Below are 57,671 nucleotides of genomic sequence, written 5' to 3'. Positions count from 1 at the left end.
TTCCGGCAATTCCGCATCCATTATAACCACGTTTTTCCCGGCTTTCAAGATGGTACTGCTTTTGTTCATGAAGATTTAACCTTTCTATTCACCCAGATAGTCCATCGCAATACCAAGAGAGGTTTCTCCTCTGCTGATCGTCAGGCTCCATTTTCCGATCTGAAGGTCTGTATAATTTGCACTGGAATCATCCGCAGAATACTCCTTTTCCTGATAGGAGCGGATCATCTCTGTTGTCCGTTCCAGACTGTCGCCCTGAAGCGTTTCATCCTCAAGTGCCATTACCAGATCTTCATAGATCTGATCCAGACAGAAACCATCATCGACATCCGGCGGATACTGCCATATTCGGACAGAGTGGATCGCCTGTGTATTCAGATCACTGTTTATGCTCACATCAATGCCATATTCGTCATCTGAAATATACTTTTCTTTATTATAGTATGTAAATGTATCTCCGTTTTGATACGAGTATTCATACAAACTCAGATTCCCGGCAGTCCCTGTACTTGTATCTTCAAATAAAATGTTATCTTCCTCTGCATTCTGTAAAAAAGCAGCCTCCAGCTCATCACTGGTGACGCCCTCATAATGAGCCACACCATCACAGGCTTCTCCCCGGTCATACACTTCATCGGCTGATAAGCCAACCAGACTGTCTGTGCCATAATCCGTGGTTTCTCCCGGCTGATAGATATAGCGGTAGCTGTATCCGTTCTCATCTACATAGTTTTTCTCATCCTGTTCATCCAGCATCTCATGTAATTCATCCAGAGATTCCTGCATCTTCTGCTTATCCCGGTACTGCTGCCATGCATCCCACAAGCTGCTCATCCGGAAGCATACTCCAATCGCAGCCAGAAAAAGCAGGCCAGAGATCACACTCTCTGCTTTTTTCGATTTCTTTTTCTTTGTCGTATAGGTCGTATCCAGATTCGGCATAGGGTTTGCCGATGTCGGAGTCCGATTCGCCCATTTCGGAAGCTCGGTTTCAAACTCATCATGGCAATCCGTTACTTCATCCTCAACTTCAGGTTTGTCCGCACTGTAGTCCGATACATCCCCACTATATTGATACTCTCTCTGATAATCTTCAGGCTCTCGTCTTTCGTTCAGATAAAAGCTGTGGCTGGTTTCTATCGGTGTTACAAACCGTTTACAGGTTTTACAAAAATTAATACTGTTTACTTTTCCATCACATATCGGACAGATCTTTGTTCCCATAAGTACCTCCTCTTTCTTTTCGATACTTTATTTCTAACGCTAACTTTATATTCTTTTTCGGCATCCGTCAATATTCTTTTCTCCGGCTTGACATCCCCATGGAAACTCACTATTATTTTTTTAACTTATGATCTACAGGAGGTTTATGTCACATGCCCGGTTTTCTGATGCATCTGATCGAGGGTGAAATGATAATCAATAAAATAAATACAGGTGTAACTTCCGCAGCCGATTCCCGTCTGTTGGCAATAAAGGCCGACCCGGAACAGTTTCTCCTCGGCTGTATCCTGCCGGATATCACGGATAATAAAGAAAGAACGCATTTCCGTCCGGCATGGCAGAAGAATCTGATCACTAAATATCCGGATCTTGTTTATATCCGCGCTCTCTACCCGGATGATGCGATATTGTCACCGGCTGACTATGGCATCCTGGCACATCTGCATCTGGATACTCATTATGTGACTGATTTCTGGCCGGAATATTTCACTATAGAAGATACCGCAGGGAATACCTGTTTTGATACAAGACAACCTTTGTATGTTCACATTTCCTCACAACCGGAAAAAAAGATTCCTCTGGCAGAATTTTTCTCTGACCGGTACTTTTATGGAGAATATGATAGGATCAATCCACGTCTGCTAAAGGACTTTCATCCATATATACCGGAACAAATCACTTATCATCCGGAGTTTGTACATATTACAGAATGCCGGCCGGAGGATCCGTCACAGATCACAAAAGCTCTGCAGACGTACATTATTCAGAATCCGTCACCTGCCCCGGAAGCTTCCGTCACCCGTTCTGAGATTTTTCCATATGATGCAGTCATTGAATTTCTGGAACATATGGCAGATACATTTTTTACAGAATTCATTTAACCTGTCTTCCATATCAGCAGCCAAAATAATATTTATAATTTCACCCATAACAAACAGCCATCGATGCGTCGGAAACGGATCCATATATGGATCCGGCTTCCTTTTCATCAATGGCTGTTTGTTATTTTCCCGCTTATTTAATCTTCGCTTTTACTTTAACGGAATAAGCACCATATGTTTTTTTCTTATTCAGAGTTTTATATGCTCTGACCTTGAAATAATATGTCTTTCCTTTTTTCAGGCTCTTCTTTGTCAGATTCAGCTTCTTTGTATCGCCGATCTTCTTATACTTGCCTTTCTTTGAGGTTGCCATATATACCTGATATCCACTGGCACCGGCTACCTTCTTCCAGCTTATCTTACATGCCTTTGATTTCGCTGTCGTCTTTACTGATTTTACCTTTGATGGCTTCGTTACAAATGCCTTACTCTTCTCTTTGCCCTTTATCTTAGAGTTTCCTGACTTCTTATAAGCATATACACTATAAGTGTATTTGGTTCCTGCTTTCAGCTTCTTCGCATTGTAAGAAGATGCATTCTTACCCACCGTTTTTATAAGTTTCTTCTTGCCGGAGCCCTGCTTCTGGTAGATCATATATCCATCTGCATCAGATACCTTCTTCCATGTGATCTTTGCAGAAGTTGTCTTGATCTTGCTTACTGTAATCTTTTTCGTTACACCAGGCTTCTTCACATTCGGTGTGGTCTTTGCCTTAATCACAAATGTCTTTGACGCACTTCCTGTATAATTGCCTTTTCCGGTTATCACAACCTTCGCTGTACCAACATTTGTATTGTTGGAATATGCTGCCGTGTAATCTGTATTCAGCTTCAGCACCTTACCCTTTAATGTAACAGTAACTGCAGGTGTTAACGCTTTTCCGGTGTAAGTCTGATCTGCCACCGTTATAACTGCCGCAGACAGATCTGTCTTTGTAACCGGTGTCGTCTGTTTTACAATTGCAAAATACTGTGTCAATGTACCGGTGTAATTTCCATTTCCTGTAATCTGTATCACAGCCTTGGTTGTCGGCTCTGTATTCGACTGATACGATACCGTATAGTCTGCAGATGCACCGGCGCTCAGCACTGCATTTCTTGCTGTATCCTTGACAATAACGGAAGGTGTGACAGCCTTTCCTGTATAGGATACGCTCTTTGTATAGGACACTTTACATTTCTCTATCTGTTTTGGAAGGATCGTAAAGGTTCCATATCCTGTATTTTTAAAGGAATCCGAAAGACCATTTACCGTGATTCTTGCAGTTCCGGCATTGATATTTTCAGAATAGAGCACACTGTATTCGGATGGATCGATCACTCTGCCGGATACCTTTACTGTAACAGCCGGCTTCTGTTCCCTGCCGTTATAAGTCTGGTCCTCTGCCGTTATCTCTGCATCCTTGAGATTGATCTCCTGTTTCTGGATTGAGAAATACCGGTCTATTGTTCCTGTATAATTCCCTTTTCCTGTGATCTGGATCCGTGCAGATGTTGTCACTTCTGTATTGTTCTGATAGCTGACATCATAATCAACATTTTGCTTCAGCTCAACTGCTCCATCCATTACCTTTACTTCCGGACAAACCTGCTTTCCTGTATATGACATCAGATTTGCATAAGTCACAGAAGCGTCTTTCAGAGGCTTCGCCTGGATCGTAAAGTTTTCAGTTATCGTTCCCTTATAATTGCCTTTGCCTGTAACTGTGATCGTTGCAGTTCCGACATTGACATTGTTGGAATATGCCACGTCATAGTTTACAGCCGCCAGTGATCTTCCACTTATCATAACAGTGAATCCCGGTTTCAGTTCTCCTCCTGTATAGGTATATGGAGAACCTGTAACCATGATAAAACCGCCATTATTTATATCAAAAGGCAGAATGGTAAAAGTCTTTTCAACTGTTCCATCATAATTGCCAAGACCTGTTATCTTTGCTTTTGCAGTTCCGGCATTGATGTTATTTGTAAATGCAACTGCATAATCCTTGCCCTTTGTAAGCGTTTTACCATTAAAGGTTACTGTAATATCCGGACTTAACGCTGATCCTGTATAAGTCACTGTACCCACATTCATTACCAGTGAATCATTCAGCGATTTCCGCGTGATCGCAAAAGTTCCAGTTGTGGTTCCCTTATAATTACTGCCGGTTCCGGTCACAGTAACAGTTGCAGTTCCGACATTGGTATTGCCGGAATATGAAACACTGAATTCTGACAGATTTGTGATCCGCTTTCCACCTGTGGTTGTAAGGCTTACAACTGCCGGTGTAAATGCCGCACCTGTATATTCATATGACCGCTGTACAAGTGCTACTTCTGCACCTGTAATATCTGCTGCCACGATCTTAAATGTCAGGGATCTTGTACCTGTATATGCTCCGATTCCCTGTATCGTAATGGTTGCAGTGGAACCGACCGTCTTATTGTTGGTTACTGTTATAGTATAACTCTCACCTTCTACCAGAGTAACTCCATCCTGTGTGATCCTGAGCTTCGGAATAATGGCTTCGCCTCCCTGATACTCCTTATCTCCGATCGATGCTATGCTGATCGAACTGTCATTGATGTTTGTTACGATCTTTGTAATCTTAAATGTACATGTCTGTGTACCGCTGAAGTTTCCATTTCCTGTGATCCGGATCGATGCACTGTCTGTTTCATTTATATTATTGCTATAGGAAACAGTGTAATCCGTTCCCGCCTTCAGTTCGTAGGAACCATAGGTCAGTTTTACAGAAGGCTTTACCTCGGATCCGGTATATATCATCTCTTTGCTGTATTCTGCTTTACAGGATGTGATAGCTCTGGCTGCAATCGTGAAGGTCGTCTTTGCACTTCCGCTGTAGTTGCCTTTTCCTGTTGCTGTAATCTTTCCTGTACCGGCATTAATATTATTTTCATATGATAATTCATAATCTGCATTGGCAGCTAAAGTCGTAGTTCCAATCTTTACGGTTGCTGTCGGCTTCTGCTCACTTCCTGTAAATGTACATGCTGTAATATTACTGAAAACCGCTCCCTTGATCGATTTCTTTGTAACAGTAAATGTTCCTTCTGCACTTCCTGTAAAGTTTGCATTTTTTCCTTTTATAGTTACCGTTGCCGTTCCACAGTTTGTATTATTCGAATAACTTACAGTGAAATTCGTCATACTGGTGTAGGTCTTTCCGGATACAGTTGTAAAGGATGTAACACCCGGAGTCTGTGGCATGCCTGTATATTCATAACTGTCTGCTTCCAAAACAACCTTTGCATTTGTCAGATCAAGTGCAACAACATTAAAGGTTGCTGTTCTTGTTCCTGTATAATCATTGATTCCCGTAATGGTTACTATTGCTGTAGATCCTGCAGTATAGTTATTGGTATAAGTAACCGTATAATCTGTATTCAGAGTGAGGATCGTACCACCATTTCTGACTGTAACAGCAGGTCGGAGTCCCTGTCCTGCATTGTATTCCTGGTCTGCGATCGCATCGACTGTAATCGTTGAAGCATTGACGTCCGTACGATCTCTGGTGATCTTATATGTCAGTACTTTTCTTCCTGTAAAATTACCTTTTCCTGTCACTGTAGCAGTCGCTGCCGTTGTCTCATTTATATTATTGGAATAAGCAACGGTATAATCCGTACCCTCTATTAAGAGCTTCTGACCATATGTGATACGGATATTCGGAGTTGCGGCACTTCCTGTCCATTTTACGCTCTCATCATAACTGAGCGAGCAATCTGCCAGCGCTCTTGCACTGATCTTGAAATTTACAGATTTCGTTCCACTGTATCCGTTCTTTCCGGTGATCGTAACCGTACCTGTACCACAGTTGACATTTGCGCCATATGAAACGGTGTAATCGCTGTCCTTCGTCAGTGTTTTGCCATCATAGGTCACTGTAACCTCCGGTTTGATCTGTGCTCCGGTATAGGTCTGATCCGCAATTGTACTGCACACTGCCCCTGACAGATCCGGCAGGGAAGAAATAATCGTAAAATATACAGTTTTGGAACCTGTATAGTTTCCCTTGAACGTAACAATTACCTTTGCCAGATTGCCGGCTGCTACATTATCTTTATAAGATACCGTATAATCCGTTCCTTCGGTCAGTGTATATCCATCTGAAGTGACCGACGTTACTGTCGGTCTGATCTCTGCACCGGTCTGATCAAAGGATGTTTGATTCAATGTTACCTTTGCTGTATTCGTCACATCCAAAGGATTGACGGTCAATGTACCGGTAACGGTTCCTGTATAATTGCCTTTTCCTGTCGCACTGATTGAAACCGTACCGGCTGTCTTTGCTACATAGCTTGCAACTGTATAATCGATTTTATTCGTCAATGTTGTTCCCAGTTTGCTGTCATAAACACTGATCTTTGGTGAAAATACTTCTGCTCCATATTTATATGTTGCAGGCTCTGCCGTCAAAGTCGCCTTTGAAATATCTCTTGGATTGATCTTAAAAGTGAGGGACTTTGTATTTGTATATTTGCCGCATCCACTGATCATAACCGTTCCATTTCCTGCATTTGTATTTGCGGAATAGGATACCGTATAATCCGTTCCCTGCTTTAATGTCGTGCTTCCATCCTTTACCGTGACAGCCGGTGTCTGTGCCTGTCCATTATATGTACATGATGCTACATTCACGGTCGTCTGTGATATATCCTTTAAGGCTGCACTTCCACTGCTGATCGTATAGTTCAGGGATGTGCTTCCGGTGTAACAATCCTTACCTGTGATCGTCACGGTTGCGGTTCCCGGATTTATATTGCTGCTGTAAGAAAGTGTATAATCCACGCCTTCTTCCAGATACTGATAATCATTATTCTCATCCAGCCAGGAGTTCACATCGGCAATCGTAACCGATGGCTTCTTTTCCTTTCCGTCATAGCTGTAATTGGAATTGCTTAGTGTGATGATCTGATCCTGGATATTGGCAGCCTTCAGATACCAGGTATAGGTTTTGGAACCACTGAAATTATTCATTCCCTTAATCACTGTTGTTCCCTTAGAACCAATCTCCAGATAATTCTCTGAAAGAGTAACATTCTCATAATAATCTTTCTCCGCTACCAGAACCTTTCCATTCCAGGTAACCGATTCGACTGTCGGAGAATTTGCCAGATTCTTTACATACGGAACATAATACTTGCCGGATACAAGCGTCATATCGGATGCAAATTTGACCTTTGCTTTATTGATCGGTGTGACACGAATTTTGAATTTTGCTGTATTGCTTCCTGTATAACCCTTTTCCGGTTTACCGGTTATCGTTGCCACGGCAAGCTCGGTTGCAGTTGACACGTTCACGTTATTTGTGTATACCACATCATAACAGTCCGACGGTACTTCCTCCCCATCTACCTTTACCGTAACCGGTGCTTCGATCGCCTCTCCGGTATAATAATTACCAAGACCGGTTTCCATCGTTGCTACAACAGTAACCTTATGTGCTCCATCCTTTCCGGACAGATCGATCAGATCCGCTGCCTTCACCCAACCTGCAAATGGAATTCCTGCCCCGCCATACGGCATGATCATCGTGATGACCATGACAACGGTAAGGAACCATGCTGCCACTCTTTTTCCATGTTCTCTCATGCTTCTAAAATGCCCTCCTTGCTGTTATGCCCGCTGTATTATACACTTTATACAAGATGTCTCTACATTTGTACTGCCCCTCTGTGCATATTTTTCATTTCATCCTGTCTCCTATGATATTACATAAAAAAATACCCCAAATGCAGTTCCGCGCGAACAAAATTTAAGTAAATTTTACCATTTTTTGCATGCCGCTTCAATCCGCATTTGGGATATTTTTTATTTTTATTTTATAATATGTCACACTAACTGGTTGGAATATAGAAGATATCCAGCATCTCTTCTACCAGACTTCCCGTATCCACCTGATACTCATCAAAATGAGCAGGGCGTTCATACGTTCCCGGAAGCTCCTGTATATCCTTCTCTGCAACTGCTATATCCATTCCACGCATTCTGCTGAACAGATACAGGCAGGCATCTCTGTCCAGATTCGTCTGCAGATATGGACTTGCTGCCTCGTATACCTTCTTTATGATTCCCTTATCATCGGAATAGCACTGTTCAAACCGCTCCAGCCAGCCTGCCAGATACTGACTCTGACGTTCCATCCGCCTGCCGTGTTCACCGACTGCATCCGTTACCGTATCCATCTTTTCCAGATACCGGTATGCGTCATTGCCCTGTAAGGTGACTACGTCCTTCTCAAAGACATTCTCACTGATCGTATCTCTGGCTGTCAATGTTACCCCGCTCAGGACGTCATTGATATCTGCCATTGCATCCATGTCAAAGGCCACATAACCGTTAATCGGAAGATTATACATCAGTCCGGATACCGCATGTGTAAAATTCTCACAACTGACGATCTCTCCAGCCCCATAACCATACGCCAGTCCGATCTGCATCCGATCTGTAAGTGCTGTTTTTCCTTCTATGGTTTTAATATCCACATCTGTCATACTGTCACGATTTATATTAATAACGTGAAGCTTATCATTTCGAAGATCAAATACCACCAGGAAGCACAGATCGATCCTTCCGCCATACCGGACATATTCAGAGCCATTTGCATCCGAATAGGTCAGGGCATCATCTCTGTCTCTGAGATCTGCTTCCGTCGTAGCTTCTGTATCCTCTGAGGTTTTCTTTGACTTCTTTGACTTTTTGGGCTTTGTTTTCTCCGTTGCCGCCTCTGTTGTCTTCGGTTCTTCGTTCTTTTCCGGTTCCTTCGGCACATATTCGGAATTATCAACACCAAATACCAGAATCGATACGGTATCTGTATTATAAACGTAGTTCTTTCCTTTATATGTGATAGCCGTTGAAGAAGATCCGTCTGTATGAAAACTCACCTTTTCTCCCTGCGCATTTTCTGCCAGCCGGTTCTTTCCATTCATATACATTCTGGCAAATATACCGGCAGGGATCCCAGTCACAACCAGTACAACAACAAGCAGGATCACACAGACCTTTTTCCTGAGACTCCATGGATCTTTCAGCTTTTTGGGTGCATGTACCGGTCTGGATTCCAGTTCCGGATCCAGCTTCTTCTTTTCCCGTTTCGCTTTCTCTGCCTTCTTCTGAAAAAATTCTTTTCTGATATCCTCTGTCTGGATACCTTCGGCAGCGATCTCTTCCTGTGTTTCCTGCACGATCTCTTTTATAAGCTGATCGACTGCTTCCTCACCAGTCTGCGGAACCGGAGCAGCAACCGGTTCTTCCGTCCGGCTGACCGGACGGCTGTTTTCGGTTTCCTGTTTTACTTCTGTCTTTTTTCCTTCTGACTCTTTTTCTTCTGACCGTCCATCCTGCAATGCTTCTGCAAGCCGAATCGCTTCTAACAGCTTCTCGTCAAATAAATCTTCCATATAACAACCTTATGCATACAGTGGATACTTCTCTACAATACTCTTAACAAGTGCTTCTGCTTTTGCCTTGTCATCATCAATCACTGCTGCCTTGATCGCCTCAGCAATTGTCTCCATATCAGCTTCATTTGCACCTCTTGTTGTAACCGCCGGTGTTCCGATACGGATACCGCTTGTTACAAACGGAGATTTTGGATCATTTGGTACTGTGTTCTTATTTACAGTGATATGAACCTCATCTAAAAGCTTCTCTACTTCCTTACCGGTACGGTCCAGATTCTGAAGATCCACCAGCATAAGGTGGTTATCTGTACCACCTGATACGATATTGAAGCCTCTTGCCATTAATGCAGATGCAAGTGCTGCTGCATTCTTTACAACCTGTGCCTGATACTCCTTATATTCCGGCTGTAATGCTTCCTTTAAACATACTGCCTTACCTGCGATGACATGCATCAGAGGTCCGCCCTGGATACCAGGGAATACTGCCTTATTGAAGTTGAACTTCTCATTGATCTCGTTGCTGCACATGATCATACCACCTCTAGGTCCACGAAGTGTCTTATGAGTAGTAGTTGTTGTAACATGTGCATATGGAATCGGGCTCATATGAAGGCCTGCTGCTACAAGACCTGCGATATGTGCCATATCTACCATCAGATATGCACCAACCTCATCTGCAATCTCACGGAATCTCTTGAAATCGATTGCTCTTGCATATGCAGACGCACCCGCTACGATCAACTTTGGCTTGCATTCCTTTGCGATCTCAAGAACCTTGTCATAATCTATAAAGCCATCATCATTTACACCATAAGGTACACAGTGAAAATATTTACCGGACATATTTACAGGTGATCCATGTGTCAGATGTCCGCCATGATCCAGATTCATTCCCATAAACGTATCGCCAGGATTTAAAATAGCAAAAAATACTGCCATATTGGCCTGTGCTCCGGAATGTGGCTGAACATTTACATATTCACATCCAAATAATTCTTTTGCACGCTCTCTGGCAAGATCTTCCACTACGTCTACATACTGGCATCCGCCATAATATCTCTTTCCAGGATAACCTTCTGCGTATTTGTTAGTCAGATGGCTTCCCATGGCTGCCATAACTGCCTTTGATACGATATTCTCTGATGCGATCAGCTCCAGATTGTTATTCTGTCTGTTCAATTCATCCGTCATTGCTGCCGCAACTTCAGGATCTACTTTTGTAATTTCATCAAATCCAAACATTTTCTTACCTCCTGGTATGTAATAATATATAACGCATTAATAGAAACAGTATACCATGTCCTCCCTTTCCATACAAGCCAACAAGTAATAGAAATAGGATAGAAATAAAATTGATGGGAATAAGATCAGATCTTATTTTTCAGAAATGGAAATATTTTCACTTCGCCCCTTGACAAATAAATTTCTCTATACTAATATTGATGAGTATGTTTACATTGAATTGTCCGTGTCCGGTTTTAATGTAAAAACCTTATTATAATCTATAATTCAAATGGAGGTAGAGAATTTTGGCTAACATCAAATCTGCAAAGAAAAGAATTGAAGTAATTGACAAGAAGACTTTAAGAAACAAGATGATCAAGTCTAAGGTTAAGACAGTTATCAAAAAGGTAGAAGCTGCTATCGCTGCTGGTGACAAAGAAGCTGCTCAGGCAAATCTTCTGGTTGCTATCTCAGAGATTAACAAGGCTTCTTCAAAGGGCGTTTACCACAAGAACAATGCTTCTCGTAAAGTATCACGTCTTACAGCCGCTGTCAACAAGATGGCTTAATCTGACTCATATATATTTTTATAATTGATTACATATGTAAGGCTGCACATATATAATCAAAACCGTCAAAAAACAGAACCCATTGAGGTTCTGTTTTTTTGTGTAATAATTCCGGCATCCAAATCGCAATACCTACGGTATGTTTTGACTCACTGCATTCCTGCGCGTCACATACCAGCTACCGACTCAATGATATTAACAACACTTCCACTGCCACTACATCCGATGCCTGACTCGTCTTTAATTTATAGTCAGTATCCTGACAGGCTTCCATAATCTTCTTCAGTTCCTGTTCTGAATAATTCCGGCACTGTTCCGCATATTTCTTCACCGACCATGACGGAATGCCTAGCACCGATGCCGTATCTGCATAATTTTTATTCTCGGCAAGACACATCTTTGTTTTTAATAACAGATCATACTGTCTGGCGATCAAAAACAGAATTCGCATCGCAGGCTCCCTGTTTTCAAGCAGCTCATGATACAGGTGAAGTGCACGATCCTGCTGCTTTCTGGATATGGCATCGATCATCTCAAATATATGTCCCTCCGAATTGCCAACGCAGAGAGCTTCCACATCGGATACAGTTACATCCTCCCTGTCTACCGTATAGCTTATCAGCTTATCAATCTCATTCTTGATCGAATTCATATCTGATCCGGTATGCTCGATCAGGGAACGGATCGCATCATCGGTTATCCGTTTTCCTTCTCCCTTGAACATTCCCTTAACCCATACAGCAAGCGTCTTCTCATTTGGCGTTTCAAAGCACAGGGCTTCTCCCAGTTTATCAACGGTCTTATATAATTTATTTCTCTTATCAACTTCTGACTCAACAAACAGGATCAGCGAAGTATCCGGCAGCTCTTTGATCCGCTCCGCAAATTCCTCACAGCTCTTTTTAAACAATCCGGTTCCTTCTGCCAGCACCACACGCCGGTCAGCGAAGAATGGCATTGTCTCACAGAAGCCTATGATCTCCATCGGGTCGATCTTCTCTCCTGCAAACTTTGCAAAGTTCATATTGTCCTCACGGTCTGTTACCGCCGAAAGCAATTTGTCTCTGTACTGGTTCACAAGATATGTTTCATCTCCGTATAACAGATATACCGGAGCATAGCTTTCATTCTTTATATGCTCGTTGATAACCGCCATTGCATCCTTACCGCTCTGTTTTTTTCCTGCTGCCATAGCTATGTCTCCTTTCTTTCCTGTTCCAGTCCATTATGCCAAATACCGATTTGATTTTCAACACCTGTCTATGATATTCTTCCGTAATACAGATGGTCACGCCATGTTCCAAATGCTTTTGTTACCAGTCCCAGTGCAAAGCCTACCAGAACCGCTGCCATGACTGTTCCGATTCCCACACTGCCAACACTATGTATTGCGATCAAACATGTAACTAACGATATGATAACCATACTGCAGTCAAATCCGATCTTAACCTTTGGAAATGCAATACCGGTGATCGCTGATACTGCCTGCATCGCTCCCTCTCCTGCAAGCGGCATAATATTTGCCGGCAGATAGAAGAAGATTCCGACAGCGATCAGAACAACACTGATCAGCATCATTCCCAGTCGTATCAACATATTATCGGTAGATGGCAGCAACGCCACAAGTGAATTACATAAAGTTGTAAATTTTCCAAATATAATTCCAACTACAATCTGACACAGATTGATCCATTTAAAATTTTTCCGTAATAACAGGATCTGCAGCAAAACCAGCACAACATGAAACAGGATAGTTGCGTTTCCCATCTCCACACCAAATACACAGGTAATCGTATATGGGATCGAGCTTACCGGCGATACCCCAAGGTTTGATTTTACCGATACGGCTATTCCTGCCGTCATGATAAATAAGCCTCCCAGATATGCCACCAGCCGGATTCCCAATCGATCTTTCCACTTCATTTTCTCTCACCTTTCTCTTTCTGACTTTAAACCACAAAAAAAATCTGGTATCATACATCTACCAGACTTTTATCTACTGATCTATTGTAAGAAATGGCACTGGCGAAGTCAAGCGGCTTTGCGTATAGTTTGTGAGATATTACCAAATCCAGACCGAAATTCAGACCGTGATTTCGATCTGATTATCCTCGATACATAGAACACAGCTCTCATAATATCCATCACCTGTCACCCGTGGTCCGCTGACAACTTTATATCCGTCCTCTTCCAGTCTTTTCGTCAATGCATCGACTTTCTCTCTGCTTCCAACTGAAAAAGCGAGATGAATATACCTGTTCGTGCCAGCTCTTTTCTCACATTGGATACCCGTGGTTTCTGCATGATCTCCAGTCTTGCTCCATCCTCAAAGCTTAAAAAATACGACTGAAACTCTGTTTTCGGATTATAATACTGTTCTCCCGCAGCAGCATCAAAATACTTTATAAAAAATTCTTTTGTCTTTTCCAGATCCTCTACATACATTGCAACATGTTCGATCCGCATCTCTGATATCCTCCTGTTTTCTATGTACTTAAAAAATATAACCTAAATATAAAATTTATCCAATCCGGATTATCCGGGTTGTCAATTCAACTCTTTTCTGTTATAGTAGCAAAGGTTTTTGAGAATATCAAATACCAAAATCTAAAATTCGATTTTCAAATGGAGGTGAATTTTCATGGATAGCTGCGATCGTATTGGACGAAGTAAAATATGCGATGTTATGATAAGAAAGCATAAATGGATGTGGCTGTCTATGAAGATCCGATAACCCCATCTTATATTGTTGTGTGCCTTTTCATACATCGCATCAGACGATCCTGACCATCCGGTCTTCACACTGAGACGATGTATTTTTATGTCTGAAAACAGGCAGGAAGGAGGTCACAATGACAAAAATCACAGTATTTAAAAAAGATTATGTAACAGAACTCGTAAAAATCATCCGTAATACAAAGAACGCACAGGTATTGCAGAAGCATTTGGCAAACTATCACGACAAAGATGTCGCAGAAGCAATCACACGGCTAAACGAAACAGAACGAATGCAACTATACACTATGATCGGCACCCCACGGCTTGCAGAGATCTTCTCTTATCTGGATGATGCCAAGCCGTATCTGGATGAACTGTCACTTGATAAAGCCGCAAGAGTCATATCCGATATGGATGCGGATGATGCTCTGGATATTCTGGATGAACTTTCCGCCGAGCAACAACAGGAAATGGTTGCCCGTCTGGATGATGATTCCCGGAGAGATGTAAAGAAGCTGCTTTCTTACGAAGACGATGAGATTGGAAGCTGCATGACGAACAATTATATCTGTATTCCGGACACCTTATCCATCCGTGAAGCTATGAGTACACTGGTTCGGCAGGCAGGAGAACATGACAATATCTCGACGATCTATACCACTGATATAAATGGTCAGTTTTCCGGTGCTATCGATCTGAAAGATCTGATCATCGCACGGGAAAATGACTCTTTGTCAAATATTATCAGCCGCTCCTATCCGTCTGTATATGAGCATGGGAAGATTGCAGACTGTATCGAAGATCTCACCGATTATGAAGAGGATTCCATCCCGGTTTTATCGGAAAACGGAACCATTGCCGGTATCCTGACTGCAAATGATATCGTGGAACTGGTGGATAATGCTATGGGTGATGACTACGCAAAGCTCGCCGGTCTTACATCCGAAGAAGACCTGAACGAACCAACCTTTACCAGCATGAAAAAGCGTCTGCCATGGCTCATCATCCTTCTGTTCCTTGGCATGGCGGTATCCTCTGTGGTAGGAATGTTTGAATCCGTTGTTGCGGTGCTTCCAATCGTGATCTGCTTCCAGTCCCTTGTCCTTGATATGGCTGGAAATGTCGGCACACAGTCCCTCGCTGTTACGATCCGTGTACTTATGGACGAAGACCTGAGTACTAAAAAGAAGCTTTCCCTTCTTATCAAAGAAATGAAGATCGGCTTCTTAAATGGTGCAAGCCTTGGAATCATGGCACTCCTGTTTTTAGGAATCTATATCCACTATTTTAAGAAATATATATGGGCATCTGCATTCCTGATCTCTGGCTGTGTCGGCATCTCGCTGATCGTTGCAATGGTGATCTCAAGCTTTGTCGGAACTATCATTCCTATGTTCTTCCACAAGATCCATATTGATCCTGCGGTTGCTTCCGGTCCACTCATTACAACGGTCAATGATCTGGTTGCCGTGATCACCTACTACGGACTGGCAATGGTATTTTTGATCAATATTTTTCATATTTAGGTTTTGAATCTTCATCGTTCCGGCAAAAGACAGGTTGTTTTCTATAACAGAAATCACTTCTCTTTTGCCAGGACTTTTTTACATCGTGTTTCTGTTTTCTTTTACCGGAACTTTTTTACATCATGTTTCTATTTCCTTTTGCCAGAACTTTTTTACACCAGGTTTTTGTTCCACATTTTGGACATTTCAAATATCTTGTTGAAATCATATGCATTCCCATTGTATATGCACCAAAGGTCGGAACAAACAGCTCATTGCAATGACGGCATTTGTAATAACCGATGGTGCGCTCACCTTCCATCGCAACCATAAGTCCACAACCAAATATAACACATGCGATCACTATCAGTAATATCTTAACCGGTACTGCGATCACCTCTGTATACACTGCAACAACCATGATCAATGTAATAAATGATATCGTTGCAATTAAACCCGTTATAATTGTAGGAATTAATTTCTTCTTGTTTTCTTCTCTTTCTTTAATCATATTCACCATATTTTCCTCCGCTTTCTTTTGATATTCTTCCTCAGACACTCTTGCACCGGACAACAGTTCATTTACCGTAATGTCCAGTTCCTTACATAAAGGTAATAACAGAGACACTTCCGGGAATCCCTTTCCACATTCCCATTTGGAAACTGTTTTATCACTGATATTCAGTTTTTCTGCAAGCTGCTTCTGTGTACAACCTTTTCTTTTTCTTTCTGCTGCAATAAACCTGCCTATACTGATCTGATCCATATCTGCCTCCTTTCTGACCAGATTATTACATACCTGCATCCGGCATCATACCCATAAAGCGTAGAAAATGGTGAATTTCTGCGAATTCTACGCACTGTAGAGTATAGTTTGCCACTTCCTTATAATAATTATATCATGTGCTTCGCACATTCTATGCATTCCGCAAAATCAGCATCCTTGCGAGCAAATAATTTTGCGTTCATTATATCAAATGTGTCATTTATCCGAAATAATATTCTGCCACTTGCTCTATTCTTTCCATTCCGATAGGACAAGCACTGGTTTCATATGTCATAATTAAATTAATAGATGGTATTATTCCATTATCACAATATGTTTTTATTTTCCTACAGGCATGACTCGCATATTCTGGATTGTCCATCATACCGAAATGTTCCCAATAATAATACTCTCCTGTTTTTGGATGTCGAATCGTAAAATCCGGATACATTACTATCCCATCCAGCACCAATTGATTTTCATATCGAAATGGTATTCTTTCCCGGAATAAAACATTATCGATCATTGCTTCTGATTTAGAACGAAGATACTTGCCCTGCGTCCCTTTTATATTCAAATTCTCCGGATATTTCTTATTTGTTTCATATTCTTCTGTCATCCATGCTTCTAAATTTTCTGAATGCGGTCCAAATGCCTTTCCCAGCAATTCAATGTAACCATCATTTTCCAATAACATATCAGATGCATTATTTTCCTTTTGCACTTTTCTTATATACGCATTGCATGCTTCAAGCTCGCACATTAAATCCTGTTTTCTTAACATATAATACTTTTTCATAGCAAGTTTTTCAGCCAAGAGTCTCTCTTTCTTTGGCAGATATATTGGCTTTCCTGCACTCTTCAAATACCACTTATATCCTTTTCCATTTTTGGCACATATTAATTCTTCTTTCGGAAATGTTTTCTCTAATATCTCTATCTTCTGTATTTCTTTTTTCAATTTGACGATTCTCTTTATTATTATATCTTTAATCATACGCATTCTCCTCGTTTCTTTTATGTTCTTTTTCTGCAATATTTTTATTGGTATAATTTCCATTTTTATTTGTTAATACCCCCTGAAAACACTTCTCCCATGGTATCAGGCTATTTCCCCACTTTGCATACCCTTCTGCTCATCCTGTTTGTGGTATATTGTCTAATTTTCTTTATCCATACCCTTGTTCAATCCGCTGTAGCGGGTATTATATTAGCTTGCTTTCTTCCATACCCTCGCCAATCTATTGTAGCGGGTATTATATTAGCTTGCTTTCTTCCATACCCCTTGCACCGCCATTAGCCTTGGTATAACAGTCCATTTTCTTGAATAATACCCAAAATTCTTCTTTCATCGATGGTATTATCCAAATCTTTTCTCTCATATACCCATTATTTCATTTGGGGCTTGGTATCAATCCTTAATTTTATCCTCCGTACCCTGAAATCTTCATGAACCGTTCCAGATGTGCGTTTGGTATCAATGCTTAATTTTATCCTCCGTACCCATGAAGCATAATTTTCCCTGCCCGTATCTGCAAAATTACAGCGCCGCTGCTGTCGGTGCGGTAAACCTCCGCACCAGCAGCCTGAAGTCTTGTCAATGTTTCTTCATGCGGATGTCCATACCGGTTCTTTTTCCCACAACTGATCACCGCATACTGTGGCTTTATGTATTGAAGAAACGCCTCCGAGGTTGCATATCTGGATCCATGATGTCCTACCTTTAAAATATCAACTGCGTCCAGTCTGCCAGTCTCTGCCATCTGCTGTTCTGCTATTTCCCCTGCATCGCCTGTAAACAGAAGATGAAAGGAATCGATACTTGCCTGCAGCACAAGAGAGGCTTCATTTGCATCTGCGTGAACATCCGATTCTCTCGGATATATACACGAGATCCGGAATGTCCCGGAAGCTCCTGTCTCCGGTTCAAAAAGTATGTCACCAGCATCCATATATATAACCTCCGTTCCATGTTGTGCTGCCAGCTCGATCAGTTCCTGCAGTCCTTCTCGGTCACCATACTTCGCCACAACAAGGTTTCGGATCCGGATTCCGGTATGCTCAAGTTCATATAGATCCAGAAGTCCGGATATATGATCCTGATCCCCATGTGTTACAAAGACATAATCCAGATCCACCATCCCGTAATACCGGAGAGCCGGAAGCAGAACATATTCTCCCACCTTTTCATTATCCGAAGATCCGCCATCGATCATAATATTGGTTCCCTGTTCCGTCCGGATCAGTATGCCATCCCCCTGCCCGACATCCAGAAAGGTAACCGTAAACGGACGATCCAGAGTACATCCTGCATACATACCAAACGCCAGCATGACAAGCATCCCTGCTACCCCATACCGGATTTTCCTGTGTTTCCATTCTTTTATCGTTTGTTGATTACAATCTTTCCATGCTGTCTGCTTTCTACGAATCCGGCATTTTATTTTTCTTACTGTCTTCTGACTCTGTGTGCTGTCAGAGCTGGAATCTCTATCTGTTCTCACCTCGACCATAAAATACAGGCCTAGTAGCAATGCAATATAATAAACTACGACCAGTTTCACCGGAATATGCCCGATATTGATATAGGCTCCTGGAAGTCGTTCCATTCCCTGACATAACATTTCATATAACCACAAAATCCCCTTCACCGGAATCGTAAGCCATCCAGCCGCCTGAAGTGAAATACAGCCACAGATAACGGTACCGATTCCTCCTGTCAGAACAATCGATACACACGGAACAACGATCAGATTTAATAAAATACCATACAATGGAAACTGGTAATAATAGTAGACGATCACCGGCAAGGTCGCCAGAAAGGTTGCCATGCTGACAGTAAGCGACTGCCGGATTTTCTCCCCTGCGCCAAATATGTGTTGTAACACCGTCCCTGCACCAAGCTTATTGATTAGGTCGGCACTTCCCCTTTTGCTAAATACCCGTTGTAACACCGGCACGATCACAGCTATCCCGATTATTGCTGCAAATGAAAGCTGAAATCCGGCATCTAATACAACATAAGGATTTATCACCGACATCCATACCCCGGCAATTCCTGTTGAGGTCAGAAGATCCACCGAACGCCCAATGGCTTTCCCAAATAACAGGAGCCCCATCATAATGATCGCCCGCATCGTTGATCCTGCAAGTCCGGTCATCTGTCCATACAGAATAACCAGAATACTGCATCCAATTCCCGCACTCCAGTAGGAAACTCCCCATTTTCGCATACGCCGATACAAGGTCATACCAATGATCGCAATATGTAATGCCGATATTGCAAGAATATGTGCAATACCATTCAACTGATACATCCGTTTCACATCACCGTCCATCCCCTGCCGTTCACCCAGAAGCATCGCCCGGATCACAGATGCATCCTCCTCGCCGTATAAGTTACCAATTACATCTGATATCCGTTTTCGGAGCTTCCGAAGCCCCGCCCGTATATGCGAGTACTGTTTTCCTGTTTTCTGCAGCTCTGCATCTGAAAGTATAAGAAAGATCCCCTGGCTCCTGTAGTATCGATATGCATCAAAGGCCCCCGGATTTCCCGCATGCCCCGGCTGTTCAAATCTGCCGGCAAATACTGCCTCCTGTCCCGGATACAAGGTTATACCTTTCTCCACATACACAAACAGCTTCATATTTTCATGAAACCCAGTCCATTCTTCACCGGACATTCCTCTTGCATCCACGATCTTAATAAAGACCTGCTGCCTGTTTTCCGTTTCCTTTATCTCGTATATCGTTCCGGAAATTGTTCCGGAACAACCGTTCAGCCGGGAAGCATATTGTTCCTGCTCATGCAATATGTTGATATTCATATACCCCATTCCGGCAAACAGCACATATATGAGAATTCCGACAGTTACTCTTACTGTTCGTTTTACATCCACACTCCGCTTTGTCTGTCTTCGCCTGTCCGACATCCGTATTTTTTCATCCCGGCCGGACTCTTCTTTCTGTTTTTGCTGTTTTTGCCTTTTTCCCTGTTTTTGCCCTTTTTCTCCCGTAAACAGAAAAAAGGCTGCAACTATCATTGCAGCCAAAGTAAACCACCTGCTGCCAGCAATCGCCTCCGCCTCTCCAAGCATAAATGCACATGCGGCCCAAAATAGTGGTCTTTTTATTTTCTTTTCCTCCGCTATCTGTCAGTACCTGTCTAATTACACATTGAATAATTCGCTGTGTATGTCTCTGAGAAATCCAAATTCTCTCCATATACTAGATCCTGACTGCCTTCTACCTCAAATACAACACCATCCACATCTGACAGCTCTGTCAGAGAATCAACCAGCGAATAAATGATCACTTTGTCATCATAATCACCGACATGATCCAAAAAGGTCTTGCTGAAATTAACATAACACACCCGATCCAACACATAGATATCAAGAATATCTACATCTTTATCGATCGGACTCTTCCATTTCTGGGAATTCCGAAGTGCTTCCATGATCTGTTCCTCCGGTGCTTTGTAAGACAACGCATCAATCTCCGTCGTCTGCTTATCCAGCCGTTTTCCGGTATTATCCGGCGTATAGATCGTCACAGAATAAGAAGCCTCCATAAAATTATCACCGATCGTTGAAAATGATTCCGCATTGTAAACACTTGTATCTACCTTCTTCTCTCCAATCAGATCCGACAATTCAAATGAAACCCCTGAAATACCATTTACCTGACACAGGTTTTTGTAAATGCCATTTTACACAACAGGATCTGATAATTCTCTGCGGTATCATAATCCAGATTGAACATGATCGTTACCAGTCCTTTTCCATCATAAGAATATCGCTGATAGGTCATTCCATCTGCAACCGGAATCTTATAAAGCTGCTCGTCTTCTGTTGATATCAACAGATTCATCAGCTTATCTATCACATTTTCCGTTGATTCCAACTGATCGATCTTCGTATCATAGACAGAAAACTCTGTCCATTTCTGATTCATATAATATACGGAATATGTCTGCATCCCGGCATCCGTACCGGTATCTGTTCTCTGACTCTCCGCATGTCCACTTTTCCCACATCCGGTCATAGACAGCAGCGCCACAACTAACAGCATCCCGCTTATAATATGCATGATCCGTTTCTCCATCTTCTGCTCCTTTATTTCACATAGTTCATCGGAACACGTACTGTAAATGTAGTTCCCTTTCCAGGCTCACTGTACACATTTATAATACCCTTATGCATAACGATAATATTCTTTGAGATTGCAAGTCCAAGACCGGTCCCTCCGGTATCCCTGCTTCTCGCCTTATCTACTCTGTAGAAACGTTCGAATATATGCTCTACACAATCCTCCGGAATACCAACACCGGAATCGGCAACCTTAATATACAGATTCTTATGATCGGCATTCAGGGATACGCGGATCCATCCGCCATCCACATTATATTTGATTCCATTTTCGATCAGATTGGAGATTGCCAGCGTAAACTTCACCTTATCAATATCAGCTTCCACTTCCCGGAAGCTTTCAAATGTGATCTCAATGCTTCTCTTTTCTGCCAGAGGCGTCAACCGTTTCAGAATAACCTCCATCAGCTCATTGATATCCACCCGCTCGATATTCAGGCTGTCTGATCCCTTATCTGTCTTGACCAGCGTCAGCAGATCACTGATGATCTGCGCTTCACGGTCAATCTCTAAAACAATATCGTTCATGAATTCCCGGTACATCTCAACCGGAACATTATCCTGCATCAAGATCGATTCTGATAAAACCTTCATTGAAGTAATCGGTGTTTTCAGCTCATGTGATACATTTGATACAAATTCCTGCCGGGATTCCTCCAACAACTGCGATTTGGCAAATATCCCATTCATATTGTCAACAACGCTCCCAGCTTCTCGCCATAAACCATCCGATGAAATCTGTCCCAGAAATCCATCCTTCATATTTACAAGTTGACTCTTGATCTTTCTGGTATCACGAACCGCCATATAAGAAATGAAAAATGCTGTCAGCACCCCGATCACCATAAAAATACAGATCAAGATATTGGCACGGTATGACAAATATCCTCTTTCGTTTTCCATGCTTTCCAGACTGACTGCGATCACAGCTACATCATCAATATAACCTTCCCGGTTCACCACAGGAAACATATACTCAATGTAGGACTGTTCCCGTACCAGCCGTTCGTCTCTGTCTCCCTTCATGATCTCATAGATATCATTATTCATGATATAGGTATCCTTCAACAGACGAAAGCTGTCATAGGCTACCCTGTAATCAGTATCTACGATCATAACTCTGGCAGACAGGCTGTACGCCAGAGTGTTCATACCATGAAAAGTCTTGCTTGTACCTTCTGTTTCCGAATTAATATCATTGATCAGATATTCCAGATTTTTTGCGTTTTCCTGCAACAGTGTTTCACAATCACTATATCTCTGATTCAACATCAACTGCAGCAGAACCGTTTTCATACTGATTGAGATCAGATAAAAACCTGCCATGATCATTACAAAGATAACAACCTGAAGACTGATCCTCCGCCTGCTGTTTTTCCAGATATTTTTATTCTTATTTTCTACATTTTCATCTTTACTTTTTTCCATTCCAAAAAAATCCAGTAAGATAGGAATGCTTTACGCATTCCCTGTCTCATCATCCTTTAAAATAGTAGCCAACGCCCCATTTTGTATGAATATACACCGGCTCACCCGGATTCTCCTCAATCTTCTCACGAAGTCTTCTTACATGAACATCCACAGTTCTGGCATCTCCCGGATATGTACTGCCCCAGATCGTATCTAACAGTTCATTTCTGGAATAAACCTTATTCGGATGCGCCATCAGAAGCTCCAGCAAATCGAATTCTTTTGCTGTCAGATTCAGTTCCTTTCCATGAACAAATACACGGCGGCTATCCAATTCTACCTTCATGCCATTGATTTCTAAAATATTTACCGGTTTTACAGGCTCTGCCTTTTTTCCGCTTCTTCTTAAGATAGCTTTGATCCTTGCCTTTACCTCCAGTATGTTAAATGGTTTGGTGATATAATCATCTGCACCATATTCAAGACCCATGATCTTATCCATATCCTCACCCTTGGCCGTCAGCATAATGATCGGAACATTGGAAAATTCACGCACCATCTGACATACTTCAATTCCGGTATAAACCGGGATCATGATGTCTAACAGAACGATATCATAATCATTGTTTTTGATCTTCTCAAACGCCTCTCCGCCATCATATGCCACGTCTACTTCCATATCATCCTGTTCCAGACTGAATTTCAGGCCTTTCACGATCAGTTTCTCATCATCTACGACCAATACCTTTTTCATACCAGATTTCCACCTTTCCTTTGTTTCTATATCTCTACCGACCCACGCAAATATCGTTTTTTATCTTCTGAAATAAATTCTCTCCGATACCATTCACATTCATAATATCTTCTGTTTTTTCAAATGCACCCTGTGTCTCTCTGTAAGTTATGATATTCTCCGCCTTTGCCTCACCAATCCCGGACAATGACATCAGTTCCTCTTTCCCGGCAGTATTGATATTCACTACTCCCGCTTCCATTGTCTGTCCATTCGTTTCTGTTTCCGGATCCTGCCAGCGTTCCGGCTGCTCCTGCACCTCTTCCTCCGTCGGAAAATAAATTCTCTGTCCATCCTCGATAAAGTCTGCAAGATTTACCACCTGCTCCGCAGCATTCTCTGCAAATCCGCCTGCTGCAAGAAGTGCATCATTAATCCTTGCACCTATCGGGAGTTCATATACTCCTTCTTGTTTTACTGCCCCACAGACAAATACACAGATTCCTGTGTCTTTTATAGCTTCTGTGTCTTCCTGATCCCTTTCTGTAACAGAACCTACCACGCGTCTTCGGCATATGCCGTATCATTCTGTGAACCGGTATTCTGCTCTGTTGTCTCAAGTATCATGCCATTTTTCCGACATCCGACCAGAGTAATCCCGAACAACAACATCCATCCGGCAAGTCCTGCATATAACAGTTTTTTCTTTATTATCATACCTGCATACCTCCTTGATATGCCGGTACACTCATGCACACCCCCATTTTAACGAACTTCGATTCCTTTTACAATAGCAAAATAGAAAAAGACCAGTCCTGCGGCATCCGATTTTTCTCGTTATCGGTGCACAGCTCCGGTCTTTTTCTGTTTTACTTTTAACTTTTCATTGAATTTGCTTCTTAGAATAATGGCTCTTTTAAGATTGCAGTACCAATACCCTTCTGAGTAAAGAACTCAAGAAGCAGGCAATGCTTCAGGCGGCCATCCAAAATATGGACTCTTGATACACCATTTTCCATGGCTGTGATACAGTTATTAAGCTTTGGAAGCATACCACCGCCGACAACACCTTTCTCAATGATATCCTTTGCCTCGTGGATGTCCATTTCTGAGATCAGGGTAGACTTATCTGTCGGATCGATAAATACACCTTCAATATCTGTTAAGAATACCAGCTTTTCCGCCTTTAATGCTGTTGCAACAGCACATGCAGCATCATCAGCATTAATATTATAATCCTCATATTCTTCACTGACACCGATAGGAGCGATAACAGGTATAAAATCCTGATCGACCAGTGCATCGATCACCTCTGTATCAACCTTTGTGATCTCGCCTACATAACCGATATCTTTTCCGCCCGGCAGACGCTTCTTAACGGTGAACAGTCCACCATCCTTTCCACTGATACCCACAGCCTTTAAACCAACCTTCTGCATCATGCTGACAAGACTCTTATTTACCTTGGATAATACCATCTCAGCAATCTCCATTGTCTCACCGTCTGTTACACGAAGTCCATTGATAAATTCAGGCTCTTTTCCAATCTTCTCTACCCATTTGCTGATCTCCTTACCGCCACCATGCACGATAACCGGTTTCAGTCCAACCAGCTTTAATAATGCAACATCTTCGATCACATTGTATTTCAGATTCTCATCCAACATAGCACTTCCGCCATATTTTACAACAATTGTTTTCCCCTGAAATTTCTTAATATAAGGCAAAGCCTCGATCAGTGTCTGTGCTTTTGATATTACCTGATCTACTGTATAATCTCCCTTTACCATCTTATTTACTTCCTCACTTTCTATACTCTGCATTTATCTTGATATATTCATATGTAAGGTCACAGCCCCACGCGGAAGCTGTCTCTGTACCGGCATGCATATCCGCATGAAAACATACCTGATCCGGCGACAGGATCTCCGTCGCTCTTTCTTCATCATAATCGGTACAAACCCCATTTTCAACTATTTTTAAGGAACCGGCTTCGCTGGATATTATGATATCTACCTTATATGGATCAAATGCGATCCCGCTCTGTCCCATCGCGCACACCAGACGTCCCCAGTTCGCATCCGAGCCGTATACGGCGCATTTTACAAGGTTTGAGGTCACCACGGATTTTGCAAGCTTTCTTGCGCCCTCCTTGGATTCCGCCCCTGCTACCTGTACCTGAAACATCCTCGTCGTTCCCTCTCCGTCCGCTGCGATCAGCTTCACGAAGTAGGTGTTGATATATCGAAGCGCCTCCACAAATGCCGGATAATCCGCATCCGTTTCAAGCAGCTCATCATTTTCTGCCATGCCATTTGCAAATATCATAACGGTGTCATTCGTTGAGGTATCCCCATCGACAGATAACATATTATAAGTATCTATGACATCATTTCTCAGTGTTTTCTGCAATAACTCCTGACTGATATTCAGATCCGTTGTCAGGAATCCAAGCACTGTACCAAGATTCGGATTGATCATACCGGAACCTTTACACATACCACCAATGGTAATTGTTTTCTCTTTGATCTGCAGCTTTACCGCAATCTCTTTCTTATATACATCGGTTGTCATAATGGCTTCCGCCGCATGACTTCCACTTTCTAAATCATTGGAAAGCATCCCGGAAAGTTCCCGGATTCCATGCGCGATCGTCTCCATCGGAAGCCTTATACCTATTACTCCGGTCGAAGCAACTGCGATCTGATCGGCCGGCACCTGAAGTTCTGCTGCCACAAGCTCTGCCATATGCGCCACATCAACATCTCCCGCTTCTCCGGTACACGCATTTGCCACTCCACTGTTTACAACCAGTGCCTGACATAAGCCGATATCGTCACATAATGCTTTGTCCCACATAACAGGTGCAGCCTTGACTACATTCTGTGTAAATACTCCAGCTGTCTTCGCCGGACACTTGCTGACTAGCAATGCCATGTCTTTTTTCTTTTTATTTTTTCTTACTCCGGCGTGCATACCTGCTGCCAGAAATCCGATTGGAGCTGTCACTCCGCCGGAAATGATCTCCATACCGATCACCGCCTTATATCATCTGTTCTCCCACGATATCCGATGCCGTTACTCTTTATGGGAATACCGGAGCCATCAGCAGTCCTTCTTCTTCCGGAAGTCCAAACATAATATTCATATTCTGAACTGCCTGACCGGCTGCTCCCTTTACCAGATTATCAAGTGCTCCCATTGCAATGATACGTCCGGTTCTTTCATCAATCTTAAAGTTGACATCTACATAATTGCTGCCCTCTACCCAACGTGTCTCCGGACATACATCCTTGTCAAGAACACGGACAAATCTCTCGTTTGCATAATATTTGTCATATGCAGCACGAACAGTATCGTAATCTACCTTTTCTTTTAATGAAGCATATGCCGTAACCAGAATACCACGATTCATCGGAACCAGATGTGGTGTGAAATTGATCATGATCGGACTGCCGTATGCATATCCCAGCTGTTCTTCGATCTCCGGTGTATGGCGATGAGTCGTTACTCCATATGCCTTAATGCTTTCATTTACCTCACAGAACAGGTTCGGGATCTTTGCTCCTCGTCCTGCTCCTGATGTACCGGACTTAGCATCTACAATGATCGTATTCGGATCGATCAGCTTCTCTTTTACAAGCGGATATAAGGAAAGAATGGAGCAGGTTGTATAACAGCCCGGATTTGCCAGAAGTCTGCATCCCTTTACCTTATCTCTGTTGATCTCACACAGACCATATACGGCCTCGTCGATAAATTCCGGACTCTTATGCTCGATCTTGTACCACTTCTCGTAAGTAGCAACATCCTTAATTCTGAAATCCGCACTTAGATCAATGATCTTAACCTTTGATAAAATATCCTCATTTACAAGAGAAGAACATAAGCCCTGTGGAGTTGCCGTGAAAATAACATCTACCTTCTCAGCCAGCTCATCCATATTCTCGCCCAGACAGGTTGCATCCACGATCTGAAACATATTTCCAAATACTTCGTAATATTTCTTATCTATAAAACTTCTGGAACCATACCAGACAATTTCCACATCCTTATGTCCAAGAAGAATTCTTACTATTTCCTGACCGGCATATCCGGTTGAACCAATAATTCCTGCCTTTATCATATCTTACTCCAATCTGCTGCAACCGGTCATTTTCCGTTACAGCCATCGTCCTATTTGTATTTCTACACATTCACTTATCTTACTCTCTGCATTTTCTTCCGTCAACCGCTTTCATAGGAAAATACAGTTCGTATAATCTTCCATGATTATACAGTTATTGTGCATAATATTCAAGTATTAATTAATAAATATGCAAAAATATTTTTTATTATTATACCCCAGCATCGCATTCTTAATTTGATCATACATGTTTTATATATTTTCCAAATTATTATATTATGCAGAAAATGTTATATTTAAAGCAGCATTATTGCATTTCTCATAAAAATCAAAGCCGGCAGGACAGAATGTTTTTCTGTCTGCCGGCTTTATGCATATTATGTATATTTTATGTATAATATTAATCCAATGCTTCCTTCTGAGGTACGGTTACTGTCGCTTCATAGCAGGAGAAGACCTCCTCTACGCGCTCCTGATCCGGTTTCTTTGTGATCAGACTGACGATCGGAACAAGGATCAATCCACCGATCATCGCTGCTGCACCACAGTTTACAGGTGACTGTAACGCCTGTGGAAAACTAAATAACTGCCATGTATTACTGATAAAGTTCAGTGTCATGATGCCTACGCCCCAGATAAAACTAACAAGGCAGGCTGCCACTGTCGTGCGTTTCCAGTACAGACCATATAAAAACGGAGCCAGACAGGCACCTGCGATCGCACCCCATGAAATACCCATAAGCTGTGCGATAAATGCCACCTTGCTGGAATACTGAATGACTGCAATGACCGCCGATAATGCGATAAATACTACCAGCATGATCCGCATTGTAAGGACCTGCTTCTTCTCTGACATTTTCGGTGCGATCGATGCTTTGATAAAGTCGATCGTAAGTGTGGAGCTTGAGGTCAGAACCAATGAAGATAAGGTAGACATCGAAGCAGATAACACAAGGATAACCACCAGTCCCATCAATACTTCCGGAAGATTCTCAAGCAGGTGTGGAATGATCGCATCAAATCCTTCTGTTGCTACATCCGTCTCGGTCAGACGTCCAAAACCACCAAGGAAATAACATCCTCCGGCTACGATCGTTGCAAATAAAGTAGATACGATCGTTCCAGTCTTGATTGATTTCTCATCTTTGATCGCATAAAATTTTTGGATCATCTGAGGAAGGCCCCATGTTCCAAGTGAGGTTAATATGACAACACATACCAGATTGAAGATATCCGGTCCAAGGAAGGATGCAAATACACCCGGTGTATCCGAAACCGCCGGATCATTTACACGAGCCAGCTTGTCTAACGCACCTGTAAGTCCGCCTCTCTCGTTTAATACTGCATAGATAACTGCTACTATACCAACCAGCATGATCAGTCCCTGAATAAAGTCATTGATCGCTGTCGCCATATACCCGCCAACAATTACATAGATACCGGTAAGAACTGCCATAGCAACAACACAGATCTTGTAATCAATGTCGAACGCCATTCCAAACAATCTGGAAAGACCGTTATACAATGAAGCCGTATATGGGATCAAGAATATGAATATGATCCAGGAAGAAATGATCTTCATGGATTTGCTGTTATATCTTCTCTCAAAGAATTCCGGCATTGTTCTGGAATCCAGCTTCTGCGTGATCAGTCTGGTTCTTCTGCCAAGCACTACCCATGCAAGCAGAGACCCAAGGATTGCATTTCCAATTCCGATCCATGTGGATGCAATTCCGTATTTCCATCCAAACTGTCCTGCATATCCAATAAAAATAACTGCCGAAAAATAGGACGTACCATATGCAAATGCTGTAAGCCATGGGCCTACGCTTCTTCCTCCCAGTACAAATCCGTTCACATCTGTGGCCTGTTTTCTTGCATAAAATCCTACACCGATCATTATGCCAAAGAATACAACAAGCATAATCACTTTAATAACCATGTCGACCTCCCGTCACTTCTCATTTTTGTATTCGCAGAATTTTACAGTCAACTTTCCACCAACAATAGCGCATCCTATAATTTCTGATTTTCGAATTCTGATATAATCCGGCTCATTTTTGCTTTATTACGTTGAAGTCAAGTAACTTTAAAGTTCTACGTTTTAAACTACAAAATAGATTATATTGGATACATCCATTTTCGTCAATATAAAAAAGCGACTTCCTTGCAGATATTTTTTCAGCTTTCGCCAAATATTTCATTCTGCTGTTCAGAAGTCGTTTTTCCAATCTGTTTTTAGCACTTCATAAGCCCGCTGCATAGATCCAAATTCATATCATTGCTTTGGATCTATGCTGTTTGCGCTTGATCTTCACATTAATGTGTCTTCTCATATGCCAACACTTTTTCTGCAATCGTATCCATGAGTTCTTCTACGGAAAGTCCCTCGGCTTTTACCGTGATCTGTGCATATTTTTCATACAATAAGATTCTCTCGTTATAAAGATCCTTTAAAGTCTGACCATCCTTTAACACTACGCCACGCCGTTTTACATTTTCCAGTCTGGAAGCGATCACTCCATATGGAAGCTCGATATATACTACAATATCATTTTTTACATAATGCTGCATGGCTTCATCACAGTATACGACACTTCCTCCGGTTGCAATAACCGTATTCTTTAAGTCAATTTCTTTGTTTACATCATTTTCTATCTGAAGGAACCCATCATCTCCATATTCTGCAATCAGCTCACGAAGCAGCTTACCATGCTTCTTCTGGATCAACACATCTGCATCTACAAAATCAAATCCAAGAACCTTGGCAAGTACCACACCGATCGTACTCTTTCCACAACCAGGCATTCCGATCAAAACTATATTTTTCATCTTCTTTCTCCATTCTCTGTATTTTAATTTTCTATATTATCCTAATCTTTTCATTTGTTCTCTGTATTCATTACTTCTAATTTAATCCCATTTCTGTTTATTCAAGGATTTTTATTATTACTTGTGTCATATACATCCCATAATGCGAAGGACATATACCCATACCGTTATCGTGACCGATGAAAACAGGGTTGTCAGCACGATCGCATTTGATGACAGGACTTCATCATTATTCATATTCTTAGCCATGATATAACAAGTTACCGTGGACGGTGAGCCTGTCATGATCAGGATTGCTGCCAATTCACTCGGTGCAAACCCAAGCTTAACCGCAATCGGCATATAGATCAAAGGAAATACGACTAGCTTCATAAGAGCTGCTGTAACCGCAGGCTTCATTTTCTCCAGTGATGCTTTTGTATTAAAACCTGCTCCTATGGCGATCAATGCGATCGGAGTTGCCGTCTGTGCGATATAATTGATAGTCTTCATCGGTATCGCCGGGATCGGAATATTCAATAATGAAAACGGAACTCCGAGCACGATGCCGATTATGATCGGATTCTTTAAAATATTAATGCATGCCGTTTTGATTCCGTCTGCACCATGGATATTATCTCTGCCCCCAAAGGTCAGCATAATAACGGACAGGATATTGAACAATGGTACCGCCGCAACGATCATAAGCGGAGCCATCCCTGAGCTTCCACAGATATTTTCTACAAAGGCAATTCCAAGCACCGCCGCACTTCCTCTTGCCGATGCCTGCGCAAACGCTCCGACCATCGTCTTATCCCTGCAATATATCTTTGCAAAGCACCATGCACATGCAAACATAATAAAAGTTCCGAAGAAACAAAACGCCACAAATTTCATATTTACGTCTTTTAATACCGAGGTTGTTGCGATATCCCGAAACAAAAGCACCGGAAGGGATACCTTAAACACATATTTATTTGCTATATTTGCAAATTCATCATTGATCAGCCCAATCCGTTTCAGAAACCACCCCAACAGGATCACCAGAAAGATCGGCACTGTCGCATTTATACTAAATAAAAAATCACTCATTCCATTCTCTCTTTTCTTAATTAAACTGTCGCAGCCCTTACTATAGCACAGCTTGTTACCCGATTCAATTTTTATCCGATTTTTTTAAAAGATCTATATGCAACAGATACATACCTGCCAGACCTCGAAAACTTTAAATTCATGCTAAAATGTATGAGATTATCATCAGTCCATATATAATATTCAAAAAAATAAATACTGGAAAGCGGCTTAAAACCTAAGGAAATCCGCTCTGTCAAAAAAAATGCAAAAAAAAATAAAATTTATTGTTGACATCAAAGGGGTGTTTATGTATAATATGTCTTGCGTCAGAGATATGACGAACATAAAAAAACGACAAACACTTTGTTCCGGGGTGTGGCTCAGCTTGGCTAGAGCGCTTGATTTGGGATCAAGAGGTCGCAGGTTCGAATCCTGTCACCCCGACTTAGATAATCATAAATCTAACACTGTTAAGCAATCATGCGGGTGTAGTTCAATGGTAGAACACTAGCCTTCCAAGCTAGATACGTGGGTTCGATTCCCATCACCCGCTCTTTATTTTCGCTAATATTTATAGCGGGAATTTAAAATGTGTCCGTAGCTCAGCTGGATAGAGCAACGGCCTTCTAAGCCGTGGGTCGGGGGTTCGAATCCCTTCGGGCACATTTATTTGTTTCATTCTGTGGCACTACTGCTGTTCCATATGGATGTTTCACTTATATGGTGGGTATGGCGCAGTTGGCTAGCGCGCCAGATTGTGGCTCTGGAGGCCGAGGGTTCGAGTCCCTCTATCCACCCTTTTCTTTATCGCATATTAAGCGATGCTTTTGGGTTATCGCCAAGCGGTAAGGCACAGGACTTTGACTCCTGCATTCGCTGGTTCGAATCCAGCTAGCCCAGTCAAAAACTTAATTTATATGGGCCATTAGCTCAGGCGGTAGAGCACTTGACTTTTAATCAAGTTGTCCGGGGTTCGAGTCCCCGATGGCTCATTAAAATTTCAGATATAATTTTATATCTGATTTTTTTATATCTACTCTTCTATTATTTTATTCTATTATATTATAGAAGAAACTCTGCGGATATGGCGGAATTGGCAGACGCGCTAGATTTAGGTTCTAGTGTCAACAGACGTGCAGGTTCAACTCCTGTTATCCGCATCAAAAAAGGCAATCATAATCGATTGCCTTTTTCTTTTATCTGATATTCTGTTACTAATTATTCAAAATTACACAGGACATCTCCATATTATACTCTCTTGTAAATCCATCATCATCATACAACTGATAACTGCTTCCCGCATACCCAAGTAACTGTAGCTTCTTCGTATCAATATCCGCAACGCACTCGGCAAAGTCAGCAAGAGGAATGCATTTTCCTTTCCGAATAAATAAAATCACTTCATTCAACGGCACTTCTACAAAATGATGTCCTTTTTTCATCTCGGTCTGTTCAATATCACCCTCAGCCTTGAAACGGACAAGCATCATATCCTCCGGCAGATAAACATATCTTCCGATTGCATTCTGTGTATATACCGGTGCGATCATGATCTCATTACCAAGCATAAGCTGGTCTTCTACATTTACCGCCATACGATCTTCCGGATATTCAAATGCAAGCGGTTTGAACATCATTTCATCATTTAAAGCAGCCTTCATATATTCACTGTAAATATATGGAAGCAACCGATAACGAACACCTATGATATGTCTGAAATCTTCAATCTGCTCAAACTGATAGCACTCCTGCTCTCTTGTGCCAAGGCATGCATGATTACGCATCAGCGGTGTAAATACACCAAGCGCGAGCCATCTGAGCAAAAGATCTCTGGTCGTATTACAGCCAAATCCACCCAGATCTGCCCCTGTATATAAGAAACCACACATATTTAATGATGGAAGCATTTTCAGATTTAACAGGATATGGGACCACCAGGATTTATTATCTCCGGTCCAGATACCGCCATAACGATGCATTCCGATATAAGATGATCTGGAAAACAACAGGCATCTTTTCTCCGGACAGATCTCTCGAAGTGCTTCACCTGCTGCCCGTGTCATATTATAACCGAAAAGGTTATGTACCTGATCATGACGCACCATCTTTCCATTCACATTATGATACATCGAAGCATAGTCTTTGGCATTATTAGCCAGATCTACTACCATATCCCGGATTCCCCAGACATCATCCACGGATTCATCTTTATCAATAAATTCCCGCATTGCCTCTTTCACATCACAAACGCCTTCCGGTGTATAAAAAATTGCCGGTTCATTCATATCATTCCAGAAGCCTTCAATTCCTGCATCTGTAAGAAGCTTATATTTTCCGCCAAACCATTTTCTTGCTTCCGGATTCAATACATCCGGAAAATGTGTGTATCCCGGCCATACAGCTGCAACAAAATCACTTCCGTCCTCTCTTTTACAGAAATAATTGTTTGCTACGCCTTCTTCATACACATCATATCCTTCTTCAATCTTCACTCCCGCATCAATAATCGGGATCAAGCGTATATTTTCTTTTTTCAACTCTTCTACATATTCAGAAAAATCACCAAATGCTTCATTTATCGTAAAGTCTTTATAATGATCCATATAATCGATATCCATGTATACCATATCGATCGGTATATGATTTTCTCTGTATTTCTTCACAACATAAGCAAAATCTTCCGGTGTCTTATAACCCCAACGGCTCTGTCCAAAACCGAAAGCAAACTTTGGAGCAATATAACTTTTTCCTATCATTTGTCTGAATTGTTTTACAATATCATATATACTTTCGCCTGTGATCACATAAAGATCCAAATCTGCTTTATCGCAGAAAATATGAAGTTCATCCATCTTAGTATATCCGATATCAAATACCAGCGAAGACGGATAATCTATGTACAATCCAAATGTTCTCTCGCCGGATATAATAACAAAATTATGAGATGCATATAAAGAATAAACATCCTCATGATGATTCGGAATATCTGTATTATTGCTTATATATTTATATCCTCTTTTGTTGATTCCACGATTTGCTTCACCAAGTCCATATACTGCATCCTCTGCTTTCATATCATAAAGAAATGAAAAGCCATCATCCAGATTTACTGTTCCAACTTCAGGCATACCTTCCGATGCCTCAAATGACGCAACAACCGATTCTGTAAAAAACGGATTACCATATGTGTATTTTTTTATCATTCTCATTTCCTCTTTTTCTTTTTATTTGGTATATAATTTATTATACCTGATAATGTTATTATATTATCTTTCCATTCGTTTTTCTTACATTATTTTTATAAATTTGTTGCATAATATTGACTTATTAATTTCTTCCCCTCGTCATCCTATGTCATTCACTTTTTTCCCAAAAATCAACCGGTTCGAAATCCAGCAGTTTCGCAAGAAAACCACATTCCTCCAGATCCTTCTGAATATTATCCAGGATATCTTCTGAATCTGCCTGTACCGTGTGATAATGGTAATTGTCGGTTATCTTAAGAAGCGGCGATGATTTTCCACTGCTCAAGGTCTTTACATATTCATAAATATCTTTTCTGGTTTTTATGTTCATCGGAGCTTTTACAACTCCATAAATCTTATGATATACAAATACATCCAGAATCCTGCCGCCATTATCTACGATGATCTGTAATTCTTTCTCTATCTCTTCCGCAGTATGACGCACCTTGAATATTCGTTCACATTTTCCCGGCTTTAATAACACATATCCCCGGTTTGTTGAAACAATATTATTGTCAGCCGCACGAAGCAGGGCAATATCCTGTACGATCACCTGCCTACTCACACTGAGCCTCTTTGCCATCTCCGCCCCCGCAATCGGCTCTTTACTCTTCGCAAGCATCGACAACAGTTTTTCCCGTCTTTCAACTCCTGTCATGTTCTTCCTCCCAATCTTATCATCCATTAGCCCATTCTATTTCTCATGTAAACCTTCCCTGCACCCAAAGGCACCAGAAATTTTGTTACAATATTCAGTTAGATTCTATGAAGATTTTTCAGAGAAATATCCATGATCGGAGCGGAATGTGTCAGTGCTCCACTTGATATATAATCAACACCAAGGTTCTTCAAGCGCTCGATATTTTCTGCTGTTACATTACCTGATACCTCGATCTCTGCCTTGCCATCAATGATGCCGATCGCTTCTTTTAACATTTCATCTGACATATTATCCAGCATGATAATATCCGCTCCGGCTTCAACAGCCTCCTTTACCATATCCAGATTCTCAACCTCGACTTCGATCTTTCTGACAAACGGTGCATATTCCTTTGCCATACGGATTGCCTCTTTCACTCCGCCTGCTGCGCCTATATGGTTATCCTTCAGAAGGACTCCGTCCGAAAGATTATATCTGTGATTATGCCCACCGCCGACACGAACTGCATATTTTTCAAAAATACGATTATTCGGGGTTGTCTTTCTGGTATCAAGCAACTGGATCCTGCTTCCTGCAAGAAGTCCTGCAACCTTATATGTGTACGTAGCAATACCGCTCATCCTCTGCAGATAATTCAGTGCTGTCCGTTCTCCCGATAACAATACACGGATATCCCCGGTTACAACTCCCATCAACTGTCCTGCCTTTACCTCATCGCCATCCTTGCAGTAGAGTTCTGTCACGGTTGTATCATCTAATAATTCAAATACTCTCTTAAACACCTGTAAACCACAGATGATTCCATCCTGCTTGCAGATTAACTCTACCTTTCCCATGCATGCCTCCGGCATAACGGAATTTGTTGATACATCCTCACTTGTAATATCTTCTTTTAATGCTCCAAGAATAAATGGATCTACATTTAATTTTAAAGTAATCTGATCGTACATAATATCCTCCTGAATGATTTTTCTATGCTTCCTGTCTGTGCAGGTCTTCTTCGTTTTCCCTTGCAATCTCAGCCTTAAGCAGTGCCTTATATTCTGTTGCCAGCTTCTTCTTGTCTGTATAATCGTCTTCTCTGTAAGAGATTTCTTCTATCTTTGTCCGGTCGAACTGCTCAGTCATTTCCTTTGCGGCCCGCTTGGCAAATACCAGGCTCTCAAGAAGCGAATTACTTGCCAGTCGATTCTTGCCATGAACTCCGTTACATGCAGTCTCTCCGATCGCATACAACTGATCCATCGATGTCTTACTGGACAAATCCACCTTGATACCGCCCATGAAATAATGCTGTGCCGGCACAACCGGTATGCATTCTGTATACACATCATATCCCATTTCTTTGCAATGCTCAACGATATTCGGGAAATGTTCTTCTAATTCTTTTCTATCAATCACAGTCATATCTTCCCAGACATAATCTGTCCCGTCCTTCTCCATCTGTTTGCGAATCTCGATTGTCAGCAGATCTCTCGGAAGAAGTTCATTTACAAACCGCTCATGATTCTTGTTATAGAGCAGCGCCCCCTCGCCACGAACCGATTCCGATATCAGAAAACTCCTGTCTTCCGGCTCTTTGCTATATAAGGTTGTCGGATGAATCTGGACATAGTTCACATGCTCTGTCTCAATCCCATGCTTTAATGCGATCGCAACGGCATCTCCGGTCAGGTGTCTGAAATTAGTCGAATGTCTGTAAATACCACCAATTCCCCCACAAGCAAGCATGGTATAGTTTGCCATGATCGGGAAAATCTTATTCTCCGCATCCCTTGCCACCACACCGTAACAGCAATTATCCTTACACAGGATATCCACCATGGTTACATGTTCGTAGATCGTCACATTCGAAAGCTTCTCTACATTGCGGAGCAGGGTACTTGTGATCTCTTTTCCTGTTACATCCTCATGAAAATGATACGGTGATGGCTATGTGCTCCTTCCTTTGTATAGCTAAGACTGCCATCCGGCTCCCGATGAAAGTCTGCCCCATACTTTACAAGGTCATTTACGATATCAACTGACGAACGTATCATCACCTCTACACTCTTTGGATTATTCTCATAATGTCCTGCTTTCATGGTGTCTTCAAAATAACTGTCATAGTCATCTTCTGATTTCAGCATACACATGCCACCCTGTGCCAGGAAGGAATCACTGTGTTCTACGATATCCTTTGTTATGATCGTTATCTGTTTATCACTGGGGAGATTCAATGCAGCATATAAACCTGCGCATCCACTTCCAACAATTAAAATATCTGTCTTCATATTGTTTCTCCAACTATATTTATTCGTTTTTCTTCTTGTATAAAAAAGCGTTGCCTTAGTATACCACGTTCTGTTGTGCATGACAATATAGTATTTTACACCACTTTACATGTGTCTTGTCAGTTATAAAATAAGAAGTAAGATTTGGCATCGAAGCACATGTACCTTTATTCCGCAAGACGCTTCCGCTCTGTTTCTCCCTTTTCCACAAAATTTCCACTAACTATAAATGAATACTTTTCATATATCTTTTTAGATAAAAATAACCGAATTAGCTCTTTATAATTCAAAAAACTAATCCGGTTATTTTACTCACTTTGATTCAGCTCAAATTTTTGATTATTCAGCGTCTGCTACAGGCTCTGCTGCCGGTGCTTCTGCTGTCTCGGCAGGCTGCTCTGCCGGTGCTTCTTCCTCGTCATCATCGTCATCATCGAAGAAGTCGTCATCAAAATCATCATCAAAATCATCATCAAAATCATCAAGAAAATCAGGTGTCAGGTATGAATATACTGCATATGCAATACCTGCGATCGCTGCTACTGCACCGATGATCGCAAGGATCACAAATACAACACCTTTTGCCTTTTCTTCTGTTGGTTCGCTTTTTACTAAGATTACATCATTATTTTTCATTATAAACTACCACCCTTTCATTTAGTTTCTGTATGCCGTCATTATAGCATACTCTTTTTTCTATTTCTATATTATCTTGGAATTATTATAATTTCTTTATTCTTCCAGACGCTTTAATTTTGCAAAGGAAGCAAACATTTTTCTTGTACCGCCACGATCGAAATCTACCGTCACCTCATAATCTCTGCCGCCCTTTACAAGCTGCGTTACAGTTCCATTTCCAAATTTCATATGACGCACCCGATCACCTTCTCCATAGTCGAGAACCAGTTCCCGGTTCACGGTAAATTCTTTGCCAAATGATGGTTTGGTCGATGGTGTTATACTGATCGGCTCTTTCTTTGCCTTACTGTAGCTGCTGTATGGATTCGATGAAGAATATCCGGAACCTGTTTGCGACGATTTTCCATGATATGAGCCTTTTCCATATCCTGACTGTCCGCTGCTACCATACCTATTTCCGGTATATCCGGTGTCTGCAAACTGCCGTTCTTCCATCCGTTTTACATGCCTTGTAATATCACCGGAATCCTGGAACAGCAGCGGCGGAATCTCTTTAATAAATCTAGAGATGTCATTGCAGTTTCTACTTCCATGCAGCATACGGTTTCTTGCACAGGACAGATATAGCTTCTTCATCGCTCTTGTAATTCCTACATAGCAAAGTCTGCGTTCTTCTTCCAGCGCATCTTCATCATCCGAATTGATCGCCATCGCACTTGGAAAGATTCGCTCTTCCATGCCACATAAGAATACATATGGGAACTCCAGTCCCTTTGAACCATGGATCGTCATTAATTTAACCATATTATCATCATCGGACATTTTATCGGTCTCCGAAACCAGCGCGATATCCTCCAGAAAATCTGCCAATGTTGCTTCCTCATAATCGGTTTCAAACTGAACCACACGGTTTCTTAACTCATCGATATTCTCAAGTCTCGCCATCGATTCATCCGTGTGCTCCGCTATCAGTTCATCTTCATATCCGGTATCCTCCAGAATACGGTCAAATAATGTACTGAGTGGTTCCTGCTCCTCTATTATCCCCCGAAATCCATCGATCAATTCCACAAAGCTGGAAATTTTTGCAACCGAACGCTGTAATCCCGGAACTTGCTCTATGATCTGCATGGCTTCCATCAGTGTCATATCATTTGCAGTGGCAAATGCGGCCACCTTATCAACGGTAGCATCACCGATTCCACGCTTTGGTACATTGATGATTCGTCTGAGATAGGTATCGTCTGTAGAGTTATTTACAACCTTCAGATATGCCATTATATCTTTAATTTCTTTTCGTTCATAGAAATTCTGACCACCGTAGACCCGATGTGGTATTCCTCGCATAACCAGCTTCTCACCAAGGATACGAGACTGTGCATTCGTACGATATAGTAAAGCAATGTCTTTATACTGTGCACCATTTGCTGTCAGACGGATGATCTCATTTACGACACGATCCGCCTCCATGTATTCATCCTCACTCTGATTAAATACAAGCTTCTCGCCATCTCCCTGATCTGTCCAGAGGGCTTTATCCTTTCTTCCTTCGTTATGCTTGATCACCGCATTTGCAGCCGCCAGAATATTTCCACAGGAACGATAATTCTGTTCCAGCTTCACGACCTTCGCATCCGGATATTCCTTTTCAAAATTCAAAATATTCGTAATATTGGCACCACGGAATTTGTAGATTGACTGGTCATCATCACCAACGACACAAAGGTTTCTGTATTTGGAAGCAAGCTGCTTCACCATCAGAAACTGTATGTGGTTTGTATCCTGATACTCATCCACCATAATATAACGAAATCTGTCCTGATATAATTCCAGTACATCCGGATTATGTTCAAACAGCTCAACCACCTTGTAGATCAGATCATCAAAATCAAATGCATTGAATTTACGGAGTCGCTTCATATACTCGGAATATACGGTTGCCGTCTGTGTCTTCACAAAATCTGTCGCATTCATCTTCGCATACTGATCCGGTGAAATATACCGTTCCTTTGCATTTGATATCTCTGCCAGGAACATCTTCTCCGGATACTTCTTCGGATCGATCTTCAATTCCTTCAGAATATTCTTGACCGCAGATTTCTGGTCATCCGAATCATAGATATTAAAATTTGTTGCATAACCGAGCCTGTCTGAAAACCGTCGCAGAATCCGTACACATAACGAATGAAAGGTGCTGACCCATACTCGTTCAGCACCCTCTCCAACAATGTTATTTACTCTGTCTCTCATTTCGGCTGCGGCTTTATTTGTAAATGTTATCGCAAGGATATTATATGGATTCACTCCGATCTCATCCATCAGATACGCTACCCGGTGGGTGATTACTCTGGTCTTTCCTGATCCGGCACCTGCCAATATCAGAAGCGGTCCATCGACATGTCTGCATGCCAGATCCTGCATGTCATTTAATCCAGCCATCGCTTTTGTACTCCTTTATATCAGCTTTGTTCCGCAATTACCACAGAACTTTGCTCCATTTGTAGGGGTTCCGCAGTTCGGACAGAACTTAGGAGCCGTACCATTTCCGGTTGGAGCTGCCTGCTGATTCATCTGTCCGTTCATGTTGTTCTGCAGATTACCGGTCATCTGATTTGCCATCATCATACCCATCTGCATTCCCATCATACCGCTGGCAACATCTGCCATATTGGTTCCACCTTTTCCGTTGGAATTTGCAAGTGCATCTACCATCTTCACCTGCTGGAACCGTCCCATGTCACCAAGCATCGTATACTCAGCAGCCTGATCTGCACGTTTTGATATATTCTCAGGATATGTAAATTCGCTGATTCTGAAATCTGTCATGGTCAGACCGATCTTGATCAGTTCCATATCCAGATCTTCTAAAATACCCTTTGCAATATCCGTTGCATTTGCCATCAGATTGAATACGTCACCGCCGACCTTTGTGATCCATTTGATCAACAGTCCATCTAAGATTCCCTTAATACGGTCTCTGACATCATCCACTGTAAAGATTGCCTTTACCCCGGCGATTCTCTCGATCAACACATTGTAATCATCAATCTTAAATGAAAACTTACCATTTGACCGTACAGGAAGTCCGCCCGGAAGTCCCGGTGCCTGTAAACGGATCGGTGAACTGGTTCCCCAGTTACAGGTAAACTCTTTCGTATTGATGAACAGAACCTCTGCACGAAGTCCTGAGTTGAAACCAAACTTAAATCCCTTTAATGTAGAAAGGAATGGAATGATATCCGAATCAATCGTATAACTTCCTGATTCTGTGAAGATACCTTCTACCGCACCGTTATACAGGAAAATCGCATCCTGTCCCGGTTTAATGATAAGTCTGGAATCTTTCTTTATCTCTCGATTTGTCCATTTCCAGAAGAGCAGGTCATCTCTGTATTCTTCCCACTCAACTACATTGGCAAACTGATTTGAAAATAATCCCATCTGTTTCCTCCTATGAAAGTCCCATCTTTGCCTTTAATGCTGCAAGTTCGTCTGAAACTGCTGATGATGGTTCTGCATCGTATTTGCTCATCAGATCATCTGTCTCATCCTTGCCGCTGGCATTTAATTCTGCCATTGCATTTGCCTTGTCAAGCATCGCATCAGCCTTTGCTTCCATTCTGTCAAATGCTGAGATCGTTCCGGCTGTATCCGTTACGCTTCCCATCATCTTATTCATCTTCTCCTGCGTCTTTGCAACCTGAACCTTCGCCTTGATGGCGTCCTTTCTGTTGTTCAGATCCATGATATCCTTTGTCAGCTTATCATGCATCTCTTTCATCTTTGCTGCATTTCCGGCTGCCATATCATATGACTGCTGTAAAGACGTTCTCTTGGATGCTAACTGGTTCTTCTTCTCTAAGAACTTCATGGCATCTGCTTCATTTCCTGCAAGGAGTGCCTTCTCTGCATAGCTCTGCATCTTTGCGATATCTGCATCACAGTCATCGAGTGCACGTTTGCATCTGGTCTCATCTGCCATAACGGTTGCTGTCTCTGATTTTACGTTTCTAAGATCTTCCTGTAAGTCTCTGAGATACTGGTCGATCATCTTCTCCGGATCCTCTGCCTTATCAAGCATAGCGTTGATGTTTGCTGACATAATGTCTTTAAATCTTTTTAAAATCCCCATAAATAATTACCTCCTGTATATATTTACACTTTATGGTTTCTTGTTTTTCGAGCTCACAAACCCATAATATCATAACAGGCGTACGCTCCGCAACGCCTGAATCATGAATTAAATGTAAAGTATCACGCTTCTGTTCTTAGGTGGCTTTAAAGTTCATCGTCAAGGCTCTTATGGATGTTTCCACCGATCCGGAACTCCGGAATCTTCTTAGAAGATCCTTCTGCTGCCTTTCCTGCAACCCCTGCATCCGTAATTGATTCCTCTAACGGCACAGGTGTCCGATCCTCAAATAATGACTTTTTCTTTTCTTCCTTTAATTCATCCGCAATCTCAAATGCTGAATCCACAACCTCATCATGCAAAATATCATCATGAAGCTTCACCGGCTGTCTGGATGGTTTTACCTTGATCGGGTCTTCCTTCTTATCCTCGAAATCAAATTCCCACTGAACCATCTCATTTTCTTCTGCCTGCTTCTTCGCCTTCTGTTCTTCTTCTTCAAACCGATTCTTCTCATAGTACAGTTCATTTGCAAGGAGCTGGCTGATCTCTAAGATATCGGCATACCGTTCCTGCTTCTTCATATCCAGAAGTCCATCCATCAGCTCGCGTTTATTCTGCTCAATGACATCGGATTTCTGTCTGAGCGAATCCAATACACGGTCAGTTTCTTCACTAATCATATTATATGCCTGACGTACCGATTCATTGATCTCCATAAGCATCTCATTCGTATAAATGATCGATGCCGCATAGATCTCATTTGCTGTCCGAAGTGCCATCTTATCTTTCTTGTTCAGATCCTTTACCTGCCTCTGGACATAGAGTGGATTCGGCTTGCTCATACGGATCCGGCTTGCAGATTCTTCTGCCTCCACGATGATGTCCTCGGCTTCTTTATTCGCATCCTTTATGATCTTGCCACGCTTATCCGTGATCTCATGATACGCTTTTAATTCTATATCTATCGTCTTTTTCAGATCTTCTATCATTTCCAGCATTTCTTCTTTATTTACAAGAACCTTTCCTGCTGCAAATGGAACATTCTGTCCGTCCTCAATCAATACCTGCATCTTATCAAGCAGTTGTTTTGCTTTTCCTTTTTCCATGTCTATTACTTCCTCCAACTATGGCTTTATAGGATTTTATTTACAGATCCGGTTTCTTATCATCTCTTGGAATACCTAAGAAATCCTGGATCAGATGTCTGCTGAAAAGCCTTCCTTCTTCACTTTCAAAATACCGCTCCGGGTGCCACTGAAACGCAAGAATACTCATGGTTGGTGACACAAATGCCTCAACCGATCCATTTTCTTCATCTACAACCAACGGGTAAAACATTGTTGAAAGGTTTTCCAGATATACACAATCACTGTGAAAATTATTTATCTTTATATATCGATCCGATTTACAGATTTTTGCCATATGGTCAACACCTCGCGGTCTTGGCACTACAAACGGTGCAGAATATGAGATCTTTCCTCCAAATAATGCATTCAGATGCTGCATGCCTCTGCATACCCCGATAATCGGTATCTCATTCTCCACACAGTACATAATGAGCCGTTCCTCCATCGCATCCCGATGCGGCTGCAGCTCTGCCTTATGCGGTTCTACATAATATTTCGGGTGAAGCGTACCGCCACCCGTTACGATCAGTACGTCAATCGGATCTTCAAATAAGGCTTCAAAATCTCTGGTGAAATTCGACACCGGATGAAGTCTTATTCCCATGCTTTCATAAAATTCCGTATAGGCAGCTTCCAGAACATCCGTGGATTTTCCATACATATTCTGACCTTCGCGTTGTGTTATCAGTGCGTGAAGCATACGCCTATTCCTCCTTCAGTATCTTTCCATTTTTACAATCAAGTGTCAGTTTGTCAAGTCCTGTTACATAATTATAAATAACGTCGCCACATCCAATAGCCGCCGGAATATTGAATTCCGCACATCGGATCGCCATATGGGATGCAACACCACCATACTTCGTAATAAAGCCCCGGATTCCTTTTGCAAAGATCCAGTCATAGCCGGGATCTGCTTTCGGGATCACTACGATCTTATCTGCAACATCAACCGCTCCGGCATCATCACGCTTCGATTCCTCATCCTCCAATACGACAACTGCTCCGGTCACGATCTCCGAGGTGATAAAATTCGGTCTCGCCTCTACCATCTCGATATATTCCAACTGCTGCTTATTACAGATCACATCCGGCAGGATCAGGTCAGAAGCATCTGTATATGCTTTCCGGTTCTCTGTGATCACCTGTTCCCATATCCTTCGGATCTCCGTTTCTGGTTTATGATACACTGCAATTATATCATCTACTGTGAGATATGCCATATCTTCTTTTGAAAAATTCAACATTTCTCCAATATTGATCAGAATATCGATCGCCAGACTTAAGGATTTTGTAAATTCAAATTTAAAATATTCCCGTTCTTCCATGGAATCCTTTAAGAATTCCACAAATTTCTTTGCATCAACACCAAAGCCGATATCGGAAAGTGCCTGTTCTACCTTTTCCGGATCAAGCGGTGTATGCTTTAACCGCTCAATCCTCTGTCTCTGCTTCTTTGCTGTCTCACTTGCCTTGGAGCTGTCAAAATCCTGTTCCGCATACGTCTCACAGGTGATATCGTAAGTGCCGGAACGAAGATGCCCGTATTTCTCATCAAAGGCTGCCCTGGTAATCCGTCCTTCTGCAAAATCCTGAAAATCCGAATCGTACTCCGATGCTACTGTGTAGATTGACATCATAAAGTCATCAATCTCACGGCTCGTAAAATATCCCTTTGCACTAAGCGACCTGCAAAGAGCCTTTGAGATAAATGCAAGTCTTGCCTGTCTTGCAAATTTCGGTGTTCCGTACTGTTTGATACTCTCGATCAATTCTATAAAATAACGGATGGAAGTATTCACATCTTTTGCTGCCATCAGCCAGTTATTCCTGATATTCTCCCGATGCACCTTCAGCCCATTTAATGAACGGATATCCTGCATCCGATTCTGCCTGAAATTACAGATTACATGATCCGTCAGACGAAACAGACTGCCCGACAGATCCTGAATCTCTCCCTTCGTAAATCCATACTCTAATAATTCCTGTAACCGATCCTCCATTGTAAAATCATAATTGGAAAATACTACCTCAAATTCAATCTTATCATGTGCTGTTATATCCGATAAAATCTTCCGGTCGTAAAATGCCAAAAGTTTTTTCACCATGTCCTCATCTAAATCCGCAGGCATCAGACACAGAAATGACTTCCGCAAGGATATATATGGTTTATTTCCGACCCTGTACATCAGATCACCGTCCACCACACGATATCCTATAGTGGTAAGTCCTTGATTCCACGCAGCCTTCGTTATGATCTCTCTGTAAAGGGAGAAATCAAGCGGATGCGGATTTACCCCTATGATCTCTGCCGGATTCCAGAATGCCATATCGGATAAGATTGCCTGTTTCTCATACAACAGATCACTGAGTTTTTGATACTGCTGTTTTGTCTCGTTTATCAATTCTCCAAATATACGATCATTCTTTGCTCTGTCTTCTTTGTAGTCAGATGGATTTTCCAGCTTCTTAATACAGGCCGCAAGCGGACGCACCTGAAAGATCGTAACTGTCAGATCTGCTCCAACTGCAAATTCCACATCGAGTGGATACTCCGGAAAGATGTCTTCTAATTCCCTCATGGCTGTGACCAGAACACCCCAGCGCTCCGGGAGAGATGAACTCTCTGCTGTCCTTGCAATATAGATCGTCTTTCCTCCGCTTCCACTGGTTACCGCATCGGTCGAATCTTCATCATATGAGATTGCATAATACAGTCTTCCTGATTTGATCTCTCTGGAGAAGATAACTCCGCTGCTGATGATAGATTTCGTCTGCGTCTGGATCAACACCTGTTCATTCCTGATATCTGGCAGATCTTTTTTATAGGAATCAAATACTGTCTCAACCGCATGACATACAGCATCGCGATCATCAGCGTCGACATCCAATATACTGTCATAATGACCCGCATTTGATGTCTCGGAGGAATCTTCATTGGAACAGGAGCTTCGAACAACGATCGTCTGTCCTTTAAACTGTGACTGAATATCTGCAAGGATCTGTTTCCGGTTCTCACCATACATTTTCCCGGTTACGATCATAAGGTCTTCTATTCTCGATTTTGTTATTCTGTTTTTCAAATAATCTAATGTATCTGCTTTTGTCAAAACCATGAAAAATCACCTTCTACAACAAAACTGCACCTTAGCAGACCATATCATCTATACTAAAGTGCAGTATATTTTTCTCTTTCGAGACACTATTCGTTTTGTTAGCTGTTCCGACAGACTTTTGTTTCTTCCAAATCTATCTTCTGTCAGTATTCATTATATAATGAATAAAATAGCTCTTACTGGATCGTTAATAGATCATCAACTGATTTTCTTGGCGGCATCTCCGGTGCAAATACCGGATATCCCATTGCAATAACGGTGGCAACTGTCTGACCTTCCGGCACACCTACGATCTCTCCAACCTTCTTATCATCAAATACTCCAAGGATAACCGTTCCGATTCCCTTCTCATGTGCTGCAAGACAGAATGTCTGGGCTGCGATACCGGCATCGAACATCTCCCATCCGGCACCTTTGCTTGTACTGAAGCTTCCATCTCTCTCATATCCACAAATACCGTTCTTCTGTGTCACAACCATCAACTGATGTGCTCTGGAAACTGTCTTCTCATTTAATGCAAATCCCATCACGCCTTCTTCTGCGATCTTCTTGATCTTCTCCGGATCAGAAACACTGATGTAACGGATCGTCTGTGTATTCTTCCAGGATGGTGAATAGGATGCGAGTTCTACCAACTCACGGATCACTTCATCCGGAATGATATCCTCTTTGAATTTTCTTACCGACCTTCTTGTCTTAATACATTCTAATGCTTCCATGTTATATCCTCCTGTATTTTTATAAATATCTTTTGTATCTTCTTACATATATCGCAAGTATAACTCACTCAATGTATTCAATAAATCATCTCATTATCTGTTACAGATCACTTACCTGCAAAATATGCATCTATACCATCTGCAATTCCCTTTGCAAGCAGGTTCTGATAATCTGATGTTACAAGCTTCTGGTCTTCTTCTGAATTCGTCATATAACCAATCTCAACGATCGTAACCGGAACCTTACACCAGTTAATTCCACTCATGGAATCTGTCTCCCAGACGCCTCGCTGTTTGCCCCTGTTGCTGCTGCCATTCCGCTTAATACATCGGCAGACAACCGTTTACAGGAATCATAGATATCTGCATTGTATGGATTGTCCTTTGTCTGGCATACCGTCATAACACCGCTCGCATTTGTATCTGTAGAACCATTGGCATGGATCCTTATAAATGCATCTGCATTGTCACTATTTGCAAGTTCGGCTCTTGCCGCATTACTGATATCGACATCATTGGATGTACGGATCATCTTCACAGTATAGCCTCTTGCCTCTAATGCACTCTGAAGCTTTAACGCTACCTCAAGATTCAGTTCATATTCCTCTGTACCGGTTGTAACACCTGTATTACCGGCTGAGACTTTTGCTTTCTTATCTTCCGCACCGGGACCTACCGGCTCTGTATCCGTATTCGGCGTTGCCTGATGACCTGCATCAATACAGATCAGCTTGCCTTCGCCAACATTGCTTGTCTCCTGTGTTGATTCTTCTGTGCTGCTGTCATCACCACTGGATGCTGCTCCTTCTGCCTTTACAAATTCCGAATAAACATAATAGGTTTCACCTGTAATGGATACCTTGCTCCATTCATCGTTATACCCGATCCGGTCAAGCTCTACACCATCTGCAAGCTGCATCGCAGGATCTCCGTCTGTCGATGGTGCTGTTCTGACATTTACATAATCAGTCGTCGTCACCTTGTCATTTACGATCGTGAATCCTTCTTCATCCACCTGTGCTTCTGTCGTCGCTTCTGTTGTATCCTCTGTGGATGCTACATCTTCAGAAGCTTCTGTTGAACTCTCGGTAGTCGTCTTTTTTCCTGCATCCTTTTTCCCACAGGCTGCAAGTACAAATGCTGAAAGAATGATCATCATACATATAAGTATTGTTCTGTAAACCTTCTTCATAAGTAACCTCCGTCCATATTTCTATACACCTAATGTCTATTATCGCATAAATATGGCTCTATTTCAACCAAAAAGCGATAAGGAGCCGTTTCATCGACTCATAGTCTGACAAATGTGCCATTTCACATGCTGAATGCATAGCGAGTACCGGCATTCCCATATCGACTGCCTTTACCGGAAGATAGGATGAAACGATCGGACCCAGCGTGGTTCCACCCGGCATTCCTGTCTTATTGACCGTACGCTGAAACGGAATTCCTCCATCCTCACAGAGCACCTGAATTACTGCAGCAGCCTCGCTGTCTGTCACATATCGCTGAGATGCGCTGCTCTTTAAGACAACCCCATTTCCAAGCAGTACCCGGTTGACCGGATCGGATTTCTCCTGATAATTCGGATGTGTTCCATGTGCCACATCAAGAGAGATCAAAAATATCTCCGGAAGCAGCTCCTGTATGGTGCATCTCTCTCCGCTGTCTTTTAAGATACGTTCCGTTATCATCCGAAGCAGTCCGGAATCTGCTCCCTGTTTGGACAGACTTCCGATCTCCTCGTTATCGAAGAATACTCCAATACTGAGATTCGTATCAGATCCATCTGCTTCCGAAATTCTTTCATCTGGCGATGCAGCTTCTGTTCCCTTACCTTTTTCTTCTTGCCACTTATTGCCGGTCTGTGTAAGAGATTCCAGAATAGCACTAACGGAAGATACATTATCAATTCTCGGTGATGTAAATAAGCCACTGTCTCCGATCATTTGGCAGGAATCACAATTATATAAATACAGATCATAGTCTAATATATCCGCCTTATCGATCTGAAGTTTTTCTGCAACCTCATCTAAAAAGCTATGCGGCTCATCCTTCTTCCAAAGCCCAAATACCGGGATCAGTTCTTTCTGAGGATCTAATTTTGTCTCTGAATCTCCTCGTTTCAGATGCGGTGCAAGACTCGGTATGATCGCAACCGGCTTCTCCGAATCATATAATCGTACCTCCGGATGAAATGCATCACTGCCTTTTACCACTACCTTGCCGGCAAGTCCCAGTGGACGGTCAAACCATGTCTTCATTAACAGTCCGCCATAGGTCTCTATATTCAACATATGATATCCGCCTTTTTCCATATCGGCTGACGGCTTTAACTTCAGCATCGGAAAATCCGTATGGCTGGTTGCTATCCGGATATGCTGCAGCTGCTTTGGCAGATGAAATGCGATCATTACAGAACTGTATGGTCTGACGTAATAATCTGCTCCTGCCTGAAGCTTCCATTTATCCTCTAACTTAAGCTCGGAAAATCCGTGTTCTTTCAGATATTCTTCTCCGTGCTTTACAACATGGAACTGGGTCATTCCGTTTTCTAACATATATTTTAATAAACCTTCCTGTTCCGGTTTTCCTGATGTGCGGTCAACTTCTGTTTTTCTTTTTTCCATATGCTCTGTTCTCCTGTCTTTTTACTCTGTTTTCCATTGTACACCTTTTTAGTTTTTCTTGCTATTTTGTTTTTATGTGTATATAATGCTGTTACACGCTTTAACGCGTTAAATCTCAAAAAGGAGAAACAGCTATGAATGCATTTAAAATTGGTTTTATCGGTCTTGGTCTGATCGGTGGATCGGTGGCAAAATCTATTCACCGTATTTTCCCAAACTATACGATCATCGGCTATGATGTCAACACTGCGACCTTAAAAGAAGCGCAGGAGGATGGCACCTTAGATCATTATACAACAAATATCAGTGACATCGCAGACTGTGATTATATCTTTCTGTGTGCGCCGGTTCATTATAATATTGAATATCTGAAAACTTTAAAACCACTGATCTCTGATTCCTGTATCCTGTCTGATGTTGGCAGTGTCAAATCCGATATCTACGATGCTGTAAAGGAACTGGAACTTGGTTCTCATTTCATCGGTGGTCATCCAATGGTCGGATCGGAACGCTCCGGCTACGATGCAGCAACCGACCGTCTGATCGAGAATGCTTATTATTTCATTACTCCATCTCCGGATGCTCCGGCAGACCGCGTGGAGGAATTTATGACATTTATCGGCGATCTGGGTGCTATCCCGATCCGGTATTCCCCGGACGAGCATGATAAGATCACTTCCTATATCAGCCATGTACCGCATGTGATCGCAGCGTCTCTGGTCAATCTGGTACGGCATGCCGATTCTCCGGACGGAATCTTTAAATCTCTGGCAGCCGGAGGTTTTAAAGATATCACACGAATCGCATCCTCAAATCCGGTGGTTTGGGAGCACATTCTCCTCAGCAATCCGAAGAACATCGTGAATGGATTGAAGGAATATATTGAGCTTCTAAATAAAATGATTTATGATATTGAAAGAAATGACGCAAAGGACATCAATGCTTTCTTTGAGTCATCCAGAGAATACCGGGATTCAATCCCGAACAATACAAGCGGTGTTATCCGTATGCAGTATGAACTCTTTGTCGATATCCCGGATGAACCGGGCGCTCTGGCAAAGGTTACGGTACTGCTTGCTGATGCAGGCATCAATCTGAAGAACTTCGGAATCTCCCATAATCGTGAAGACGAGGAAGGCGTTCTACGTTTATCCTTCTACGATACGGATGCATGCCGGAAAGCATTTGACCTTCTTGCAGATGCCGGATACCGTTTATATAACAGATAAGACTACATAAAAAGGAAATGGACGATATAGCTTCCAGACAGGTAACACATTATGATATTTTCCAAAAGAACAGGATTAAAAGGAACCCTTACGATTCCCGGAGATAAATCCATCTCCCACCGTTCGATCATGCTTGGATCACTGGCAGATGGTATAACCGAAGTACATGGATTCTTAAACGGTGCCGACTGCATTTCTTCTATGAACTGCTTCCGCGAAATGGGTGTAACGATCGACCACAATGGGGATACCGTTATCATTCACGGTAAAGGGCTTCATGGTTTGCAGGCTCCGAAAGAAACTCTCGATGTTGGCAACAGCGGAACAACTACCAGACTGATGTCCGGAATTCTTGCGGCACAGAATTTCAAGAGCCGCGTGATCGGTGATGCATCGATCTGCCGCCGCCCAATGAAACGAATCATGACCCCGCTCTCTCTGATGGGCGCTGATATCGTCAGTGAAAATGGAAATGACTGTGTGCCGCTTCTGATCACCGGAAAGCCATTACATGGCATCCGCTACGATTCACCGGTTGCTTCGGCACAAGTCAAATCTTGTATTCTTCTTGCCGGTCTATATGCCGCCGGCGAAACCAGTGTAACCGAACCATATGTATCCAGAAATCATACGGAGCTGATGTTTGATGCTTTCGGTGTCGATATCAAGACCTCCGGCACAACCGCAATTGTAAAACCTGCGGATAAATTATACGGTCAGAAGATCATGATCCCGGGAGACATCTCCTCGGCGGCTTACTTTATCGCAGCCGGACTTATCACACCGGATTCCTGTATCACGATCAAGAATGTGGGTATCAACAATACCCGTGATGGAATATTAGAAGTTGTAAAAATGATGGGCGGTACGATCACCTACGACCGACTGGATCAGCCGGGTGAACCTGCTGCAGACATCACAGTACAGACCTCAGATTTAAAAGGCTGTGTGATCGAAGGCTCCCTGATTCCGAAGCTGATCGACGAGATTCCGATCATCGCCATCATGGCATGCTTTGCAAAGGGACAAACCGTTATCAAAGATGCACAGGAACTGAAGGTGAAGGAATCAAACCGGATCGATGTTATGGTGAAGAACCTTTCCGCTATGGGCGCAGATATTAGCGCTACCGATGATGGCATGATCATCCATGGCGGCAAGCCGCTTCACGGCGCTGTCATCGACAGCCACCTCGACCACCGCATCGCCATGAGCTTTGCCATTGCCGGACTTAACGCCGACGGCGACACAGAGATTCTTGGCAGCGACTGCGTAAACATCTCCTACCCGACCTTCTATCAGGATCTCGCCGGGCTGAGATAAATAAGCCTCGAACGCTGGGATGAATGTATCAACATTTCTGATAGGGAATTACAAAAAAATCCTGCTACCCTGCTATGTCAAAAGACAAGCAAGTTTTCTATTCGGTTCGCACATTTATTAGTCAGCAGTCGCCAAAACTCACCCTTCCGGGTTCAAACATGGGCTTGGTGCTGACAATTCGTGCAAACCTCATAACGAAAACTTCGCTTATGTCTTTTGTACATAGCAGGGCAGCAGGATTTTTAATGTAATTTTCTTATATAAAATATCAATTTAACTCATCCCAGCGTCCGACGGTTTCAAATCGCTGCAATACAGAAGTTCTGTAAAATACATTGTGACTCATCTGATTGGCGAATTAATTTTGACCTGAAGCTGTGCATAAAAATATTGCCGGGTTGTTATATACACAAGACATTAGTTGTATTTTCGTTATGAGGTTTGCACTAGCTGTCAGCATCAAGCCCATGTCTGAACCCATAAGGGTGAGTTTGGGCGACTGCTGACAAATCAGTGTGCGAACCGAATAGAAAATATACTTGTCTTTGTATATAACAATCTTGGCAGTATTTATGTGCAGCTCAGGTCATAACTAAATATCAACCAGATGAGCGCAAGGTATTTTACAGAATCAACATGGCATCGCCGAAGGAGAAGAAACGATAGCGTTCTTCCACTGCTACCTTGTAGGCTTCAAGAATCTTCTCACGGCTGTAAAGTGCTGATACCAGCATCAACAACGTGGATTCCGGCAGATGGAAGTTCGTGATCAATCCATCGATGGCTTTGAACTTATAACCCGGATAAATGAAGATATCTGTCCAACCGCTACAGGCACGAAGCATACCATTCTCATCGGCTACTGTTTCCAGCGTTCTCGTACTGGTCGTTCCAACTGCAATGATTCGACCGCCATTTTTCTTTGTCTCATTGATCGTCTCTGCTGCTTTCTCATCGATCACATAGAATTCCGAATGCATATGATGATCCAGAATGTTATCTTCTTTTACCGGACGGAATGTTCCAAGTCCGACATGAAGCGTCACATGTGCGATCTTGATACCTTTTCCCTTAATCTCCTCTAAAAGCTCCTTTGTAAAATGAAGTCCGGCTGTCGGTGCTGCCGCAGAACCTTCATGCTCTGCATAGACCGTCTGATAACGGTTCTTGTCTTCCAGTTTATGTGTGATATATGGCGGAAGCGGCATCTGTCCAAGTTCATCCAAAATCTCCTCAAAGATTCCCTCATATTCAAACCGAACGATACGATTTCCTTCTTCCACAATATCAATGACTTCACCAACCAGTTTACCACCACCAAAGATGATCCTTGCACCAACTCTGGCTTTCTTTCCCGGTTTTACAAGTGTCTCCCAGGTACAGTCATCCAAGCGCTTCAATAACAGTACCTCGATAGCTGCCCCGGTTCCTTCTTTCTCGCCGATCAGTCTGGCAGGAATAACCTTTGTATCATTAATAACCAGACAGTCGCCTTCTTTCAGATATGATATTACATCATAAAAATGTTTATGTTCGATGGTTCCTTCTTCTCTGTTTAAAACCATTAATCTCGAATTATCACGCTTTAAGAGTGGGTCCTGTGCGATCAACTCCTGAGGCAGATCATAGTAAAAATCTGATAACTGCATTTTCTTATCCTCCTTAAAACTCAACTATGATAATGCCACGTTTTATGTCTAAATGCAAGGAAGAAAAACAAAGAATAAAGCAGGCAGCAGATAACTAAACAAGTGCCAGGTACAAATAAACAAAATTCTATTTATACCTGACACCCATCTTTTCAAATGCAGCATTATCCTTCTACTAAAATATACATGTTACCTGTTCTGCCTATGTCTTTATCCTATAATTGCCTTAATTTCAGCTTCGCTCATATCGGTTACATCCATGATCTGCTCTAAGGAGTAGCCTTTCTTATGCATTTTCAGGATAATATCGGCTCTTTCTTCCGTTCTTCCAATAACCTTGCCTTGTGCTTCACCCTTGACTATTCCAGCGGCTTCGCCCTTGGCATATCCCATCTCTTCTACGCCTTCACTCAGATTACACATAACGCTCACCTCTTCCTTTATACCATTTCTGTCTACCGGTATGTCATACTCCTGTTTCATAAGCTTTAATTTTTGTTCTGCCGTCATTGTCTGTGACAATAGCGTTCCAAGCAATCGATGCAATTCATATTGTTCTTCCTTTGGCGGAATCTCCTTTGCCAGCCCGATCATCACAATGTTAGGGATATCCAGATTGCCTTTCCAGTCCTGTTCGCCAAGTAAATCATCCTTTACCATATGAATATGACTCAGACTGTTCTCTTTCATATTCATACAGATCCAGATGGAATACACCTGTTTGATCTCGTTATAATCAGAACCCGTAAATTCCCGCTCTTTCTGGGATGACACCAGTCTTGCAGTGTAAAAGATTGCCCGATTTAAGATATGATATTTTGTCGGTTCATTTTTCTGGGCCTCCAGATTGATGATCATTTTTGCCAGTCCATCCCGCATCCGTACATAGAAGATAATATCAAAATATACCTTTCCTTCATCAATCTCAGAATTCTCAGTATTCAACCCGACAATTCGTTCACCGGTTCTGGCATCCACCGTATCTTTGTTCGTTAATCCGGGTTCAACCGGAATCTGGCTGATATACGGTTCCCCTTCGATCAATGATGCAACCGTATCTGCATCCATACCTTTAAATTCATCTACTACCCTGATCAGTATATGCGCCAGTATGATCTTCTGTCCAAGCAGCCGCTTGGCACTAGCATCATACTGTGCTTTCTGATCAGTAGCCTTGGAGGAATATACAATTTCGTTATTCATGTTCCCTCTCCTTTCCCGATAGAACAGAATAACATGCATATTTTAGCTTTGTATATTGCCTCCGTCTCTCCAAGTTTGATTGTAACGGATATCAGAAAGGAAAACAAGTTTATAATTATTTAATCTTCCATGTCTTTACATATCCGATGGATTTCTTTTTCAACTGTTTCTTTAAAGCTGTCTTTGCTTTCTTTGTGCCTTTCACAGTAATGGTTGCTTTCTTATTAATGCCCTTGAACGCATTCTTACTGATGGTCTTAAGCTTTCCTGCTGTAACTGTGATCTTCTTCAGATTCTTACAACCGGAGAATGCTTCTTTACCGATCTTCGTTACATTACTTCCGATCGTGACCGTTGTCAGCTTCTTGCTACCCTTGAATGCTTTATCGGAAACCGCAGTTACTTTATAAGTAACACCTTTCACTTTTACCGTTGCAGGAATGGTCAGCTTCTTGGCTTTCTTATCAGTAAACTTCGTAATTGTAACAGTCGGATTCTTCTTCGAAGATGAAGTTACCTTTACCTGGAGCTTCTTAGATGAAATGGTAAGAGTTGTGCCTTTCTTCGCCGGAGTTCCAGACGCGGGTGTTGCGTTTTTTCCAATTAATTTGACTGGTATATTATTCTCTATGGCATATTTATGCACTGCGGAATTCTTATAACAGGAGATTGCAAGACTATCGCAGCCACGAAACACATCATAGTCTATGCTTGTTACACTTTTTGGAATCGTTATACTCTTTAAACCGCTACAGTCCCCAAATGCACCCAATCCTATACTGGTCACACTTTTCGGAAGCGTTATACTCTTTAAACCGCTACAACCCACAAATGCATACGCCTCTATACTGGTCACACCTTCCGGTAGCGTTATACTTTTTAAGCCTCTACAACCTGAAAATGCATTCCATCCTATACTTGTTACCTTCTTGCCTCCAATCTTTCCCGGAATCACAAGCTTTGTCTTATTCCCTGTATACCTGGTAATAGTAATTCCACTTTCATTTTCTTCATATGTTAGATTGCCATATGATTCTGCTTGCGATGTCATACCGATTCCTCCACACAGCAATACACACAGAACCAGTCCCAAGCCTGCATAGATCAGGCTTTTTATCTTCTTTTGTATCATTTTTCTTTCATCCTCCTTGCTCATTCCTTGCAAATTTCTACAGTATCTTTACTTATTATCGGTCGACCCGTCCTTTTACCTCTCACCTCTCATTGCGCTTCATATTTATTCATCAATATCCCTGCTCTATTTTTTCTAACCGGTACAGGCTGAAAAAACGGCATAAATATTATAAAAAAAAAAAAGTCGTCAATATGCCAGGGGAAATTAATAAAAATATTTTGCAAATATGCAAGTTATTACATCCAGACATGCTGTTTGTTACATCAACCGTTTTTTCATTCCTTTTTCTGGTATGGTTATGTTGTCGACAAAACAGGCGCCGGATATTACGAGGAATTAAATTTATGTACAATGAAAATGAAAAAAGAAACATTGCTGTCTCACAGAAAGGCAATGCTATACAGCCTGCCGCATTAAACATCCATCAGCTTTTCCCATTCCGGACCAAAGATGAATGTCTATTAGAATTAAAGAAGAATCCATCCGTTTACCGGACATATCTGAACTGGCCTGACAAATGGAAAAACCGTTTTCTGGAATTCATGGAAGGCAAGAAAAGTCTGCCATTGACCTATGATCCATTTTTCAAGAAACTGTTCAACCCGGATGTATACCCGGAACGGTTATCACGACTGATCAGCAGTATCATCGGCACAAAAGTAACCGTAAAATGTATCCTGTCAAATGAGGACAGCATGCTGCCATCAACCTCTCTCCTGCTTCTGGATATCATTGTTCAGTTAGAAGATGGTTCGATCGCAAATGTGGAGATCCAGAAGATCCCATACACCTTTCCGGGTGAGCGGATGTCCTGCTACTCTGCTGATCTTCTACTTCGCCAGTACACCAGAGTAAAAGGGGAAAGAGGAAGTATATTCACCTATCAGGATCTGAAAACCGTTTATACGATCGTGATGTTTGAAAACAGTCCAAAAGAATGTAAAGATCCCGAATTATCCGATATCTATCTGCATCATGGAAAG

Annotated in this window: 44 protein-coding genes, 7 tRNA genes and 2 pseudogenes; 13 read left to right on the top strand and 40 right to left on the bottom strand. The window is 42.1% G+C overall.

The annotated features are described in order from the left end of the window. Nucleotides 1–84: 84 nt before the first annotated feature. Entirely contained in the window at nucleotides 85–1,224 is a 1,140-nt protein-coding gene (locus tag DW959_RS07090) for a hypothetical protein (RefSeq protein WP_118615780.1), read from the bottom strand. A 152-nt stretch (nucleotides 1,225–1,376) separates the two neighbouring features. Between DW959_RS07090 and DW959_RS07085 the strand changes: the two genes are divergently transcribed. After that, the gene (locus DW959_RS07085; RefSeq protein WP_118615778.1) at nucleotides 1,377–2,105 is read left to right on the top strand and encodes a hypothetical protein; all 729 of its coding nucleotides are present in this window, start codon (nucleotides 1,377–1,379) and stop codon (nucleotides 2,103–2,105) included. 133 nt (nucleotides 2,106–2,238) lie between these two features. On the opposite strand, the gene DW959_RS07080 is transcribed toward DW959_RS07085, so the two are convergent. From DW959_RS07080 to glyA, 3 genes are all read right to left on the bottom strand, one after another. Further along, complete coding sequence (locus DW959_RS07080) at nucleotides 2,239–7,704, bottom strand: fibronectin type III domain-containing protein (RefSeq protein WP_118615776.1); 5,466 nt, start codon at nucleotides 7,702–7,704, stop codon at nucleotides 2,239–2,241. A 245-nt stretch (nucleotides 7,705–7,949) separates the two neighbouring features. After that, nucleotides 7,950–9,515, bottom strand: a complete 1,566-nt coding sequence (locus tag DW959_RS07075) for an LCP family protein (RefSeq protein WP_118615774.1) — start codon at nucleotides 9,513–9,515, stop codon at nucleotides 7,950–7,952. A 9-nt stretch (nucleotides 9,516–9,524) separates the two neighbouring features. Then, nucleotides 9,525–10,760, bottom strand: coding sequence for a serine hydroxymethyltransferase (gene glyA, locus DW959_RS07070; RefSeq protein WP_021944825.1), 1,236 nt, complete (start codon nucleotides 10,758–10,760; stop codon nucleotides 9,525–9,527). A gap of 287 nt (nucleotides 10,761–11,047) precedes the next feature. Between glyA and rpsT the strand changes: the two genes are divergently transcribed. Further along, complete coding sequence (rpsT, locus tag DW959_RS07065; RefSeq protein ID WP_118615772.1) at nucleotides 11,048–11,311, top strand: 30S ribosomal protein S20; 264 nt, start codon at nucleotides 11,048–11,050, stop codon at nucleotides 11,309–11,311. A gap of 178 nt (nucleotides 11,312–11,489) precedes the next feature. Here the strand turns inward: rpsT and holA are convergent, their stop codons facing one another. The 3 genes and pseudogenes from holA to DW959_RS07050 form a co-directional block, all read right to left on the bottom strand. Further along, nucleotides 11,490–12,503 carry a DNA polymerase III subunit delta gene (holA, locus tag DW959_RS07060; RefSeq protein WP_117785130.1) on the bottom strand — a complete coding sequence of 338 codons (1,014 nt, stop codon included), beginning with the start codon at nucleotides 12,501–12,503 and terminating at the stop codon, nucleotides 11,490–11,492. A gap of 68 nt (nucleotides 12,504–12,571) precedes the next feature. Continuing rightward, on the bottom strand, nucleotides 12,572–13,234 hold the full coding sequence (locus tag DW959_RS07055; protein ID WP_118615770.1) for a DUF6198 family protein: 663 nt from the start codon (nucleotides 13,232–13,234) through the stop codon (nucleotides 12,572–12,574). A gap of 160 nt (nucleotides 13,235–13,394) precedes the next feature. Then, nucleotides 13,395–13,777, bottom strand: a pseudogene (locus DW959_RS07050) (VOC family protein). Nucleotides 13,778–14,163: 386 nt separating this feature from the next. Between DW959_RS07050 and mgtE the strand changes: the two are divergent. Continuing rightward, nucleotides 14,164–15,555 carry a magnesium transporter gene (gene mgtE, locus DW959_RS07045; protein ID WP_117823356.1) on the top strand — a complete coding sequence of 464 codons (1,392 nt, stop codon included), beginning with the start codon at nucleotides 14,164–14,166 and terminating at the stop codon, nucleotides 15,553–15,555. 115 nt (nucleotides 15,556–15,670) lie between these two features. On the opposite strand, the gene DW959_RS07040 is transcribed toward mgtE, so the two are convergent. From DW959_RS07040 to DW959_RS06975, 15 genes are all read right to left on the bottom strand, one after another. Further along, the gene (locus tag DW959_RS07040) at nucleotides 15,671–16,300 is read right to left on the bottom strand and encodes a helix-turn-helix domain-containing protein (protein WP_242997358.1); all 630 of its coding nucleotides are present in this window, start codon (nucleotides 16,298–16,300) and stop codon (nucleotides 15,671–15,673) included. A 220-nt stretch (nucleotides 16,301–16,520) separates the two neighbouring features. Further along, the gene (locus tag DW959_RS07035) at nucleotides 16,521–17,297 is read right to left on the bottom strand and encodes a hypothetical protein (protein ID WP_117808807.1); all 777 of its coding nucleotides are present in this window, start codon (nucleotides 17,295–17,297) and stop codon (nucleotides 16,521–16,523) included. A gap of 493 nt (nucleotides 17,298–17,790) precedes the next feature. After that, nucleotides 17,791–20,346 carry a ComEC/Rec2 family competence protein gene (locus DW959_RS07030; protein WP_242997371.1) on the bottom strand — a complete coding sequence of 852 codons (2,556 nt, stop codon included), beginning with the start codon at nucleotides 20,344–20,346 and terminating at the stop codon, nucleotides 17,791–17,793. 122 nt (nucleotides 20,347–20,468) lie between these two features. Next, nucleotides 20,469–20,957, bottom strand: coding sequence for a GerMN domain-containing protein (locus tag DW959_RS07025; RefSeq protein WP_118615768.1), 489 nt, complete (start codon nucleotides 20,955–20,957; stop codon nucleotides 20,469–20,471). A 26-nt stretch (nucleotides 20,958–20,983) separates the two neighbouring features. Beyond that, complete coding sequence (locus DW959_RS07020; RefSeq protein ID WP_118484781.1) at nucleotides 20,984–21,409, bottom strand: hypothetical protein; 426 nt, start codon at nucleotides 21,407–21,409, stop codon at nucleotides 20,984–20,986. Nucleotides 21,410–21,420: 11 nt separating this feature from the next. Continuing rightward, nucleotides 21,421–22,881, bottom strand: a complete 1,461-nt coding sequence (locus tag DW959_RS07015; RefSeq protein ID WP_117823348.1) for an ATP-binding protein — start codon at nucleotides 22,879–22,881, stop codon at nucleotides 21,421–21,423. A gap of 49 nt (nucleotides 22,882–22,930) precedes the next feature. Continuing rightward, on the bottom strand, nucleotides 22,931–23,617 hold the full coding sequence (locus DW959_RS07010; protein WP_117808803.1) for a response regulator transcription factor: 687 nt from the start codon (nucleotides 23,615–23,617) through the stop codon (nucleotides 22,931–22,933). A 34-nt stretch (nucleotides 23,618–23,651) separates the two neighbouring features. Further along, nucleotides 23,652–24,158, bottom strand: coding sequence for a helix-hairpin-helix domain-containing protein (locus DW959_RS07005; protein WP_118615766.1), 507 nt, complete (start codon nucleotides 24,156–24,158; stop codon nucleotides 23,652–23,654). After that, entirely contained in the window at nucleotides 24,152–24,313 is a 162-nt protein-coding gene (locus DW959_RS14160) for a hypothetical protein (RefSeq protein ID WP_182430061.1), read from the bottom strand. Before DW959_RS14160 ends, DW959_RS07005 begins: the two co-directional genes overlap by 7 nt. A 182-nt stretch (nucleotides 24,314–24,495) precedes the next feature. Next, nucleotides 24,496–25,386 (bottom strand): acetylglutamate kinase, encoded by an 891-nt coding sequence (gene argB / locus DW959_RS07000; RefSeq protein WP_044945251.1) that lies wholly within the window; start codon nucleotides 25,384–25,386, stop codon nucleotides 24,496–24,498. A 13-nt stretch (nucleotides 25,387–25,399) separates the two neighbouring features. After that, a complete protein-coding gene (argJ, locus tag DW959_RS06995) occupies nucleotides 25,400–26,626 on the bottom strand; it encodes a bifunctional glutamate N-acetyltransferase/amino-acid acetyltransferase ArgJ (RefSeq protein WP_118615764.1) in 1,227 nt (408 codons plus the stop codon). A gap of 55 nt (nucleotides 26,627–26,681) precedes the next feature. Further along, nucleotides 26,682–27,722, bottom strand: a complete 1,041-nt coding sequence (argC, locus tag DW959_RS06990; protein WP_008401314.1) for an N-acetyl-gamma-glutamyl-phosphate reductase — start codon at nucleotides 27,720–27,722, stop codon at nucleotides 26,682–26,684. Nucleotides 27,723–28,122: 400 nt separating this feature from the next. Beyond that, nucleotides 28,123–29,664, bottom strand: coding sequence for a sodium:solute symporter family protein (locus DW959_RS06985; protein ID WP_117808799.1), 1,542 nt, complete (start codon nucleotides 29,662–29,664; stop codon nucleotides 28,123–28,125). A 377-nt stretch (nucleotides 29,665–30,041) separates the two neighbouring features. Next, entirely contained in the window at nucleotides 30,042–30,554 is a 513-nt protein-coding gene (locus tag DW959_RS06980) for a shikimate kinase (RefSeq protein ID WP_021943667.1), read from the bottom strand. 126 nt (nucleotides 30,555–30,680) lie between these two features. Further along, nucleotides 30,681–31,625 (bottom strand): AEC family transporter, encoded by a 945-nt coding sequence (locus DW959_RS06975; protein ID WP_118615762.1) that lies wholly within the window; start codon nucleotides 31,623–31,625, stop codon nucleotides 30,681–30,683. Nucleotides 31,626–31,976: 351 nt separating this feature from the next. On the opposite strand from DW959_RS06975, the gene DW959_RS06970 reads away from it, so the two are divergent. From DW959_RS06970 to DW959_RS06940, 7 genes are all read left to right on the top strand, one after another. Further along, nucleotides 31,977–32,051: transfer RNA gene (locus DW959_RS06970), tRNA-Pro, on the top strand. A 38-nt stretch (nucleotides 32,052–32,089) separates the two neighbouring features. After that, a tRNA-Gly gene (locus tag DW959_RS06965) sits at nucleotides 32,090–32,160 on the top strand. A gap of 38 nt (nucleotides 32,161–32,198) precedes the next feature. Continuing rightward, nucleotides 32,199–32,272, top strand: a tRNA-Arg gene (locus DW959_RS06960). 58 nt (nucleotides 32,273–32,330) lie between these two features. Then, nucleotides 32,331–32,404 (top strand) — tRNA-His (locus tag DW959_RS06955). 31 nt (nucleotides 32,405–32,435) lie between these two features. Further along, nucleotides 32,436–32,507: transfer RNA gene (locus tag DW959_RS06950), tRNA-Gln, on the top strand. Between the two features lie 19 nt (nucleotides 32,508–32,526). Beyond that, a tRNA-Lys gene (locus tag DW959_RS06945) sits at nucleotides 32,527–32,599 on the top strand. An 86-nt stretch (nucleotides 32,600–32,685) separates the two neighbouring features. Next, nucleotides 32,686–32,767: transfer RNA gene (locus DW959_RS06940), tRNA-Leu, on the top strand. 54 nt (nucleotides 32,768–32,821) lie between these two features. Here the strand turns inward: DW959_RS06940 and DW959_RS06935 are convergent. The 15 genes and pseudogenes from DW959_RS06935 to DW959_RS06870 all read right to left on the bottom strand — a co-directional run bounded on the left by DW959_RS06935 (nucleotide 32,822) and on the right by DW959_RS06870 (nucleotide 50,149). Beyond that, nucleotides 32,822–34,810 (bottom strand): TIM-barrel domain-containing protein, encoded by a 1,989-nt coding sequence (locus DW959_RS06935; protein WP_117823344.1) that lies wholly within the window; start codon nucleotides 34,808–34,810, stop codon nucleotides 32,822–32,824. 151 nt (nucleotides 34,811–34,961) lie between these two features. Continuing rightward, the gene (locus DW959_RS06930; protein WP_044945249.1) at nucleotides 34,962–35,510 is read right to left on the bottom strand and encodes a transcription repressor NadR; all 549 of its coding nucleotides are present in this window, start codon (nucleotides 35,508–35,510) and stop codon (nucleotides 34,962–34,964) included. A 98-nt stretch (nucleotides 35,511–35,608) separates the two neighbouring features. After that, nucleotides 35,609–36,463, bottom strand: a complete 855-nt coding sequence (gene nadC / locus DW959_RS06925; protein ID WP_117823343.1) for a carboxylating nicotinate-nucleotide diphosphorylase — start codon at nucleotides 36,461–36,463, stop codon at nucleotides 35,609–35,611. A gap of 22 nt (nucleotides 36,464–36,485) precedes the next feature. Further along, nucleotides 36,486–37,786: pseudogene (locus DW959_RS06920) on the bottom strand (L-aspartate oxidase). A gap of 339 nt (nucleotides 37,787–38,125) precedes the next feature. Continuing rightward, nucleotides 38,126–38,422 carry a hypothetical protein gene (locus DW959_RS06915; protein WP_021943996.1) on the bottom strand — a complete coding sequence of 99 codons (297 nt, stop codon included), beginning with the start codon at nucleotides 38,420–38,422 and terminating at the stop codon, nucleotides 38,126–38,128. 96 nt (nucleotides 38,423–38,518) lie between these two features. Beyond that, nucleotides 38,519–40,864: a UvrD-helicase domain-containing protein gene (locus DW959_RS06910; RefSeq protein ID WP_117823339.1), complete on the bottom strand. Its 2,346-nt coding sequence runs from the start codon at nucleotides 40,862–40,864 to the stop codon at nucleotides 38,519–38,521. 15 nt (nucleotides 40,865–40,879) lie between these two features. Continuing rightward, nucleotides 40,880–41,866, bottom strand: a complete 987-nt coding sequence (locus DW959_RS06905; RefSeq protein ID WP_117785144.1) for an SPFH domain-containing protein — start codon at nucleotides 41,864–41,866, stop codon at nucleotides 40,880–40,882. Between the two features lie 10 nt (nucleotides 41,867–41,876). Continuing rightward, nucleotides 41,877–42,557 (bottom strand): PspA/IM30 family protein, encoded by a 681-nt coding sequence (locus tag DW959_RS06900; protein ID WP_118615760.1) that lies wholly within the window; start codon nucleotides 42,555–42,557, stop codon nucleotides 41,877–41,879. A gap of 146 nt (nucleotides 42,558–42,703) precedes the next feature. Beyond that, nucleotides 42,704–43,666 carry a hypothetical protein gene (locus DW959_RS06895; RefSeq protein WP_118484797.1) on the bottom strand — a complete coding sequence of 321 codons (963 nt, stop codon included), beginning with the start codon at nucleotides 43,664–43,666 and terminating at the stop codon, nucleotides 42,704–42,706. A 40-nt stretch (nucleotides 43,667–43,706) separates the two neighbouring features. After that, the gene (locus tag DW959_RS06890) at nucleotides 43,707–44,387 is read right to left on the bottom strand and encodes a gamma-glutamyl-gamma-aminobutyrate hydrolase family protein (RefSeq protein WP_117808791.1); all 681 of its coding nucleotides are present in this window, start codon (nucleotides 44,385–44,387) and stop codon (nucleotides 43,707–43,709) included. Nucleotides 44,388–44,391: 4 nt separating this feature from the next. Continuing rightward, nucleotides 44,392–46,800 (bottom strand): PEP-utilizing enzyme, encoded by a 2,409-nt coding sequence (locus DW959_RS06885; protein WP_118615758.1) that lies wholly within the window; start codon nucleotides 46,798–46,800, stop codon nucleotides 44,392–44,394. A gap of 176 nt (nucleotides 46,801–46,976) precedes the next feature. Next, nucleotides 46,977–47,519, bottom strand: a complete 543-nt coding sequence (locus DW959_RS06880) for a nitroreductase family protein (RefSeq protein WP_008401292.1) — start codon at nucleotides 47,517–47,519, stop codon at nucleotides 46,977–46,979. Between the two features lie 107 nt (nucleotides 47,520–47,626). After that, nucleotides 47,627–47,785, bottom strand: coding sequence for an N-acetylmuramoyl-L-alanine amidase (locus tag DW959_RS14855; RefSeq protein WP_279220989.1), 159 nt, complete (start codon nucleotides 47,783–47,785; stop codon nucleotides 47,627–47,629). After that, nucleotides 47,782–48,711 (bottom strand): N-acetylmuramoyl-L-alanine amidase, encoded by a 930-nt coding sequence (locus DW959_RS06875; RefSeq protein ID WP_279220988.1) that lies wholly within the window; start codon nucleotides 48,709–48,711, stop codon nucleotides 47,782–47,784. Before DW959_RS06875 ends, DW959_RS14855 begins: the two co-directional genes overlap by 4 nt. Before the next feature lie 58 nt (nucleotides 48,712–48,769). Further along, a complete protein-coding gene (locus DW959_RS06870; protein WP_117823330.1) occupies nucleotides 48,770–50,149 on the bottom strand; it encodes a M18 family aminopeptidase in 1,380 nt (459 codons plus the stop codon). Between the two features lie 134 nt (nucleotides 50,150–50,283). Here DW959_RS06870 and DW959_RS06865 point away from each other — a divergent pair, with 134 nt between their 5' ends. Next, complete coding sequence (locus tag DW959_RS06865) at nucleotides 50,284–51,378, top strand: prephenate dehydrogenase (protein WP_117808787.1); 1,095 nt, start codon at nucleotides 50,284–50,286, stop codon at nucleotides 51,376–51,378. Between the two features lie 51 nt (nucleotides 51,379–51,429). Continuing rightward, on the top strand, nucleotides 51,430–52,701 hold the full coding sequence (gene aroA / locus DW959_RS06860) for a 3-phosphoshikimate 1-carboxyvinyltransferase (RefSeq protein WP_117823328.1): 1,272 nt from the start codon (nucleotides 51,430–51,432) through the stop codon (nucleotides 52,699–52,701). A gap of 623 nt (nucleotides 52,702–53,324) precedes the next feature. On the opposite strand, the gene queA is transcribed toward aroA, so the two are convergent. From queA to DW959_RS06845, 3 genes are all read right to left on the bottom strand, one after another. After that, nucleotides 53,325–54,350 carry a tRNA preQ1(34) S-adenosylmethionine ribosyltransferase-isomerase QueA gene (queA, locus tag DW959_RS06855; protein WP_117823326.1) on the bottom strand — a complete coding sequence of 342 codons (1,026 nt, stop codon included), beginning with the start codon at nucleotides 54,348–54,350 and terminating at the stop codon, nucleotides 53,325–53,327. 210 nt (nucleotides 54,351–54,560) lie between these two features. Continuing rightward, entirely contained in the window at nucleotides 54,561–55,553 is a 993-nt protein-coding gene (locus DW959_RS06850; RefSeq protein WP_118484806.1) for a hypothetical protein, read from the bottom strand. Nucleotides 55,554–55,668: 115 nt separating this feature from the next. Next, complete coding sequence (locus tag DW959_RS06845) at nucleotides 55,669–56,685, bottom strand: leucine-rich repeat domain-containing protein (protein WP_118484808.1); 1,017 nt, start codon at nucleotides 56,683–56,685, stop codon at nucleotides 55,669–55,671. Between the two features lie 347 nt (nucleotides 56,686–57,032). On the opposite strand from DW959_RS06845, the gene DW959_RS06840 reads away from it, so the two are divergent. Continuing rightward, on the top strand, nucleotides 57,033–57,671 hold a 639-nt coding region (locus DW959_RS06840), incomplete at its 3' end, for a PD-(D/E)XK nuclease family transposase (protein WP_182429593.1).

It is taken from the genome of Clostridium sp. AM46-21 (assembly GCF_003480025.1).
Classification (GTDB): Bacteria; Bacillota; Clostridia; order Lachnospirales; family Lachnospiraceae; genus Coprococcus; species Coprococcus ammoniilyticus.
This window is presented reverse-complemented; position numbering and strand designations above follow the sequence as displayed.

What these genes read in the sequence shown, in the direction of transcription:
- DW959_RS06850 (WP_118484806.1), bottom strand. Translation starts at nt 55,553, where the DNA reads ATGAATAACGAAATTGTATATTCCTCCAAGGCTACTGATCAGAAAGCA.
- DW959_RS07085 (WP_118615778.1), top strand. Translation starts at nt 1,377, where the DNA reads ATGCCCGGTTTTCTGATGCATCTGATCGAGGGTGAAATGATAATCAAT.
- mgtE (WP_117823356.1), top strand. Translation starts at nt 14,164, where the DNA reads ATGACAAAAATCACAGTATTTAAAAAAGATTATGTAACAGAACTCGTA.
- DW959_RS07035 (WP_117808807.1), bottom strand. Translation starts at nt 17,297, where the DNA reads ATGATTAAAGATATAATAATAAAGAGAATCGTCAAATTGAAAAAAGAA.
- DW959_RS06890 (WP_117808791.1), bottom strand. Translation starts at nt 44,387, where the DNA reads ATGCTTCACGCACTGATAACACAACGCGAAGGTCAGAATATGTATGGA.
- DW959_RS07020 (WP_118484781.1), bottom strand. Translation starts at nt 21,409, where the DNA reads ATGGAGAAACGGATCATGCATATTATAAGCGGGATGCTGTTAGTTGTG.
- DW959_RS07090 (WP_118615780.1), bottom strand. Translation starts at nt 1,224, where the DNA reads ATGGGAACAAAGATCTGTCCGATATGTGATGGAAAAGTAAACAGTATT.
- DW959_RS06845 (WP_118484808.1), bottom strand. Translation starts at nt 56,685, where the DNA reads ATGATACAAAAGAAGATAAAAAGCCTGATCTATGCAGGCTTGGGACTG.
- DW959_RS06985 (WP_117808799.1), bottom strand. Translation starts at nt 29,664, where the DNA reads ATGGTTATTAAAGTGATTATGCTTGTTGTATTCTTTGGCATAATGATC.
- DW959_RS06900 (WP_118615760.1), bottom strand. Translation starts at nt 42,557, where the DNA reads ATGGGGATTTTAAAAAGATTTAAAGACATTATGTCAGCAAACATCAAC.
- DW959_RS07040 (WP_242997358.1), bottom strand. Translation starts at nt 16,300, where the DNA reads ATGGATCAGATCAGTATAGGCAGGTTTATTGCAGCAGAAAGAAAAAGA.
- DW959_RS06910 (WP_117823339.1), bottom strand. Translation starts at nt 40,864, where the DNA reads ATGGCTGGATTAAATGACATGCAGGATCTGGCATGCAGACATGTCGAT.
- aroA (WP_117823328.1), top strand. Translation starts at nt 51,430, where the DNA reads ATGATATTTTCCAAAAGAACAGGATTAAAAGGAACCCTTACGATTCCC.
- DW959_RS06915 (WP_021943996.1), bottom strand. Translation starts at nt 38,422, where the DNA reads ATGAAAAATAATGATGTAATCTTAGTAAAAAGCGAACCAACAGAAGAA.
- queA (WP_117823326.1), bottom strand. Translation starts at nt 54,350, where the DNA reads ATGCAGTTATCAGATTTTTACTATGATCTGCCTCAGGAGTTGATCGCA.
- DW959_RS06875 (WP_279220988.1), bottom strand. Translation starts at nt 48,711, where the DNA reads ATGAAGAAGGTTTACAGAACAATACTTATATGTATGATGATCATTCTT.
- DW959_RS06885 (WP_118615758.1), bottom strand. Translation starts at nt 46,800, where the DNA reads ATGGTTTTGACAAAAGCAGATACATTAGATTATTTGAAAAACAGAATA.
- DW959_RS06975 (WP_118615762.1), bottom strand. Translation starts at nt 31,625, where the DNA reads ATGAGTGATTTTTTATTTAGTATAAATGCGACAGTGCCGATCTTTCTG.
- holA (WP_117785130.1), bottom strand. Translation starts at nt 12,503, where the DNA reads ATGGCAGCAGGAAAAAAACAGAGCGGTAAGGATGCAATGGCGGTTATC.
- DW959_RS07055 (WP_118615770.1), bottom strand. Translation starts at nt 13,234, where the DNA reads ATGAAGTGGAAAGATCGATTGGGAATCCGGCTGGTGGCATATCTGGGA.
- DW959_RS14855 (WP_279220989.1), bottom strand. Translation starts at nt 47,785, where the DNA reads ATGAGTGGAATTAACTGGTGTAAGGTTCCGGTTACGATCGTTGAGATT.
- nadC (WP_117823343.1), bottom strand. Translation starts at nt 36,463, where the DNA reads ATGTACGATCAGATTACTTTAAAATTAAATGTAGATCCATTTATTCTT.
- argB (WP_044945251.1), bottom strand. Translation starts at nt 25,386, where the DNA reads ATGGTAAAGGGAGATTATACAGTAGATCAGGTAATATCAAAAGCACAG.
- DW959_RS06905 (WP_117785144.1), bottom strand. Translation starts at nt 41,866, where the DNA reads ATGGGATTATTTTCAAATCAGTTTGCCAATGTAGTTGAGTGGGAAGAA.
- DW959_RS06880 (WP_008401292.1), bottom strand. Translation starts at nt 47,519, where the DNA reads ATGGAAGCATTAGAATGTATTAAGACAAGAAGGTCGGTAAGAAAATTC.
- DW959_RS06870 (WP_117823330.1), bottom strand. Translation starts at nt 50,149, where the DNA reads ATGGAAAAAAGAAAAACAGAAGTTGACCGCACATCAGGAAAACCGGAA.
- DW959_RS07030 (WP_242997371.1), bottom strand. Translation starts at nt 20,346, where the DNA reads ATGATAGTTGCAGCCTTTTTTCTGTTTACGGGAGAAAAAGGGCAAAAA.
- DW959_RS07075 (WP_118615774.1), bottom strand. Translation starts at nt 9,515, where the DNA reads ATGGAAGATTTATTTGACGAGAAGCTGTTAGAAGCGATTCGGCTTGCA.
- DW959_RS07080 (WP_118615776.1), bottom strand. Translation starts at nt 7,704, where the DNA reads ATGAGAGAACATGGAAAAAGAGTGGCAGCATGGTTCCTTACCGTTGTC.
- argC (WP_008401314.1), bottom strand. Translation starts at nt 27,722, where the DNA reads ATGATAAAGGCAGGAATTATTGGTTCAACCGGATATGCCGGTCAGGAA.
- glyA (WP_021944825.1), bottom strand. Translation starts at nt 10,760, where the DNA reads ATGTTTGGATTTGATGAAATTACAAAAGTAGATCCTGAAGTTGCGGCA.
- DW959_RS06895 (WP_118484797.1), bottom strand. Translation starts at nt 43,666, where the DNA reads ATGGAAAAAGGAAAAGCAAAACAACTGCTTGATAAGATGCAGGTATTG.
- DW959_RS06930 (WP_044945249.1), bottom strand. Translation starts at nt 35,510, where the DNA reads ATGACAGGAGTTGAAAGACGGGAAAAACTGTTGTCGATGCTTGCGAAG.
- DW959_RS07010 (WP_117808803.1), bottom strand. Translation starts at nt 23,617, where the DNA reads ATGAAAAAGGTATTGGTCGTAGATGATGAGAAACTGATCGTGAAAGGC.
- DW959_RS06865 (WP_117808787.1), top strand. Translation starts at nt 50,284, where the DNA reads ATGAATGCATTTAAAATTGGTTTTATCGGTCTTGGTCTGATCGGTGGA.
- DW959_RS14160 (WP_182430061.1), bottom strand. Translation starts at nt 24,313, where the DNA reads ATGATAATAAAGAAAAAACTGTTATATGCAGGACTTGCCGGATGGATG.
- DW959_RS06935 (WP_117823344.1), bottom strand. Translation starts at nt 34,810, where the DNA reads ATGATAAAAAAATACACATATGGTAATCCGTTTTTTACAGAATCGGTT.
- argJ (WP_118615764.1), bottom strand. Translation starts at nt 26,626, where the DNA reads ATGGAGATCATTTCCGGCGGAGTGACAGCTCCAATCGGATTTCTGGCA.
- DW959_RS07015 (WP_117823348.1), bottom strand. Translation starts at nt 22,881, where the DNA reads ATGGAAAAAAGTAAAGATGAAAATGTAGAAAATAAGAATAAAAATATC.
- DW959_RS06980 (WP_021943667.1), bottom strand. Translation starts at nt 30,554, where the DNA reads ATGAAAAATATAGTTTTGATCGGAATGCCTGGTTGTGGAAAGAGTACG.